General features: G+C 59.3%; 56 protein-coding genes. 12 read left to right on the top strand and 44 right to left on the bottom strand.

Translation table 11 applies throughout. The annotated features are described in order from the left end of the window. Window positions 1-57 precede the first annotated feature (57 nt). The 6 genes from QYH43_RS15255 to QYH43_RS15280 form a co-directional block, all read right to left on the bottom strand. The gene (locus QYH43_RS15255; RefSeq protein WP_095056637.1) at window positions 58-1,497 is read right to left on the bottom strand and encodes a PLP-dependent aminotransferase family protein; all 1,440 of its coding nucleotides are present in this window, start codon (window positions 1,495-1,497) and stop codon (window positions 58-60) included. Window positions 1,498-1,772: 275 nt separating this feature from the next. After that, complete coding sequence (locus tag QYH43_RS15260; protein ID WP_301157315.1) at window positions 1,773-2,585, bottom strand: OmpA family protein; 813 nt, start codon at window positions 2,583-2,585, stop codon at window positions 1,773-1,775. Next, a complete protein-coding gene (locus tag QYH43_RS15265) occupies window positions 2,582-2,938 on the bottom strand; it encodes a DUF4398 domain-containing protein (RefSeq protein WP_095056635.1) in 357 nt (118 codons plus the stop codon). Before QYH43_RS15265 ends, QYH43_RS15260 begins: the two co-directional genes overlap by 4 nt. Before the next feature lie 9 nt (window positions 2,939-2,947). Further along, window positions 2,948-3,775, bottom strand: a complete 828-nt coding sequence (locus QYH43_RS15270; protein WP_095056634.1) for an ABC transporter substrate-binding protein — start codon at window positions 3,773-3,775, stop codon at window positions 2,948-2,950. 100 nt (window positions 3,776-3,875) lie between these two features. Beyond that, a complete protein-coding gene (locus tag QYH43_RS15275) occupies window positions 3,876-4,805 on the bottom strand; it encodes an electron transfer flavoprotein subunit alpha/FixB family protein (RefSeq protein WP_057713740.1) in 930 nt (309 codons plus the stop codon). Between the two features lie 2 nt (window positions 4,806-4,807). Next, window positions 4,808-5,557, bottom strand: coding sequence for an electron transfer flavoprotein subunit beta/FixA family protein (locus QYH43_RS15280; RefSeq protein WP_007945693.1), 750 nt, complete (start codon window positions 5,555-5,557; stop codon window positions 4,808-4,810). Between the two features lie 546 nt (window positions 5,558-6,103). Here QYH43_RS15280 and QYH43_RS15285 point away from each other — a divergent pair. Then, window positions 6,104-7,768 (top strand): electron transfer flavoprotein-ubiquinone oxidoreductase, encoded by a 1,665-nt coding sequence (locus tag QYH43_RS15285; protein WP_095056633.1) that lies wholly within the window; start codon window positions 6,104-6,106, stop codon window positions 7,766-7,768. A 113-nt stretch (window positions 7,769-7,881) separates the two neighbouring features. Here QYH43_RS15285 and QYH43_RS15290 read toward each other — a convergent pair whose 3' ends face one another. Then, complete coding sequence (locus QYH43_RS15290; protein WP_095056632.1) at window positions 7,882-8,364, bottom strand: GNAT family N-acetyltransferase; 483 nt, start codon at window positions 8,362-8,364, stop codon at window positions 7,882-7,884. Between the two features lie 343 nt (window positions 8,365-8,707). Here QYH43_RS15290 and QYH43_RS15295 point away from each other — a divergent pair, with 343 nt between their 5' ends. Together QYH43_RS15295 and QYH43_RS15300 are read left to right on the top strand one after the other, a co-directional pair. Then, the gene (locus QYH43_RS15295) at window positions 8,708-9,913 is read left to right on the top strand and encodes an MFS transporter (RefSeq protein ID WP_301157316.1); all 1,206 of its coding nucleotides are present in this window, start codon (window positions 8,708-8,710) and stop codon (window positions 9,911-9,913) included. Between the two features lie 80 nt (window positions 9,914-9,993). After that, window positions 9,994-10,317 (top strand): hypothetical protein, encoded by a 324-nt coding sequence (locus QYH43_RS15300; RefSeq protein ID WP_301157317.1) that lies wholly within the window; start codon window positions 9,994-9,996, stop codon window positions 10,315-10,317. A 143-nt stretch (window positions 10,318-10,460) separates the two neighbouring features. Here the strand turns inward: QYH43_RS15300 and QYH43_RS15305 are convergent, their stop codons facing one another. The 16 genes from QYH43_RS15305 to QYH43_RS15380 form a co-directional block, all read right to left on the bottom strand. Continuing rightward, a complete protein-coding gene (locus tag QYH43_RS15305; RefSeq protein ID WP_095056629.1) occupies window positions 10,461-11,021 on the bottom strand; it encodes a DUF1285 domain-containing protein in 561 nt (186 codons plus the stop codon). Between the two features lie 16 nt (window positions 11,022-11,037). Continuing rightward, window positions 11,038-11,646, bottom strand: coding sequence for a DUF4823 domain-containing protein (locus QYH43_RS15310; RefSeq protein WP_095056628.1), 609 nt, complete (start codon window positions 11,644-11,646; stop codon window positions 11,038-11,040). A 170-nt stretch (window positions 11,647-11,816) separates the two neighbouring features. Next, window positions 11,817-12,785: a GTP 3',8-cyclase MoaA gene (locus tag QYH43_RS15315; protein WP_095056627.1), complete on the bottom strand. Its 969-nt coding sequence runs from the start codon at window positions 12,783-12,785 to the stop codon at window positions 11,817-11,819. Window positions 12,786-12,923: 138 nt separating this feature from the next. Continuing rightward, window positions 12,924-13,562 (bottom strand): TetR/AcrR family transcriptional regulator, encoded by a 639-nt coding sequence (locus QYH43_RS15320; protein WP_095056626.1) that lies wholly within the window; start codon window positions 13,560-13,562, stop codon window positions 12,924-12,926. Window positions 13,563-13,952: 390 nt separating this feature from the next. Further along, window positions 13,953-14,744, bottom strand: coding sequence for a TatD family hydrolase (locus QYH43_RS15325; RefSeq protein ID WP_095056625.1), 792 nt, complete (start codon window positions 14,742-14,744; stop codon window positions 13,953-13,955). A gap of 71 nt (window positions 14,745-14,815) precedes the next feature. After that, on the bottom strand, window positions 14,816-15,802 hold the full coding sequence (locus QYH43_RS15330; RefSeq protein ID WP_301157318.1) for a DNA polymerase III subunit delta': 987 nt from the start codon (window positions 15,800-15,802) through the stop codon (window positions 14,816-14,818). Beyond that, complete coding sequence (gene tmk, locus QYH43_RS15335; RefSeq protein WP_095056623.1) at window positions 15,795-16,427, bottom strand: dTMP kinase; 633 nt, start codon at window positions 16,425-16,427, stop codon at window positions 15,795-15,797. Before tmk ends, QYH43_RS15330 begins: the two co-directional genes overlap by 8 nt. 19 nt (window positions 16,428-16,446) lie before the next feature. After that, entirely contained in the window at window positions 16,447-17,670 is a 1,224-nt protein-coding gene (gene mltG / locus QYH43_RS15340) for an endolytic transglycosylase MltG (RefSeq protein WP_301157319.1), read from the bottom strand. Between the two features lie 3 nt (window positions 17,671-17,673). Next, complete coding sequence (gene pabC / locus QYH43_RS15345) at window positions 17,674-18,489, bottom strand: aminodeoxychorismate lyase (protein ID WP_301157320.1); 816 nt, start codon at window positions 18,487-18,489, stop codon at window positions 17,674-17,676. After that, window positions 18,489-19,733: a beta-ketoacyl-ACP synthase II gene (gene fabF, locus QYH43_RS15350; RefSeq protein WP_095056620.1), complete on the bottom strand. Its 1,245-nt coding sequence runs from the start codon at window positions 19,731-19,733 to the stop codon at window positions 18,489-18,491. Before fabF ends, pabC begins: the two co-directional genes overlap by 1 nt. Window positions 19,734-19,842: 109 nt before the next feature. Then, the gene (gene acpP, locus QYH43_RS15355) at window positions 19,843-20,079 is read right to left on the bottom strand and encodes an acyl carrier protein (RefSeq protein WP_003175607.1); all 237 of its coding nucleotides are present in this window, start codon (window positions 20,077-20,079) and stop codon (window positions 19,843-19,845) included. A 196-nt stretch (window positions 20,080-20,275) separates the two neighbouring features. Next, complete coding sequence (gene fabG / locus QYH43_RS15360; protein ID WP_007987168.1) at window positions 20,276-21,016, bottom strand: 3-oxoacyl-ACP reductase FabG; 741 nt, start codon at window positions 21,014-21,016, stop codon at window positions 20,276-20,278. A gap of 16 nt (window positions 21,017-21,032) precedes the next feature. Further along, complete coding sequence (fabD, locus tag QYH43_RS15365) at window positions 21,033-21,971, bottom strand: ACP S-malonyltransferase (protein ID WP_095056619.1); 939 nt, start codon at window positions 21,969-21,971, stop codon at window positions 21,033-21,035. A 126-nt stretch (window positions 21,972-22,097) separates the two neighbouring features. Next, window positions 22,098-23,108 carry a phosphate acyltransferase PlsX gene (plsX, locus tag QYH43_RS15370; protein WP_301157321.1) on the bottom strand — a complete coding sequence of 337 codons (1,011 nt, stop codon included), beginning with the start codon at window positions 23,106-23,108 and terminating at the stop codon, window positions 22,098-22,100. A gap of 4 nt (window positions 23,109-23,112) precedes the next feature. Further along, entirely contained in the window at window positions 23,113-23,295 is a 183-nt protein-coding gene (rpmF, locus tag QYH43_RS15375) for a 50S ribosomal protein L32 (RefSeq protein WP_003179396.1), read from the bottom strand. A gap of 13 nt (window positions 23,296-23,308) precedes the next feature. After that, entirely contained in the window at window positions 23,309-23,836 is a 528-nt protein-coding gene (locus QYH43_RS15380) for a YceD family protein (protein ID WP_008066540.1), read from the bottom strand. Between the two features lie 105 nt (window positions 23,837-23,941). On the opposite strand from QYH43_RS15380, the gene QYH43_RS15385 reads away from it, so the two are divergent. Beyond that, window positions 23,942-24,520 carry a nucleoside triphosphate pyrophosphatase gene (locus tag QYH43_RS15385; RefSeq protein ID WP_095056617.1) on the top strand — a complete coding sequence of 193 codons (579 nt, stop codon included), beginning with the start codon at window positions 23,942-23,944 and terminating at the stop codon, window positions 24,518-24,520. 131 nt (window positions 24,521-24,651) lie between these two features. Here the strand turns inward: QYH43_RS15385 and QYH43_RS15390 are convergent, their stop codons facing one another. The 3 genes from QYH43_RS15390 to rluC are packed head-to-tail and all read right to left on the bottom strand — an operon-like array spanning window position 24,652 to window position 27,274. Continuing rightward, window positions 24,652-25,641 (bottom strand): S49 family peptidase, encoded by a 990-nt coding sequence (locus QYH43_RS15390; protein ID WP_095056616.1) that lies wholly within the window; start codon window positions 25,639-25,641, stop codon window positions 24,652-24,654. Window positions 25,642-25,665: 24 nt separating this feature from the next. Then, window positions 25,666-26,325 (bottom strand): HAD-IA family hydrolase, encoded by a 660-nt coding sequence (locus tag QYH43_RS15395; RefSeq protein ID WP_095056615.1) that lies wholly within the window; start codon window positions 26,323-26,325, stop codon window positions 25,666-25,668. Continuing rightward, window positions 26,312-27,274, bottom strand: coding sequence for a 23S rRNA pseudouridine(955/2504/2580) synthase RluC (gene rluC / locus QYH43_RS15400; protein ID WP_095942602.1), 963 nt, complete (start codon window positions 27,272-27,274; stop codon window positions 26,312-26,314). Before rluC ends, QYH43_RS15395 begins: the two co-directional genes overlap by 14 nt. A gap of 700 nt (window positions 27,275-27,974) precedes the next feature. On the opposite strand from rluC, the gene rne reads away from it, so the two are divergent. After that, window positions 27,975-31,166 (top strand): ribonuclease E, encoded by a 3,192-nt coding sequence (rne, locus tag QYH43_RS15405; protein WP_301157322.1) that lies wholly within the window; start codon window positions 27,975-27,977, stop codon window positions 31,164-31,166. A gap of 133 nt (window positions 31,167-31,299) precedes the next feature. Here the strand turns inward: rne and QYH43_RS15410 are convergent, their stop codons facing one another. The 12 genes from QYH43_RS15410 to QYH43_RS15465 form a co-directional block, all read right to left on the bottom strand. Beyond that, window positions 31,300-31,890: a nucleotidyltransferase family protein gene (locus tag QYH43_RS15410; RefSeq protein ID WP_301157323.1), complete on the bottom strand. Its 591-nt coding sequence runs from the start codon at window positions 31,888-31,890 to the stop codon at window positions 31,300-31,302. Beyond that, window positions 31,887-32,870, bottom strand: a complete 984-nt coding sequence (locus QYH43_RS15415) for an XdhC family protein (RefSeq protein WP_301157324.1) — start codon at window positions 32,868-32,870, stop codon at window positions 31,887-31,889. Before QYH43_RS15415 ends, QYH43_RS15410 begins: the two co-directional genes overlap by 4 nt. Next, window positions 32,870-35,191 carry a xanthine dehydrogenase family protein molybdopterin-binding subunit gene (locus tag QYH43_RS15420; protein ID WP_301157325.1) on the bottom strand — a complete coding sequence of 774 codons (2,322 nt, stop codon included), beginning with the start codon at window positions 35,189-35,191 and terminating at the stop codon, window positions 32,870-32,872. Before QYH43_RS15420 ends, QYH43_RS15415 begins: the two co-directional genes overlap by 1 nt. Beyond that, window positions 35,188-35,658: a (2Fe-2S)-binding protein gene (locus QYH43_RS15425; protein ID WP_095056610.1), complete on the bottom strand. Its 471-nt coding sequence runs from the start codon at window positions 35,656-35,658 to the stop codon at window positions 35,188-35,190. Before QYH43_RS15425 ends, QYH43_RS15420 begins: the two co-directional genes overlap by 4 nt. Before the next feature lie 244 nt (window positions 35,659-35,902). Continuing rightward, a complete protein-coding gene (murB, locus tag QYH43_RS15430; RefSeq protein ID WP_301157326.1) occupies window positions 35,903-36,922 on the bottom strand; it encodes a UDP-N-acetylmuramate dehydrogenase in 1,020 nt (339 codons plus the stop codon). After that, window positions 36,919-37,383, bottom strand: coding sequence for a low molecular weight protein-tyrosine-phosphatase (locus QYH43_RS15435; protein WP_095056608.1), 465 nt, complete (start codon window positions 37,381-37,383; stop codon window positions 36,919-36,921). Before QYH43_RS15435 ends, murB begins: the two co-directional genes overlap by 4 nt. Continuing rightward, window positions 37,383-38,147: a 3-deoxy-manno-octulosonate cytidylyltransferase gene (gene kdsB, locus QYH43_RS15440; protein WP_301157327.1), complete on the bottom strand. Its 765-nt coding sequence runs from the start codon at window positions 38,145-38,147 to the stop codon at window positions 37,383-37,385. Before kdsB ends, QYH43_RS15435 begins: the two co-directional genes overlap by 1 nt. Continuing rightward, window positions 38,144-38,329, bottom strand: coding sequence for a Trm112 family protein (locus QYH43_RS15445; protein WP_095056606.1), 186 nt, complete (start codon window positions 38,327-38,329; stop codon window positions 38,144-38,146). The genes kdsB and QYH43_RS15445 overlap by 4 nt, the downstream gene beginning before the upstream one ends. Window positions 38,330-38,353: 24 nt before the next feature. Then, window positions 38,354-39,364 carry a tetraacyldisaccharide 4'-kinase gene (lpxK, locus tag QYH43_RS15450; protein ID WP_301157328.1) on the bottom strand — a complete coding sequence of 337 codons (1,011 nt, stop codon included), beginning with the start codon at window positions 39,362-39,364 and terminating at the stop codon, window positions 38,354-38,356. Then, window positions 39,364-39,792, bottom strand: coding sequence for a biopolymer transporter ExbD (locus tag QYH43_RS15455; protein ID WP_095056604.1), 429 nt, complete (start codon window positions 39,790-39,792; stop codon window positions 39,364-39,366). Before QYH43_RS15455 ends, lpxK begins: the two co-directional genes overlap by 1 nt. Continuing rightward, the gene (locus QYH43_RS15460; RefSeq protein WP_301157329.1) at window positions 39,789-40,424 is read right to left on the bottom strand and encodes a MotA/TolQ/ExbB proton channel family protein; all 636 of its coding nucleotides are present in this window, start codon (window positions 40,422-40,424) and stop codon (window positions 39,789-39,791) included. The genes QYH43_RS15455 and QYH43_RS15460 overlap by 4 nt, the downstream gene beginning before the upstream one ends. A 107-nt stretch (window positions 40,425-40,531) precedes the next feature. Beyond that, entirely contained in the window at window positions 40,532-42,757 is a 2,226-nt protein-coding gene (locus QYH43_RS15465; protein ID WP_301157330.1) for a DNA internalization-related competence protein ComEC/Rec2, read from the bottom strand. A gap of 136 nt (window positions 42,758-42,893) precedes the next feature. Between QYH43_RS15465 and QYH43_RS15470 the strand changes: the two genes are divergently transcribed. Continuing rightward, window positions 42,894-43,409 (top strand): DUF2062 domain-containing protein, encoded by a 516-nt coding sequence (locus QYH43_RS15470; RefSeq protein WP_095056601.1) that lies wholly within the window; start codon window positions 42,894-42,896, stop codon window positions 43,407-43,409. A gap of 189 nt (window positions 43,410-43,598) precedes the next feature. On the opposite strand, the gene QYH43_RS15475 is transcribed toward QYH43_RS15470, so the two are convergent. From QYH43_RS15475 to QYH43_RS15490, 4 genes are all read right to left on the bottom strand, one after another. Further along, window positions 43,599-44,378, bottom strand: a complete 780-nt coding sequence (locus QYH43_RS15475) for an ABC transporter permease (protein WP_095056600.1) — start codon at window positions 44,376-44,378, stop codon at window positions 43,599-43,601. Continuing rightward, window positions 44,375-45,307 (bottom strand): ABC transporter ATP-binding protein, encoded by a 933-nt coding sequence (locus tag QYH43_RS15480; protein ID WP_095056599.1) that lies wholly within the window; start codon window positions 45,305-45,307, stop codon window positions 44,375-44,377. The genes QYH43_RS15475 and QYH43_RS15480 overlap by 4 nt, the downstream gene beginning before the upstream one ends. A 133-nt stretch (window positions 45,308-45,440) precedes the next feature. After that, on the bottom strand, window positions 45,441-46,064 hold the full coding sequence (locus tag QYH43_RS15485; protein WP_095056598.1) for a glutathione S-transferase family protein: 624 nt from the start codon (window positions 46,062-46,064) through the stop codon (window positions 45,441-45,443). A 43-nt stretch (window positions 46,065-46,107) separates the two neighbouring features. Next, entirely contained in the window at window positions 46,108-46,767 is a 660-nt protein-coding gene (locus QYH43_RS15490; protein WP_301157331.1) for a transglutaminase family protein, read from the bottom strand. A gap of 241 nt (window positions 46,768-47,008) precedes the next feature. On the opposite strand from QYH43_RS15490, the gene QYH43_RS15495 reads away from it, so the two are divergent. Continuing rightward, window positions 47,009-49,456, top strand: a complete 2,448-nt coding sequence (locus QYH43_RS15495) for an acyl-CoA dehydrogenase (RefSeq protein ID WP_301157332.1) — start codon at window positions 47,009-47,011, stop codon at window positions 49,454-49,456. A 74-nt stretch (window positions 49,457-49,530) separates the two neighbouring features. Further along, window positions 49,531-49,938, top strand: a complete 408-nt coding sequence (locus QYH43_RS15500) for a PA2817 family protein (RefSeq protein ID WP_053161955.1) — start codon at window positions 49,531-49,533, stop codon at window positions 49,936-49,938. Between the two features lie 105 nt (window positions 49,939-50,043). Here the strand turns inward: QYH43_RS15500 and QYH43_RS15505 are convergent, their stop codons facing one another. Continuing rightward, window positions 50,044-51,228: an MFS transporter gene (locus QYH43_RS15505; RefSeq protein WP_301157333.1), complete on the bottom strand. Its 1,185-nt coding sequence runs from the start codon at window positions 51,226-51,228 to the stop codon at window positions 50,044-50,046. On the opposite strand from QYH43_RS15505, the gene QYH43_RS15510 reads away from it, so the two are divergent. Together QYH43_RS15510 and QYH43_RS15515 are read left to right on the top strand one after the other, a co-directional pair. Beyond that, window positions 51,149-51,436 carry a hypothetical protein gene (locus QYH43_RS15510; RefSeq protein WP_177408768.1) on the top strand — a complete coding sequence of 96 codons (288 nt, stop codon included), beginning with the start codon at window positions 51,149-51,151 and terminating at the stop codon, window positions 51,434-51,436. The two genes, QYH43_RS15505 and QYH43_RS15510, sit on opposite strands and share 80 nt — an antisense overlap. Then, window positions 51,343-53,466: a TonB-dependent siderophore receptor gene (locus QYH43_RS15515; RefSeq protein ID WP_301157334.1), complete on the top strand. Its 2,124-nt coding sequence runs from the start codon at window positions 51,343-51,345 to the stop codon at window positions 53,464-53,466. Before QYH43_RS15510 ends, QYH43_RS15515 begins: the two co-directional genes overlap by 94 nt. Before the next feature lie 56 nt (window positions 53,467-53,522). On the opposite strand, the gene QYH43_RS15520 is transcribed toward QYH43_RS15515, so the two are convergent. Further along, window positions 53,523-54,521 carry a LysR family transcriptional regulator gene (locus QYH43_RS15520; protein WP_301157335.1) on the bottom strand — a complete coding sequence of 333 codons (999 nt, stop codon included), beginning with the start codon at window positions 54,519-54,521 and terminating at the stop codon, window positions 53,523-53,525. A gap of 89 nt (window positions 54,522-54,610) precedes the next feature. Between QYH43_RS15520 and QYH43_RS15525 the strand changes: the two genes are divergently transcribed. Both QYH43_RS15525 and QYH43_RS15530 read left to right on the top strand, forming a co-directional pair. Next, window positions 54,611-55,237, top strand: coding sequence for a hypothetical protein (locus QYH43_RS15525; RefSeq protein ID WP_095056592.1), 627 nt, complete (start codon window positions 54,611-54,613; stop codon window positions 55,235-55,237). Between the two features lie 624 nt (window positions 55,238-55,861). Next, complete coding sequence (locus QYH43_RS15530; protein ID WP_301157336.1) at window positions 55,862-57,085, top strand: type II and III secretion system protein family protein; 1,224 nt, start codon at window positions 55,862-55,864, stop codon at window positions 57,083-57,085. The last annotated feature ends 18 nt before the right edge of the window (window positions 57,086-57,103 follow it).

Consider the following 57,103-nt stretch of genomic DNA (forward strand, 5'->3'; position numbering starts at 1 on the left):
TATGCTCGCCTGTTGCAACGGACAAGACAAGCGCGGTCAATGACCGCGCATTTCAGGTCACAGACCGCCAGCCGTCTCCTGGCAGAGCTGGGTGGCCAGCATGCCCAAGGTCATCAGGGCGCGCTCCGCTTCGCGGTTCCACGGGATGCCGCAGTTCAGGCGGATGCAATGATTGAATTGCTCGGTGTTACTGAAAATCAGTCCTGGCGCAATACTGATGCCCTGCTGCAATGCCCGCACGTGCAATTCCTGGGTATTGACCCGTCCCGGCAAACTGACCCACAGAATGAAACCGCCGGTCGGCCGTGTCATCTGCGTGCCTTCCGGGAAGTGCTGCTGCACCGCCAGTTGAAACGCGCTGAGATTTTTACGGTACTCCTGGCGGATGAAACGCAGATGCCGGTCGTACCCGCCATTCTCCAGATACGCCGCAATGCCCATTTGCGTGACACTGCACGCCGAATGGGTGCTGAATGTCTGCAAGCGCTGGATTTCCTGCTGATACTTGCCAGCGATCATCCAGCCGATCCGCACCCCCGGCGACAGGGTTTTGGAGAAGCTCGAGCAATAAATCACCCGGTCCAGCCGATCATAGGCCTTGAGCGATTTGGTGCGCCCCTGCTCGAACATCAGTTCGCCGTAAATGTCGTCCTCGACAATCTGGATATCGAAGTCCGACGCCAGGCGCAGCAGTTGCTTCTGCCGCTCCTCGGGCATGGTGCCCCCCAATGGATTGCTCAGGCGCGTGGTCAGCACCAGCGCTTTGATCGACCACTGGTTGGCGGCCAGTTGCAGGGCTTCGAGACTCATGCCGGTGGACGGGTCGCTGGGGATCTCGATGACCTTCAGACCCAGCAGATCCGCCAGTTGCAGCAAGCCGTAATAGGTGGGTGATTCGGCGGCAATCAAGTCGCCCGGACGGGTCAAGACTCGCAGGGACATCTGCAAGGCATCCACGCAACCGTGGGTGATCACCACTTCCGACGGATCGACCACCACGCCGGCATCGCGCATGCGGATTGCCACTTGTCGACGCAAGGGTTCGAACCCAGGGCTGAACATGTAGCTGAACGCGCGCGGGCTGTGGAAACGGGTGACTTTGGCTAATTGCTGATGCAGGGCTCGCACCGGTAAATAGTCGACACTCGGCACAGCAGCGCCTAATGGGAAAACGCCTTCACGACGGGATTCGACCAGGACTTGCTGAATGATGCTGCTGCGGGTGACCAGGCCCGGGCGCTCGACCCGGGCGATATCCGGCGTGGGCGCCGTCAAGGCCGGCGTCTGGTGCACGTAGTAACCCGACTGCGGCCGGGCACGGATCAACCCTTGATCTTCGAGATTGGCGTACGCCTGCAACACCGTTGCATGGCTGACATTGAGCTGCGAGCTCATCTTGCGCACAGAAGGCACGCGCTCTCCCGGTTGATAGACCCCACGGCGGATGTCTTCGGCCAGTTGCTGAGCAATACGTTGGTAGAGCAAGAGATTGGTCATGACGCAGCACTCGATTTCACGGGCATTTTATTCTTGTGTGAAACATTACCGGAACAGTTTAGAAGTGTACTGGGACAGTTGCCACAATAGTCGACCATACAGTGCATTGTCAGCAAAAACTGTACTGTTTTGTGAGTGGATCGGCAGGCGTAAAAAACCCGGCACTGCAGGACAGGCCGGGCTATAGAAGCTGTCGAGTGAAACGCGGCTGCGATCTGTCCAGGCCCACTTGAGTATCAAGCGCAAGATCAAAAGATCGCAGGCTCCGCCCGCTCCTACCTGGCGGCGCCGAGCTGGCCTTTTTCGTCGGAGAACACCATTTCAACCCGACGGTTCTGCGCCCTTCCCCGCTCGGAGGCATTCACCTCTACCGGGTATTCATCGCCATAGCCTTCGACTTGAATGCGTTTGTCATCGATACCCAGATCAATCAGCACATCGGCGACCGATTGCGCACGGTCCCGGGACAGCTTGAGGTTTTCCTGCTTGCCGCCGGTACTGTCGGTATAGCCTTCGATGCGCACGACGCGCTTGGGATTGAGTTGCAGGAACTGCACGATCTTCAACACCACGCGATTGGCCGAAGTTTTCAGTTCCGCCTCACCGGTGTCGAACAGCATGTCGCCCAACGTCATCACCAGGCCTCGGTCAGTCTGGGCCGTGGTCAAGGCGAGAATCTGCTCTTCGAGCCATTTTCCCTGCTGCTGCACGCTGAACAGTTTGGATTCGCGCAAGGCCAATTGCAGCCGCTGGCGTTCCAGCTCGAGCTTCGCTGCACGCTCCTCGTTGAGCACCTGATTGGTGTGCTCCCTGGCAATTTCGCTGTAGCGCTGGCTCAGATACGCGTAGTGCACAACATCCGTGCCGCTGCCCCAGTAACTGGACAAGCGATCGGCGCGGGCCAGGGATTCACCGGCACGAATCACATCCTTGGGAGCGATACGCAGCACATTGGAATCTTCCTTGACCTTCTGGAAGTCGGTACTGGCGTGCTGTATTGCGACCTCGCTGCGCTGACCTGCGCAGCCATAAAGACTCGCACAACCCGCCAGCATCAAACCGAAGAGCGCTTTGTTCTTGAGGCTCATTGGGCATCTCCCAACTGCTTGCGCAGGCGGGTGATGCGGGTGTCTAGCACGTGCAACTGCTCCTCGCTCTTGAGCGTCAGCACTTTGGCTTCGGCCAGGCGCGCATCAAGCTCGGCCTGCTCCGCGCGCATGCGCGCATTTTTGAAGGAATCGTCGGCCATGCTGCCTTTGGCGCGGTTGTACTTGTCTTCGGCCAGTTTCATTTCCGGCACATCGTCGGCATTGGCGCCTACGGCCTTGGCTTGTTCAAGTGCCTGCTCAGTCAGGCGCATTTGTTCATTCGGCGCCGGATCGGCTGCACAACCCGCCAGAGCCAAAAGGGCCAGGGCAGCAAAAAGAGGTCGAATACTCACTAAAAATCCCTACTGTTTTGGGGTACTGACGGGTTGCAGCGGCGCTTGCTTCTGTTGCGCGGTCCAGCGCTCGATATTGCGTTGCAGCATGGCCTCCGTCAGTCCGGACGCGGGCAATTCTGTCATCTTTTTGGCCAGCTGTCCGCGCAACCACGGATCGTTGCAGGCGGAGTTATGGGAAACCGCCAGGTACAGGCCCGGCTTGTCGACAGGTTGCAGGCGAGCGACCAGGTCGTTGGCCATGCCCAATGTCTGCGCCATCGCCATACCCGAGTAGCGCCCGGCCAGGACGAATTCCACCTCACTCAAAAGCAGTTTCTGAAAGGCTTGGGTCAGGTTGGCTGTACGGACGAGGGTCAATTGCTGCTCGGCGAAAGTGGCAAATCCCGAGGTCAATCGAGACTTTTCCGACACGGCACCGGAATGACCGTGCAGATCCTGTGCCTCGTTGTAGACCAGCGCGGAATCCTTGCGGGTCCAGACCAGGTAATCGTTTTCCAGCAGAGGGGGATGAATGTAGTCCAGCGTTTCCAGTTCTTTAACCGTCAACGGCGCGTCCGCCAGCATGTCCATGCGCCCGCTGCGCACTTCGTCCAGAGCCTGGGAGCGTTTGCCGGCGTAAAGCAATTCGACCTTGATTCCCAACTCCCCCGCCACGTGCCGCAACAAATCAGCACTGGCACCGATCAGGTGCCTGGGGTTTTGTGGGTCTTGCCACAGATACGGTGGCGCATCAGGGCTGCCGGTCACCACCAGGCGCTCGCACTTTCCCGCGGCAAACGAAAGCGCCGGTAATAGCGCCAATCCCAGCAAACTCCAGACAAAACGCAGATCCATGGCAATACACTCCTCTCAATCCCGCTTATGCCATCTACGAAAAAACTGCAAAAAAAAACCCGACCAAAAGGTCGGGCTCTTTATAAGTGAAGCAGCCGGTTTAGACCAGCTTCTCCAGCTCAGGGATAGCTTCGAACAGGTCTGCCACCAGGCCGTAATCGGCCACCTGGAAGATCGGCGCTTCTTCGTCCTTGTTGATCGCGACGATCACTTTGGAGTCTTTCATGCCGGCCAGGTGCTGGATCGCGCCGGAAATACCGACGGCGATGTACAGCTGAGGAGCAACGATCTTGCCGGTCTGACCGACCTGCATGTCGTTCGGTACGAAACCTGCGTCGACCGCGGCGCGGGAAGCACCAACGGCAGCGCCCAGCTTGTCGGCCAAGGCGTACAGGTGTTTGAAGTTGTCGCCGTTCTGCATGCCGCGGCCGCCGGAAACGACGATCTTGGCAGCGGTCAGTTCCGGACGATCGGACTTGGCCAGTTCTTCGCCAACGAAGCTGGAGATGCCAGCGTCGTGGGCAGCGCCAACCGCTTCAACGGCAGCGGAGCCGCCTTCAGCTGCAACCGGGTCGAAACCGGTAGCACGCACGGTGATGACTTTGACTGCTGCGTTCGACTGAACGGTAGCGATGGCGTTACCGGCGTAGATCGGACGCTTGAAAGTGTCAGCGCTTTCTACCGAGATGATCTCGGAGATCTGATCAACGTCCAGTGCAGCGGCAACGCGCGGCAGGATGTTTTTGCCGTTGGAAGTAGCGGCAGCCAGGATATGGCTGTAGCCCTTGCCCAACTCTGCCACCAGAGGAGCGACGTTTTCCGGCAGCTGGTGCGCGTAGGCGGCGTTGTCAGCTACCAATACTTTGCTCACGCCAGCGATTTTTGCAGCGGCTTCAGCCACGGCACCAACACCCTGGCCAGCGACCAGAACGTGGATGTCGCCACCGATTTTGGCGGCAGCAGCAACGGTGTTCAGGGTGGCAGGCGCCACAACCTTGTTGTCGTGCTCAGCGATTACCAAGATAGTCATGATTAGATTACCTTCGCTTCGTTTTTCAGTTTCTCGACCAGTTCAGCCACCGACTTGACCTTGATACCCGCGCTGCGTGCAGCAGGCGCTTCGACTTTCACGGTCTTGTTGGTGGAGGCGGTGGAAACGCCCAAAGCGTCCGGAGTCAGCACTTCGAGAGGCTTCTTCTTGGCTTTCATGATGTTTGGCAGAGACGCGTAGCGCGGCTCGTTCAAACGCAGATCGGTGGTGACGATGGCCGGCAGCTTCAGGGAAACTGTCTGCGCGCCGCCGTCGACTTCCCGGGTAACAGCAACGCTGTCGCCGCTGATTTCGACTTTCGAAGCGAACGTGCCCTGACCGTAGCCGCTCAATGCTGCGAGCATCTGGCCAGTCTGGTTGTTGTCGCTGTCGATGGCTTGCTTGCCAAGGATCACCAGCTGAGGCTGTTCCTTGTCGACAACAGCTTTCAACAGTTTGGCAACGGCCAGGGAAGTCAGATCTTCGGCGGATTCGACGAGGATGGCGCGGTCGGCACCCAGAGCCAGCGCGGTGCGCAGTTGCTCTTGAGCGGTGGACGGGCCAACGGAGACGACGACGATTTCAGTCGCAACACCTTTTTCTTTCAGGCGTACGGCTTCTTCAACGGCGATCTCGCAGAACGGGTTCATCGACATCTTGACGTTGGCAAGATCGACGCCGGAATTGTCCGCCTTGACGCGAACTTTCACGTTGTAATCCACAACGCGTTTGACAGCTACAAGAACCTTCATGGATTCCTCGTTACTCTCCGGTGAAAAGAAAGTCGCCTAGGCGAACCTGGCGGTTGATGCTCATCGGGCGCAAGGGCACCTCCAAAAACGCCGGCAAAGGTGTCAAGTGACCATCGCTCATGATGTGGATGACCATTCGTCAGTCGTGACCGACGAGTCATTCAATACCGCGGCGTGTAAACTGCGCGCCAAAGCTGCGCTGCACATCACTATCTACTGCCATCGCCCTGTCTTTAGAGGTGCTCTTGAAGCCACCAGTCAGCCTACGGCGAGCGCAAAACCGACCGTATCTTGACCGGAACGCCTATTCCGGTCAATACGCCAAAATAGCCGTTCATAAGGCGCGTGACTTTGATTTCTCTGGGCTTGAGCCAATTCAAACAAACGTTTGTATTGGACGCTGGGAGTGGTGTAGATATAATGCGCCACCCAGAGAGAAAGGTGGTCAATCGTTTGTCCGCTTTCGGCATCACGCCGGGATTCATGGATGCGACACCAAACTCCAATTAGAAAAAAAACTGTTGAGCCTTGAGTAGGAGATAACCTGTGGAACGCGAATACATGGAATTCGACGTGGTCATCGTCGGTGCCGGCCCCGCTGGTCTTTCCGCTGCCTGCCGCTTGAAGCAGAAGGCTGCTGAAGCCGGTAAGGAAATCAGCGTCTGCGTGGTCGAAAAAGGCTCCGAAGTCGGTGCTCACATTCTGTCCGGTGCCGTGTTTGAACCACGCGCCCTGAACGAACTGTTCCCGGACTGGAAAGAACTCGGCGCGCCGTTGAACACGCCGGTTACCCGCGACGACATCTTCGTGCTCAAGAACGCCGAAAGCGCGCAGAAAGTGCCTGACTTCTTTGTGCCCAAGACCATGCACAACGAAGGCAACTACATCATCTCCCTGGGCAACCTGTGCCGCTGGCTGGCCCAGCAGGCCGAGAACCTGGGCGTGGAAATCTACCCGGGCTTCGCCGCTCAGGAAGCGCTGATCGACGAAAACGGCGTGGTTCGCGGGATCATCACCGGTGATCTTGGCGTTGACCGCGAAGGTCACCCGAAAGAAGGCTTGTACACCCCTGGCATGGAACTGCGTGGCAAGTACACGCTGTTCGCCGAAGGTTGCCGTGGCCACATCGGCAAGCAGCTGATCAAGCGCTTCAACCTGGACACTGACGCTGACGCCCAGCATTACGGCATCGGCCTGAAAGAAATCTGGGAAGTCGACCCGGCCAAGCATCAGCCAGGCCTGGTAGTGCACACCGCCGGTTGGCCGATGGACATCATGGGCACCGAGAACACCGGCGGCTCGTTCCTCTATCACCTGGAAAACAACCAGGTTGTAGTCGGCCTGATCGTCGACCTGTCCTACAGCAACACCTACCTGTCGCCGTTCGACGAGTTCCAGCGCCTCAAGCATCACCCGGTGCTCAAGCAGCACCTGGAAGGCGGCAAGCGCATCAGCTACGGCGCTCGCGCGATCTGCAAGGGCGGCCTGAACTCGCTGCCGAAGATGGTCTTCAAGGGCGGCGCGCTGATCGGTTGCGACCTCGGCACCCTGAACTTCGCCAAGATCAAAGGCAGCCACACCGCGATGAAGTCCGGCATGCTCGCCGCTGAATCGGTGGCTGATGCACTGTTCGCCGACAAGGACGGCAGCGAAGAACTGACCACTTACGTGGAAGCGTTCAAGAACAGCTGGCTGCACGAAGAACTGTTCGCCAGCCGTAACTTCGGCCCGGCGATCCACAAGTTCGGCGCCATCGTCGGTGGTGGTTTCAACTGGCTCGACCAGAACATATTCGGCGGCAAACTGCCGTTCACCCTGCACGACAACAAGCCGGACTACGCCTGCCTCAAGCTCGCGGCCGACTGCAAGAAGATTGACTACCCGAAACCGGACGGCAAGATCAGCTTCGACAAATTGAGCTCGGTGTTCATCTCGGGTACCAACCACGAAGAAGAACAGCCGTGCCACCTGAAGCTGACCGATCCAAGCATCCCGATCAGCAAGAACCTGCCCCTGTACGATGAGCCTGCTCAGCGTTACTGCCCGGCTGGCGTGTACGAAGTGATCACCAAGGAAGACGGCGAGAAGCGCTTCCAGATCAACGCCCAGAACTGCGTTCACTGCAAGACCTGCGACATCAAGGATCCTGCTCAGAACATCACTTGGGTGACGCCGGAAGGCGCTGGCGGCCCGACTTACCCGAACATGTAAGCCGAACCGCGAACATCAAGGCTCCCGAAATGGGGGCCTTTTTGTTGCCTGCGATTTAGCGGATATTCGCGTTCCCTGCAGGCATTGGCGAACGCCGCGATCGTCTAATAACTTCAGTTACCCGAAGCAAAATCCCGCAACACCGCCCCATCCATCCGATACCGAACCCACTCTTCCTGTGGCTGCGCGCCCAACGATTTGTAGAAATCGATGGCCGGTGTATTCCACTCCAGCACACTCCACTCAAACCGCCCGCAATCATTGGCGCAGGCAATTTTTGCCAGATGACGCAGCAGGGTTTTGCCTGCACCACCGCCGCGCTGTTCCGGGGTGATGTAAAGGTCCTCGAGGTACAAGCAGTTGCTACCCAGCCATGTCGAATAGCTGAAGAAGAACACCGCGAAACCGATCGGCAAACCGTCGCGTAAGCAGATCAGGCCATGGGCCGTGGCGCCTTCGCTGAACAGGCTGCGTTCGATGTCGGTGACGCTGGCGATGACTTCATGACGGGCACGTTCGTAGTCGGCCAGTTCAGTGATGAACGCGAGGATTTGCGGTGCATCACTGGGAGTCGCCGGGCGGATTTCGATCGTCATGGACGTGCCTTGTCAAAAGTTGAAAACGCCATACTAAGGCGATGCGTGGTTTGTGGCGATAGCGCTTATCTGTCGGGATAGTGCTTATTTGTGGCGAGGGAGCTTGCTCCCGTCGGCTTGCGAAGCAGGCCCCTACTATTCAACCGAGCTCCCAAAAAATGCAGCGTTTTTATTGGGGTCGCTGCGCGTCCCAGCGGGAGCAAGCTCCCTCGCCACAAAAGCTCAAACACCACGCTTACTCCGGCCAACACTAACCCTGGAATCGACAACCTCGGACCTAACATCCCGACCTTGCATGGTTAGATAGACAAGCTGCTCATTTACCCGGTCAAGGAACCGCGCCATGTCGACCGCAACACCTCAAGTTTCACGCAAATTGTTCGGCCTGTTTTGCCTCGCCAGTTACCTGCTCTCGCTGTCCTATGGCTCGACGTTTTTGTTGTCGCTGTTGATCGGTTCGCGCGGCGGTAACGAGCACGATGCGGGCAGTGTGATTTCGGCGGCGATGCTCAGCACGTTTGTGGCGGTGATTGTTTCCGGGCACTTGTCCGATCTGCTTGGTGCTGCGCGTTCAGTGGCGCTGTTCGGTGGGTTGCTGGTAGTCGCCAGTCTGGGTTTCGCATTGACGCCGGGGTTTGGCCATCTGCTGCTGTTTTTCGGATTGTTGCTGGGGGCGGGCTGGGGCGTGTTCTACACCCTCGGGCCGATCATCGTGGCGAGCCTGGTGACGCCAGCCCAGCGCGCCAAATACTTCGCGTTGCTCTCGGGCAGCATGATGACCGGAATCGGTAGCGGACCATTGCTCGGCCGCGCGGCGAGTGCGCTTGGCTATCCGGTGACGGCGGCGTTTTACCTGGCGGCGCTGGCCAGCCTGATCGGCGTTCTGCTGTTCTGGCGGCTGGATCGACAGCTGAAACAGACGCCGACGCCATCGACCAGCGTATCGCGGATTTCCTGGCGTGCGGCGGGCCAGGTGCTGTCGTCCAAGGCCGTATTTGCGATCATCATGGTCGGCCTCGGCGGTTGCGTGTTCGGCGGGCTGTCGAGTTTCCAGACCAGCTATGCAGCGGCGCGCTCCCTCGACTATTCGTTGTTTTTCCTCGGCTTCATGAGCGCAGCGATCAGTGGGCGCATGCTGATTGCGGGTTTCGTGGTCAAACGCGATCCGTTTCGTGCGTCCTGCCTGCTCTCGGGCCTGATGCTGGGTTCGATCCTGATGTTTGGTTTTGTCGTCGACGACGGCCCCAGCTATTTGCTCGCAGCGGTGATGCTCGGGGTCGGTTATGGTCTGACCTATTCGGTGATCAACGGCCTGGCCGCCAACGAAGCGCCGAACGGCACCACCTCGCAATCCCTGTTGCTGTTCAGCCTGTCGTACTTCATCGGCGTGTTTGGCTTTCCGCTGCTGGCAGGAAAGATCATCGTCGAACACGGCATGTCTACACTGCTGCTCACGGTGTTGGTCGTTGCTTTGCTCAACTGGCTGATTACCGTGGGCCGGTTGATCTGGCGTCGGGCAACCATCGCCAAGGGATTGCAACAGGCCTGAGCCGTTCGTCGCTCATTTGGCACCCCTTCAGATCGAGGGTGGACTAATCAGACAGGACCCTCTTCGTTGGAGACGACACCATGAGCCTGTCCAGACTGACCGCCCTCGCCCTCACTGCGTTGTTGTCCTCTGTCGCACTCGCCGGCGCTATCGGCTCCAGCACGGGCCCGACCAACCCGGTAGAAAAACCCAAGGCGCCTGCCATCCAGAGCGCCCCCGGGATGAACACCGACGGCACGGATGTCGACATCAACCTGCCACCCGCCACCGGTACCGATCCACGGATGCAGGGCAACGATGCGGGCCGTCAGGACGGTTTGAATGTGCCGGACAGCACATCGCCCAGCGAGGGTGGACTCGGCTCAAGCACCACTGACAATAAAAAAGGCGGCATGAGCCAATAGCTGCCCAGACTTCAGAAGCCAGGAGAAATCCCATGCCTGCAAGCAGCCGTTGATTGAGGCGTTGCGCAAGGCGGTTTATGACCAAATCAGGTGTTGCGTTGCAGGACCCCATCGCAAGCAGGCTTGATCCCACAGTGTCAGGCTCAGGGTTCGAGACCGATGCGGAAAAACTCGCCGCCACTCCACACGCCGAGCCAGCGCTGCCCGTCGATCTCGCGACTGACCGCCAGCTCCACCAGTTGGTAAAACACGTTGCGGTGAATCAGCGCTTCGAGATTGGTCCGCACATGAACGTAGGGCGCCGGTTCTTGAGTCTCCGGATCGATCACCACGCGAATCGGGTGTTCAGCCCCAGCTTCCGTGGTCTCCTCGACATTGGTGGTAAAGCGCAGGAGTTGTGCCTCGCCCTCACCTTCCACGTCCACGGCAATCGCCACGAACGGCGCATCGTCGACCTTGATGCCGACTTTCTCGACCGGGGTAATGAGGAAATAATCATCGCCGTCGCGGCGGATGATGGTGGAGAACAACTTGACCATCGGCTTGCGCCCGATCGGCGTGCCCAGGTAATACCAGGTGCCGTCGCGGGCGATGCGCATGTCGATGTCGCCGCAGAAGTCGGGATTCCACAGGTGGACCGGCGGCAAGCCTTTGGTCTTGGGGATTTGCCCCAGCAGGTCGTTGGCTTTTTGCGGGCCACTCATGGCGTTCTCCTTGGATTTACTGGTCGCTGAGCCCCAGCAGGCTGCGCGCATATTGTTCCAGCGGCGGGCCCATGAGGTCTTCGGGTTTTTCGTCGTGGAACGTCAGCAAACCGCCACGACTCTTGATATGCGCAGTATCAATCAAATACTGGGTGCTGGTCTCGATCAACATGATTTGAATCACGCCGCTGTCGATGCCGAGGCGATCCAGCGCTTCCTGATCCAGCCACTCGTCCGAGTTGCCGATACGGTCGTCTGACTTGGCAAAACGCGTGTAAAGCAGATAGTGGGCGCCGACGGCACGGGCTTCACTCATGGCCTGGTCGAGTCCTTCGGGGACACGGGCACGGCGTACCATTGGGAAGTATTCGACAAAGCCATCGAAGGCAACTTCGGCAATCACGTTAGGGCGCGGATAAACAGTGCTGCCCGGTGGCATGAACGCACCCTGGGCAATATAGACGAAGGAGTCGGGCTGAATGCGCAGGTTATTCACGCGACGGCTGTCGCTGTGGTCGAGCACCCCTGCATCGCTCATATGGTAACGGGTCATTTCGGCCATATCGCTGACGTTCATGCAGCCACCAAGCGCCAAAACGGCCAGCAGCAAAACCAGGCTACGCATCCTATCCTCCAGAGGCCGGTGACGGAAAACCGGCGAATGGCCGTTGGATGCAGCTTCCGCGCCAGCTCAAGTTCATCGTGCCTGATCAAACGCAATCGCGGGCAAGCCACGCTCCCACAGCGTTTACGCAAAACCCTGTGGGAGCGTGGCTTGCCCGCGATGAGGCCGATTCAGCCGCCGATAATTTTCATGACGGTAGCGCCGCCGGAAAACGCCACTTCCTGCTTGTCACCCAAGGCTTTCACCAACAGGCGCTGCAACGCCGGCAGTGCTTGATGACGCGGCTTGTCGAGCAGATCACCGACATAGTGACGGTTGCTCGACGACAGGCAGCCATGCAGCCAGCCGGTTGAAGACAAGCGCAACCGAGAACAGGTTCGGCAGAACGGCACGCTCTCGTTAGCAATCACACCGAAATGCCCAAGCCCCGGAATCTCGTAGCGCACAGCGGTCGCATCGACCGGTGCATCGGCTTGCAAATACTCATAGCGCTCGCCGATCAGGCTCAGCAGTTGCTGAAGGCTGACGAATTGTTGCAGGAAGGTGTTGGAGTCATTGGCCAAGTGGCCCATGCGCATGAGCTCGATGAAGCGCAGTTCATAGCCACGTTCGAGACAGTAGTCGAGCAGCGGCATCACCTGATCGAGGTTCTGGCCGCGCAACGGCACCATGTTGACCTTGATCTTCATGCCGGCCGCGTGGGCCTGGTCCATGCCGTCGAGCACCGTGGCCAGGTCGCCGCCACGGGCAATGCCACGGAACGCACTGGCGTCGAGGGTATCGAGGGAAACGTTGATGCGCCGGATACCGGCATCCACCAGCAGGGGCAGTTTCTTTGCCAGCAGCTGGCCATTGGTGGTCAGGCTGATGTCTTCCAGCCCCATCTGCCCGACAGCCTTCATGAACGCTTCGAGTTTCGGGCTGACCAGCGGCTCGCCGCCGGTGATGCGCAAACGCTCGATGCCAGCGGCTTCGATCAGATAGGCCACACCCCGCGCCATAGCGTCGGCCGACAACTCATCCTGCGCAGCCACCAGCCGCTTGCCGTTAGGCACGCAGTAGGTACAAGCGTAATTGCAGGCGGAGGTCAGGCTGATGCGCAAATTGCGAAAACGCCTGCCTTGACGGTCAACGATCATGATCTCTCCGGTGGAAGACTATTCGGGGCTGCTAAAACTTGACCTAGAAATCAAGTTTTAGCAAGTCCTACACCTGAGTATATTCCTGCGAACGACACCCTGTAGCGAAATCATGGCGCAATAAGGTGGCTGAATGGCTCAGCTGCTTGGGGTGTCGGTGTCGCGCTTGCGTTTGTTGCCCATGCGCACACCGATGTCCATCAGGAACTGGAAGAAACCTTCCTGGTCTTCCAGCACATTGCTCCAGAACGGCGAGTGATACAGCGCCACGGCACCGTGCACCAGCGCCCAGGACGCGCAGTAATGGAAGTAAGGGGGTACGTCTTCGAGTTTGCCTTCGCTGATCCGCCCCTTGATCAGCAGAGTCAGGCGTTCGAAGTTCGAGGCGCGAATGTTGTGCAACTCCTCGATCATCTCCGGGACCTGATTGCCCTTGACCACCTTCTCTTCCAGGCGATCAAACAAGCGATAACGTTGCGGGTCGCGCATGCGGAACTCGAAATACGCGCGAGACAGGGCTTCCTTGTCCTTGTCGACGTCGGCCGAATGCAACAGCTCGTTCAAATCACGCTCGTAATCGAGCATCAGGCGCAGATAGATTTCAGCCTTGGATTTGAAGTGCTTGTAGATCGTACCTTTGCCGATACCGACGGCATCAGCAATCATCTCGACGGTGACACTGTCTTCACCTTGTTCGAGGAACAGCTTGAGCGCGGTATCGAGAATTTCTTGCTCGCGGCGACGAAACTCACGGACCTTACGGGGTTCTTTATGCATAAGAAAAGGTCTGTTCGGGTCAAAATTCGAAGCCGCGTATTATGCCTAACTTGCGTAAAAATGCACGGATCATCCGACCATATCTGCGCTTTCTGGTCATTCTGCGTACGCGGGATGACTGATGAGAACTCTTCCGAAGCGCCCGTATTCCAAATTTGTTTAAAAACCCCGGTGATCAAACTGGACGGGATGCAATCCTGATCAATACTTGAACTGTCGGCGGGGCATCTCCCCCAAGTGTCACGCCGATATTGGTACCAACGGACCGCGTGCCATTGTTTTACTCCTAATGGTCTTAACCCGGATTCACCCCCCAGAACCCGGGTTTTTTTTGCCTGCGATTCAGAGGCCAAAGCCCCGAACTGCCACAGGCTGCGATCTTTTCCGGTATTACGCCAAAGCCCTGACATGCGCCAGGGGAAACAATCGCTTGAAGTTCTCTGTGGTCTGCTCAGCAAATCGCTCGTAGGACTCACCCCGCAACATTGCCAGAAACTCCGCTACTTCCCGCACGTACTGCGGCAGGTTTGGCTTGCCGCGATATGGGATCGGCGCCAGGTACGGTGAGTCGGTTTCCACGAGCAACCGGTCAGCGGGCACCTTGCTGGCCACGTCGCGCAAGGCGTCGGCATTGCGGAAAGTGACAATCCCGGACAGGGAAATGTAGTAACCCATATCCAGCGCAGCTTTCGCCATCTCCCAGTCTTCGGTGAAGCAATGCAGCACGCCCGCCTGGGGCAGCGCCGCTTCACGCAACAGATTCAGGGTATCGGCGCGGGCGCCACGGGTATGAATGATCACCGGTTTACCGGTCTGTTGCGCCGCTTGCAGATGCAGGCGAAAGGATTCCTGCTGCAACTCTGCCGCTTCGGGCTCGTAGTGATAGTCCAGGCCGGTTTCGCCAATCGCCACCACGCGCGGGTGATTGAGTTCCTGCAACAACCAGTCGAGCGCAGGCGCGGCGCCCGGCTGGACATCCAGCGGATGCACGCCGACCGAACAGTCGACGTCGTCATAACGCTCGGCCAGGGCTTTGACGTCGGCGGCATTGTCGGCGCTGACACCGATACACAGAAAGTGCCCGACGCCGCGCTGGCGAGCCGCATCAAGTGCGGCATCCAGTGAACCGTCGTGAACGGTCAAGTCAAGGCGATCGAGGTGGCAATGGGAATCTACGAGCATAAAAGGCTGCAACTTACATCGAATGAGTGGGACAACAGGATTCCCGGTGCTTTAAGTCTAGGCGCAGACAGTCAGCGCTGGGCGGGCAAGGACGCCCATTGCACCAGCAAGGCTTCCAGCAACAAAACCCGGTTCAGGTTCGCTTTGCTCAATACTTTCTGGCGCTGGGCGAGGATCCAGTCCTGGATATTCAAGACTTTGTCCTGAGCGGTTTTCTGCGCCAGGTACTGAACGACCTTGCGCATATCGGTCAAACCCAGCCCCTCTTCATCCTGGGTCAGTTGATAGCGCAGGATCAGGCTGGACCAATCGCAAAACCAGTCGAACAGCAGCAACAAGGGAATAGCATTCCAGCCTTCGGCCAGTTGCGTCGGCGACTGTTGCTGCTTGAGCAACTTTTTCACCCCTTCCACCACTTGTGCCCGCTGTTCGCGAACGCCCTGGGCCTGCAAATTGACCGCAGCCAGCGGCGAGCCCGCGGCCAGTGTCAGCAACTCGACACGCTCGTCATCCGAACAGTCCGGCAAGGCCTTGGCCAGCCAAGCCTGGCTCATGGCCGCACTCGGCAACGGACAAGCCTGCTGCACACAACGACTCTTGACGGTCGGCAGCAGTCGGCTTGGCTGGTGACTGACCAGCAACAGAACGGTATCGCCGGACGGTTCTTCAAGGCTTTTCAGCAAGGCGTTGGCCGCATTGATGTTCATCGACTCGACCGGCTCGATCAGCACCACTTTGCGCCCGCCCAGCTGGGCGGTCTGCACGACGAAACTGACCAGATCCCGGACCTGATCAACCTTGATCGCCTTGTCGGCTTCTTCCGGTTCCAGAATGTAGTTATCCGGATGACTGCCCGCCTTCAGCAGCAGGCAGGATTTGCATTCGCCACAGGCTTCAAGGCCGGCCGGACGCTGGCACAGCAGGTTGGCCATCAAGCGTTCGGCCAGCGCCCGTTTGCCGATACCGGCCGGACCGTGCAACAGATAGGCATGGGCGTGCTGGGCACGACCGGCCAGTTGCTGCCACAGACTGTCCTGCCACGGATAGGCCTCAGCCACGGGTCAGCTCCAGCAAACGTGGCAACAATGTATCCAGTGACTGCTGAACCTGCGCCAACGGTTGTGCGGCATCCACCAGCACATAGCGCGCCGGATCTGCCTCGGCACGCTTGAGGAAAGCACTGCGCACCGCATCGAAAAACGTCCGGCCTTCGAGCTCGAAGCGATCCAGGCGACCGCGAGCACTGGCCCGGGCCAGGCCGACTTCCACGGGCAGATCGAAAATCAGCGTCAAGTCCGGGCGCAGGTCACCCTGGACAAAGGTTTCCAGAGCGGCAATGCGCTCCAGCGACAATCCGCGACCACCGCCCTGGTAGGCGTAAGTCGAGTCGGTAAAGCGATCACACAAGACCACGGCACCACGGGCCAATGCCGGGCGAATGACTTCGGCCAGGTGTTGAGCGCGGGCGGCGAACACCAGCAACAACTCGGTATCCGGGTTCATGACTTCATCGACCGGGGCCAACAACACCTCGCGAATACGCTCGGCCAGTGGCGTTCCACCCGGCTCACGGGTCAGCACCACCTCAATACCGGCGGCGCGCAAACGTTCGGCCAGGTATTCGCGGTTGGTGCTCTTGCCGGCGCCTTCAGGGCCTTCCAGAGTAATAAACAAGCCAGTCACAGGCAGTCCTTAGTCAGAGTCATTGCGAGCTTTGCGGTGTGCTTGCATCGGAAGCCGGTGCATCCGGTGCGGGTTCAGGCGCGGGATCTTGCGGCTGCACCGACGGCGAAGCGTCCGGATCAGTGTCCGGTGACGCGGTCGGGATCGGCATCTCGGCGTCCTCAGACGCCGACGCGGCAGGCTCCTCCACCGGCGTCTCGGGTGCAGAGATCGGTGCCGGGCTGGAGCGGTAATCGGCTCGGCGCTTGATCTGGTACTCACGCACTGCATTGTTGTGCGCATCCAGATCATCGGAGAACACGTGGCTGCCATCACCGCGCGCCACGAAGTACAGGCTGCTGCCCTCCACCGGATTGAGCGCCGCATGGATCGCTTCGCGACCGACCATGGCAATCGGGGTCGGCGGCAAACCTGCATTCATGTAAGTGTTATAGGGCGTGGCTTCTCTGAGATGTGCACGGTTCAACTTGCCGCTGTAACGATCACCCAGGCCATAAATCACCGTCGGGTCGGTCTGCAGCAACATGCCTATCGCCATGCGCCGTACAAACACACCGGCAATCTGCCCACGCTCCTGCGGCACACCGGTTTCCTTTTCCACCAGCGAGGCCATGATCAGCGCTTGATAGGGTTCGGTGTACGGCACGTCCGCCGATCGTTGCGCCCACTCTTTGGCAAGCACATCGTTAAGGCGATCGTAGGCAATTTTCAGCAGCTCGACATCGGACATGCCGCGCACGAAGCGATACGTGTCAGGGAAGAATCGCCCTTCGGGAAAAACCCCGGTATGGCCGAGCTTGTCCATGACCTGGCTGTCGCTCAATCCATCAAGGGTCTGCTCGAGTTTTTCATCCCTGGCCAGGGCCGCACGCACTTGATGGAAATTCCAGCCTTCGACCAGGGTCAGGCTGTACTGAACCATCTCTGCGCGCTTCCACAGATCGATCAGCCCTTCGACTGTCATGCCGGGAACCATGCGGTATTCACCGCTGTGCAGAGGTTGTTTGGGCAGGTTGAAGCGCCAATAGACGCGCAGCCAGAATGCGTCCTTGATGACGCCGTCAGCTTCCATTTTCAGGAAGGTGCGGTTCGGAGTCGTGCCCTTGGGCACCTCCAGCAGTTTTTCCTGAGTGATATTCAGCGGTTGCACCAATGCCGAATGAATTTTCCAGGCAGAAGCACCCAACATCAGCCCCGCCAGAACCAGTCCGGTTTCCAGCAGCAGCAAGAGTTTACGTCTCACGTATCAAGCATCCAGTAGCTCATTGGCAATGGTTTGGAGTTTACGGGTGAGCGGCCCAACCGGCCAGCTCAGTGCTGCATAAGCACGCACCGGCCAAACGCCATAAACGCTGTTGCAGACAAAGACTTCGTCAGCCCATTGCAGCTGTTCGAGGGGGATATCGGTGATTTGCGTGGGGATACCCGACGACTCGCCTTGAAACAAAATTTCTTCGCGCATCACCCCGGCGACGCCACAGCGTTTGAGGTCTGCCGTGATCAGCACGCCATTGCGCACCAGGAACAGATTACTGAATACGCCTTCAATCACGCGCCCTGCCTGATCGAGCATCAAGCCTTCAGCATGCTCGGTGTCCTGCCATTCGGCACGGGCGAGGACCTGCTCCAGGCGATTCAAATGCTTGAGCCCGGCGAGCAGAGGTTGATTTGAAAGTCGTGTCGTACAAGGAAACAGGCGAACGCCTTGCTCAGCATGGGCATCCGGATAGACCGCTGGTGGGTTGCCCGACAAAATGCGTCGAGCGGAAACCGAGGGATCGAAGGCGTAGCCGCGCAAGCTGTCACCGCGTGTGACGATCAGCTTGAGCACACCTTCGTCCAGCTTCGCGGCATAGTTCAACAACTCCGCGACCATGAGTTCATGATCAAGGTTGATCGCCAACCGCTGGCACCCCCTGGCCAAACGCAACAGATGACGATCCAGCAGCACCGGGAGTCCATTACGCACAGCGATGGTCTCGAACAGACCATCACCATAAGCCAGGCCGCGATCCTTCAGCGACAAAGCGTCCGCCGGCTGACCGTCGACCCAGCAGTCCATCAGCCTGCGAACCGGCGGAACACCAGCGAGCCGTTGGTGCCGCCAAACCCGAAGGAGTTGGAAACCACCACATCAATGTCCATATTGCGCGCAGTGTGCGGCACAAAATCGAGATCGCAGCCTTCGTCCGGCTCATCGAGGTTGATGGTCGGCGGCGCCACCTGGCTGTTGATCGCCAGTACGCTGAAGATCGCCTCAACCGCGCCCGCCGCACCCAACAGGTGACCGGTCATGGACTTGGTCGAACTGACTGCCAGCTTGTAGGCGTGCTCGCCGAACACTGACTTGATCGCATTGACTTCCGCCAGGTCGCCTGCGGGAGTCGAGGTGCCGTGGGCGTTGATGTACTGCACTTGATCGCCATTGATTTTGGCATCGCGCAGCGCATTGGTGATGCAGCGCGCTGCACCTGCGCCATCGGCTGGCGGCGAGGTCATGTGGTAGGCATCGCCACTGGTACCAAAGCCGATCAGCTCGGCGTAGATGGTCGCGCCACGCGCCTTGGCATGCTCGAGTTCTTCCAGCACCAGCGCACCGGCGCCATTGGACAATACAAAGCCATCGCGGCCCTTGTCCCATGGACGGCTGGCGCGGGTCGGCTCGTCGTTGCGGGTCGACAGTGCGCGGGAGGCACCGAAGCCGCCCATGCCCAGACCGCAGGCCGCCATCTCGGCACCGCCGGCAATCATCACGTCGGCTTCGTCGTACATGATGTTGCGGGCCGCCATGCCGATGCAGTGCGTACCTGTGGTACACGCTGTGGCGATGGCGTAGTTAGGCCCCTGTGCACCCAAGTGGATGGACAGGAAACCGGAAATCATATTGATGATCGAGCCTGGCACGAAGAACGGAGAGATCCGTCGCGGGCCGGTCTCGTGCAGCGTGCGGGCGGTTTCTTCGATATTGGTCAGACCGCCAATACCCGAGCCCATGGCCACGCCGATACGCTCACGGTTGGCGTCAGTGACTTCCAGACCGGCATTGCGTACCGCCTGAAAACCTGCGGCCAGACCGTACTGAATGAACAGGTCGAGTTTGCGGGCTTCTTTGACCGACAGGTATTCCTCGACATTGAAGTCCTTTACCGAGCCGCCAAAACGGGTGGAATAGGCAGAAAGGTCGGCGTGTTCGATCAGACCAATGCCACTGCGGCCAGCCAGAATGCCCTGCCAGCTGCTCGGCACATCCGTGCCCAGTGGCGACAACATACCCATACCGGTGACTACGACGCGTCTACGCGACACAGCACTCTCCTTTTTTCAAATGACGACTTTGCATCAGGCCTAAAGAAAAAACCGCACGCCATGATGGCAGTGCGGTTTTTCCATGACAGCGAGCAACGATTACAAACTATTACGCCTGATGGCTAGTAACGTAGTCGATTGCAGCTTGTACAGTAGTGATCTTCTCGGCTTCTTCGTCAGGGATTTCGGTCTCGAATTCCTCTTCCAGAGCCATCACCAGCTCAACGGTGTCAAGGGAGTCGGCACCCAGGTCTTCAACGAAGGAAGCAGTGTTGACCACTTCTTCTTCTTTAACGCCCAGTTGCTCAGCAACGATTTTCTTGACGCGCTCTTCGATGGTGCTCATACCTTGTTTTCACTCCTAATGGACAAATTCAGGCAGCTGGCCAGTGGGTAAGTGTATAGAAAGACTTTTCAGCTTTTCAACTGAAAGCTTCACTCCTCGAACCCGGTGACCCTCTGCCTATAAATAGATTGCAGCTTTATAACGGATTTTAGACAGCTCGTATGACATTTTTTTGAAGCAATCCGTCACATTTGAATTACATGTACATCCCGCCGTTCACCGGGATTGTAGCTCCGGTAACGTAAGCCGCACCGTCCGACGCAAGAAAAGCGACCACGGACGCGATCTCTTGAGCTTGTCCCAGACGGCCCAGCGGAATCTGCGTCTGCAAAGCTTCACGCTGCGCCTCGGGCAGTTCACGGGTCATATCGGTATCGATGAACCCTGGGGCCACCGAGTTTACCGTAATCGAACGCGAACCGACTTCACGCGCCAGTGCACGGCTGAAACCTTCCAGACCGGCCTTGGCGGCAGCGTAGTTTACTTGGCCTGCGTTGCCCATGGCACCCACAACCGAACCAATACTGATAATTCGACCCCAACGGGCCTTGGTCATACCACGCAAAACGCCCTTGGACAGGCGGAACAGACTGTTCAGGTTGGTATCGACAACGTCATGCCACTCGTCGTCTTTCATACGCATCATCAGGTTATCGCGGGTGATACCGGCATTGTTGACCAGGATTGCCGGCGCACCGAACTGCTCCTGAATGCTTGCCAGGACACTTGCCACGGACTCGTCACTGGTGACATTGAGTTCCAGGCCAGTCCCCTGGATACCGTTTTCTTTCAGGGTAGCGGCAATACGCTCAGCACCCGACGCAGAGGTCGCGGTGCCCACTACGATGGCGCCCTGACGACCCAGTTCCAGGGCGATAGCCTGGCCGATGCCACGGCTTGCACCGGTGACCAGTGCAACTTTACCTTGCAGACTCATGCAAGCTTCTCCTGATTCAGGCCAACGCTGCACGAGCGGCAGCGAAAGCGTCTGGGGTATTGAGGTTGGATGTCGACACGCCTTCAGCACAGCGCTTGTTCAGACCGGCCAGTACTTTGCCCGGACCGCATTCGACCAGTTGGGTCGCGCCCTTGGCGGCCAGCGCCTGGACCGATTCAACCCAGCGTACTGGCTTGTAGAGCTGCTCAAGCAAATCACGCTTGAGGGTTTCCAGATCGCCCGGCACTTCGGCACTGACGTTCTGCACAACGGGAATCTGTGGGACTTGCCAGTCGATCGCGGCGATCGACTCGGCGAAACGCTCGGCGGCCGGACGCATCAGTTCGCAGTGTGATGGCACGCTGACCGGCAATGGCATGGCGCGCTTGGCACCCCGCGCCTTGCAACCTTCAATAGCGCGCTCGACCGCAGCCTTGGCGCCAGCGATGACGACCTGACCCGGGGAGTTGAAGTTCACCGCGCTGACCACGTCGCCTTGCGCCGCTTCGGCACAGGCGGCCAGTACGTCCGCATCTTCCAGACCCAGGATGGCGGCCATGCCGCCCTGCCCGGCCGGAACGGCCTCCTGCATCAACTGACCACGACGCTCGACCAGTTTCACCGCGTCACCCAGGCTCAGGCTGCCGGCAGCGACCAACGCGCTGTATTCACCCAGGCTGTGCCCGGCAACGTAAGCCGGACGCGCACCGCCTTCAGCCAGCCACAGGCGCCACAGGGCGATCGAGGCGGTCAGAATGGCCGGCTGGGTTTTATCGGTCTGATTGAGTTGCTCTTCCGGCCCTTGCTGGGTCAGTGCCCATAGGTCGTAACCCAGAGCATCGGAAGCTTCTTTGAATGTTTCGAGGACAACTGGGTGTTGTGCGCCCAACTCGGCCAGCATGCCGAGGGACTGCGAACCCTGTCCTGGAAAGACGAATGCGAGGGAAGCAGACATGTAACAAGCCCCTAATGATCTTGTCGTCGGAGAGTTGACGCCCCGGTTTTTGGGACGCAAGAAACTGACAGTTGGATGGTGACTCGAACCGAGCAGTCACATTTAAGCATTGTCCGACGAAAACGCCTAAAGCAACAAATCCTCCAGACGACCGTGAATGCGTTCTGGCAGGTTTTCCTGAATTTCGATCAGCGCGCGCTGAATGGCACTTTGAAAGCCCTGCACCCCGGCAGATCCGTGGCTTTTCACGACAATGCCCTGCAAGCCGAGAAAGCTCGCACCGTTGTGCCGCGCGGGCGCCAGGTCAGCCTGCAAGCGCTTCATCAGCGGCAACGCCAATGCACCGACCATGCGCGAAGCAACACTCTGCCTGAACAACGCTTCGATACGCCCGGCAATCATGGTCGCCAGGCCTTCGCTGGATTTGAGCAGGATATTGCCGACAAATCCGTCGCACACCACCACATCAGCTTCGCCACGGTACAAACCATCACCTTCGACAAAACCGATGTAATTGATACCTCGGGCTGCCTGCAACAACGTGGCGGCCAGCTTGACCTGCTGATTTCCCTTGATGTCCTCGGTGCCGATGTTCAACAACGCCACGCGCGGACGAGCAATGCCCAGCGTTTCCGCTGCGACCGAGCCCATCACAGCGAACTGCAACAGATGTTCCGCGCTGCAATCGACGTTGGCACCCAGATCGAGCAACTGGCAATAACCCTTCTGTGTCGGAATGGCCGCCACCATGGCCGGCCGATCAATGCCCGGCAAGGTCTTGAGCACAAAACGCGACAGCGCCATCAACGCACCGGTATTGCCGGCACTGACGCAGGCCTGGACCTTGTCATCGCGCAGCAACTCGAGCGCCACGCGCATGGATGAGTCGGGCTTGCCTCGCAGGGCCTGGGCAGGTTTTTCGTCCATAGTGATGACTTCGGACGCCGGAGCAATCGACAGGCGTGCGCGATCCACAGCCGAATGGCCAGCGATCAGTTCTTCAAGAAGGGAGGGTTGACCGACGAGGGTCAGGTGCAGCGAGGGGGTAGCAGCCAGACAAGCGAAGCTGGCCTGAACAATGCTGCGGGGACCGAAGTCCCCGCCCATTGCGTCAATCGCGATGACTTGAGCAGACAAGTGATTACTCGTCAGCGCCCTTGTCGATCACTTTACGGCCACGGTATACGCCTTCTGGCGATACGTGGTGACGCAGGTGAACTTCACCGGTGGTTTTTTCTACAGACAGGGTGCTAGCCTCGAGAGCGTCGTGCGAACGGCGCATGTCACGGGCAGAGCGGGATTTTTTGTTCTGCTGAACAGCCATAATTGATTAACTCCTAAACGTTTGGGTCACGCTTTAACTGCGCCAATACACTGAACGGGTTGGACCGCGTTACCTCGTCCTCGCTCGGTTCGGGCTCATCTGCTCCCGCCGGCTGCTGGCATTCTTCCGGATGATGAGCAGGCACAATGGGCAAGGCGAGCAGAAGCTCCTCCTCGATCAGTGACTGCAGATCCAAAGGATCTTCGCCCAGTTCCAGCACGTCATAACCTTTCGGCAACGACTGGGTATTCGCACCCTCCTTCACCACAGCGTAACTGCATTCGCTATGGATCGGCAGGGTGACCAGCTCAAGACAACGCTGGCAAACCATTTTGACCTCGGTGTCGATAAAACTGTGGATGACCACAGATTTACGTTCATCTCGTTCAAAAACGAATTTAGCCTGCACCGTACCGACATTGTCGGAAAGCGGGTCGCAGAGTCTCTTCAAATCGGCCAGCAGCATTTCACCTTGGAGGGTGGTGCCACGATCAGCCAATTTGCGCGGGTCAACGTGAGGTGGAATCGGGTCATTCAACATAGGCGCAGCATTATAGGGATGCACCCGGCCATGTCAAAGGAAATTCAGCCCTGTCCGTCACTTGGAAGCCCCGCTAGAATTCACGACTGTCATTTGGAGTTGCGCATGCTGCCTTTATTACTCGCTTCCAGCTCAGCTTATCGCCGGGAATTACTGACCCGTTTGCAGCTACCCTTTACGTGCAGCTCGCCGGATATCGACGAGAGCCATCGCCCCGGCGAGCCCGCCATCGAGCTGGTCAAACGCCTGGCCGAAGAGAAGGCGCGCGCCCTGGCGGACAGCCATACCGCTCATCTGATTATCGGCTCAGATCAGGTCGCCGTATTGGGCAACCGCATTATCGGCAAGCCACACACCTTCGAAAAAGCCCGAGAGCAACTCCAGGCCTCAAGCGGCACCAGCGTGACATTCCTGACCGGACTGGCCCTGCTGAACAGCCAGACCGGCCATTGCCAGGTCGACTGCGTGCCATTCACGGTACACATGCGCACACTCGACACCGCACGAATTGAACGCTACCTGCGCGCCGAACAGCCCTACGACTGCGCTGGCAGCTTCAAGGCCGAGGGTCTGGGCGTCAGCCTGTTTCAAAGCACCGAAGGGCCTGACGCGACCAGCCTCGTCGGCCTGCCATTGATTCGCCTGATCGACATGTTGCTGGCTGAAGGCGTGCAAATCCCGTAGGAGCCGGCTTGCTGGCGAACCGGGGCGACGCGGCGCGTCAGGTATGCCGCCATCGCTGGCAAGCCAGCGCCTACAGGTCATGGGAAGGCAAAAAAACCGGCAATGGCCGGTTTTTTTGTGCAATCAAAAGATCAGCGCAGCGACGGACCGTTAAACCCCATCCACATCGCCAGATGCTCAGCCACGCTGGCGCCCAGCTTCTTCGAGAAGCGATCGAATGGCGACTCCTGAACGGTAAAGTCCACCAGCTCTTTCTCGCCGATCACATCCCGCGCAACCGAACTGGCACTGCCCAATCCATCGACAAGCCCTAGCGGCAGCGCCTGCTCGCCGGACCAGACCAGACCGGAAAACAACTCCGGATGCTCCTTGTCCTTCAGGCGATCGCCGCGCCCCTGCTTGACGCTGTTGATGAACTGTTTGTGCGTCGTATCGAGCACACCTTGCCAGAACACCGTTTCTTCCGACTTCTGCGGCTGAAACGGGTCGAGGAACGATTTATGCTCGCCCGAGGTGTATGTGCGACGCTCGACGCCCAGCTTCTCCATGGTACCGACAAAACCGTAACCGGCCGCCGTCACACCAATGGAGCCCACGAGACTCGCTTTGTCCGCGTAGATCTGGTCGGCGGCACTGGCGATGTAATACGCCCCGGAAGCCCCCAGATCAGAAATGACCGCGTACAGCTTGATCTCCGGATGCAGGCCGCGCAGGCGGCGGATCTCGTCATAGACGTAACCCGACTGCACCGGACTGCCGCCCGGACTGTTGATGCGCAGAATGACACCCTTGACCTTTTCATCCTCGAAAGCTGCGCGCAGGCTGCCAACGATGTTGTCGGCACTGGCCGGCTCCTTGTCGGCGATCACACCGGTCACGTCGATCAACGCGGTGTAGTTGCCACTGCGAGTCGCCGCCTTTTCCATGTCCATCAACGGCGAAAACAGCGCCAATGCACCGAACAGGTACACAAAGGTCAGCAGCTTGAAGAATATTCCCCAGCGACGGGACCGGCGCTGTTCCTGCACGCTGGACAGCAAGGTCTTTTCCAGCAGCTTCCAGCTTTTCGCGTCACCGTCATCAGCGCTCGCCTTGGCAGGCGCTTTCCATTCGTCGGTCATGCCATACACCCCAGCAAAAACGTATTAAGCCTGACGAAGCCAGGCGTGCAATTCGGAAAAACGATCTATGGACAGCCGCGGCTCAAACAGCTTCAGCGCCTCAATGGATTGAGCACCATAGCTCACCGCAACTGAATCCATGCCGGCATTGCGTGCCATTTGCAGATCAAACGACGAATCGCCGACCATCAGCGCCTGCTGCGCAGAAACGCCGCAATGAGCAAGGATTTCTTCCAGCATCAGAGGATGAGGCTTGCTGGCCGTTTCATCTGCCGCACGAGTGACATCGAAGTAATCTTCCCAGCCGTGCGCCTTGAGCACCCGATCCAGCCCGCGACGAGCCTTGCCGGTGGCCACCGCCAAGTGATAACCCTCATTGCGAAAGGCTGCCATCGACTCGACAACACCCTCGAACAACGGCGACGGCACAGCTTCCGATGCGATGTAGTGATCAGCATAGTGCTGACGAAACGCGACGAGCTCGTCATCGCCAATATGCGGATACAACGTGCGAATCGCCTCGGGCAACCCCAGTCCGATGATGCCCTTGACGGAAAAGTCATCGCACAATTGAAAACCGGAGCGCTCGGATGCCACATGCATCGCTTCGACAATCCGACCGATGGAGTCGGCAAGGGTGCCATCCCAATCAAAAATCAGCAGCTTGTAGTCAGATGGGCGCACTCAATCGCTCCACGGTCTTGGCCCACATTTCGTCTACCGGCGCCTGAAGCTTCAGCTCACCACCATCCGGTAACGGCACAGTCAGCATGTAGGCGTGCAGGAACAGGCGCTTGCCGCCCAGATCGCGAATTTCCTTGCTGAAATCGTCATCACCGTATTTGGTGTCACCAGCAATGCAGTGACCCGCGTGCAAGGTATGGACACGAATCTGGTGAGTGCGGCCGGTGATCGGCTTGGCTTCGATCAGGGTGGCAAAGTCGCCAAAACGACGCAGGACCTTGAACACGGTCACAGACTCCTTGCCCTCCTCCTCGTCGACCTCGACCATGCGCTCACCGGAGCGCAGATTGCTCTTGCCGAGCGACGCTCGAACTTGCTTGATCGAGGACGCCCAGTTACCGCGAACCAGCGCCATATAGCGCTTATCGACGCCATCGCCGCGCAAGGCTGTGTGCAAGTGACGCAGCATGCTGCGCTTCTTGGCGATCATCAGCAGGCCGGAAGTGTCACGGTCGAGGCGGTGAACCAGTTCGAGCTCCTTGCAATCGGGACGCAACTGACGAAAGGCTTCGATGACGCCGTAATTCAAGCCGCTGCCGCCGTGAACGGCGATACCGCAAGGCTTGTTGATCACGATCAACGCCTTGTCTTCGAAGACAATCGAGGCTTCGAGGCGCTGAAGCAGGCCCTGAGCCAGCGGTACCGGCTCGTCGCGCTCAGGCACACGAACCGGCGGCACGCGCACGATATCGCCCGCCTGCAGTTTGTATTCGGGCTTGATCCGCCCCTTGTTCACACGCACTTCGCCTTTGCGCAAAATGCGGTAAATCAAGGTCTTGGGCACACCTTTGAGCCGTGCAAGAAGGAAGTTGTCGATGCGTTGGCCGGCATATTCCGGCGAGACCTCAAGCAGTTGTACGCTTGGAGTCGGGAGGGTAGTCGTCGTCATGCCGCGGATGATAACAATTTTTATGGAATTGAAGCACTTAATCATTGCTGCTATAGTCGCGAACGCCGCCAAAAGCGGCCTGGACAGCGGACCATCGGTCAAAAACCGGCCCTGACCAACGCAATTCACCAGGACGCGAGGCCGTCCTACGGGGCTTTCGCTACGTAACGGTGGAGTTTGCAGGTGTAACGAGCGCAGGTGACATGAGGCCTGAATCACGCTGCAAAACGGAGTATCTCACTCGTTTTGCAAGCCATATTCACGGCCAGTTCACAAAGTGCAGTCAGCTGCGAATGACCCCGAGCGAACGCTTCGGAAACAACGCCTAAATTAGCCATGATGCGTGACCTCCCCTTTCGGAGCTCACGGTAAATGCCAACCCGCTGCGGATTCTGCGCGCGGCAGCACCCGAATTATCAGGGATACGTGTAGGGTGGAGATGCACAACCGCTGGACTGTGTAGCAATAGGCTTTATCAAGACGCTTCATCTCGTCCACAGCCGCTGGTTGATTCCTCCTCCTGACTGAGTGCTTAAGTAGCCACAGCAAGCAGGACGCGTACGTCGCGATGAAGGCCCACATTGGCCAGACTTCGCTGGACACGGGAATGGCCAACCACTCCCGACGCACCTGACACCGACCGTGAGAAGTCGTGTGTGCCGAACGCCGTTTCCGGCAGCCCGGAAACCGACGGTACTACATGAAAAGAATGCTGATTAACGCAACTCAACCCGAAGAGTTGCGTGTTGCACTGGTAGATGGCCAACGCCTCTACGACCTGGACATCGAATCCGGTGCACGCGAGCAGAAGAAGGCCAACATCTATAAAGGCCGGATTACTCGCATCGAACCAAGCCTCGAGGCTGCCTTTGTCGATTTCGGCTCTGAGCGCCACGGCTTCCTGCCCCTCAAAGAAATCTCCCGCGAATACTTCAAGAAAGCCCCTGAAGGCCGCGTCAACATCAAGGACGTCCTGAGCGAAGGCCAGGAAGTCATCGTTCAGGTCGAAAAAGAAGAACGTGGCAACAAGGGCGCCGCCCTGACCACCTTCATCAGCCTGGCCGGTCGATATCTCGTTCTGATGCCGAACAACCCGCGTGCCGGCGGTATCTCCCGTCGCATCGAAGGCGAAGAGCGCAATGAACTGCGTGAAGCCCTGAACGGCCTGGTTGCCCCGGCTGACATGGGTCTGATCGTGCGCACTGCCGGCCTGGGCCGCAGCAGCGAAGAAATGCAGTGGGACCTCGACTACCTGCTGCAACTCTGGACCGCCATCAAAGAAGCCTCGCTGGATCGTTCCGCGCCGTTCCTGATCTACCAGGAAAGCAACGTGATCATCCGCGCCATCCGCGATTACCTGCGCCAGGACATCGGCGAAGTGCTGATCGACAGCGTTGAAGCCCAGGACGAAGCCCTGACCTTCATTCGCCAGGTGATGCCGCAGTACGCCAGCAAGATCAAGCTGTACGAAGACAGCGTTCCGCTGTTCAACCGCTTCCAGATCGAAAGCCAGATCGAGACCGCTTTCCAGCGCGTCGTTGAACTGCCTTCCGGCGGTTCCATCGTCATCGATCCGACCGAAGCCCTGGTGTCCATCGACATCAACTCGGCGCGCGCCACCAAAGGCAGCGACATCGAAGAAACCGCGCTGCAGACCAACCTTGAAGCCGCCGAAGAAATCGCCCGTCAGTTGCGCCTGCGCGACATCGGCGGCCTGATCGTCATCGACTTCATCGACATGACCCCAGCCAAGAACCAGCGTGCCGTGGAAGAGAAAGTCCGCGAATGCCTGGAAGCCGACCGCGCTCGCGTGCAAGTCGGTCGTATCTCGCGCTTCGGCCTGCTGGAAATGTCCCGTCAGCGCCTGCGTCCGTCCCTGGGCGAAAGCAGCGGCATCGTCTGCCCGCGTTGCAACGGCACCGGCATCATCCGTGACGTTGAATCGCTGTCCCTGGCGATCCTGCGCCTGATCGAAGAAGAAGCCCTGAAAGACCGTACCGCCGAAGTTCGCGCACAAGTGCCGATCCCGGTGGCCGCGTTCCTGCTCAACGAAAAACGCAACTCGATCACCAAGATCGAACTGCGCACCCGTGCCCGCATCGTCATTCTGCCGAACGATCACCTCGAAACGCCGCACTTCGAAGTGCAGCGTCTGCGTGATGACAGCCCGGAAGCCGCGACCAACCAGTCCAGCTACGAAATCGCTGCTGCCGCTGCCGATGTGGAAGAAGTCCAGCCAGCCGCCGCGACCCGCACCCTGGTTCGCCAGGAAGCCGCCGTCAAGACCGCACCGGCCCGCGCCAACGCTCCGGTTCCGACCGAAGTCGCCGCTCCGGCCCCTGCTCCGGTTGCAGTGCCTGAGCCAAGCCTGTTCAAAGGCCTGGTGAAGTCGCTGGTCAGCCTGTTCGCCACCAAGGAAGAGCCTGTTGCTCCGACCGTGGTTGAAAAGCCTGCGACCACCGAGCGCCCGGCCCGTAACGAAGAGCGTCGCAACGGTCGCCAGCAGAGCCGCAACCGTAACGGTCGCCGCGATGAAGAGCGCAAGCCTCGTGAAGAACGTGCTCCGCGTGAAGAACGCGCCCCACGTGAACCGCGTGAAGAGCGTCAGCCACGCGAAACCCGTGAAGAAACGCCGGCCGTAGCCCGCGAAGAACGCGCACCTCGCGCACCTCGTGAAGAACGTGCGCCGCGCGCACCGCGTGAAGATCGCAAGCCACGTGGCGAGCGTGAAGAACGCGTTCGTGAACTGCGCGAACCTCTGGATACCACGCCAGCCGCCGCTCCAGCTCCAGTTGCAGCTGTCACCGCTGAAGAGCGTCCGGCCCGCCAGCCACGTGAAGAACGTGCTCCACGCCCACCGCGTGAAGAACGCCAGCCACGTACCGAGCAAGCCGCTGCCGCCGTCGCCGAAGAAGAACTGCCGACCAGCGAAGAGCAACTGCAGGAAGACGGTCAGGATGGCGCCGAAGGCGATCGTCCACGCCGCCGCTCCCGTGGTCAGCGTCGTCGCAGCAACCGTCGCGAGCGTCAACGTGACGCCAACGGCAACGTGATCGAAGGTTCGGAAGATTCCGAAGGTAACGAAGGCGCCGAAGGCCCTGAAGCACCAAGCACTGCCGATCTGGCCGCCGGCCTGGCTGTTACCGCAGCCGTTGCCAGCAGCGTGATCAGTGCTCCAGCCGAAGCACAGGCCAACGAGCAAGCCGAACGCGCGACTGCCTCCACCCTGGAAACGGCTCCGGTCGAAGCGCCAGCTGTTGAAGCGACCACGCCGGTCGAAGTCACTGCCGCGCCAGAAGTCGAAGTCGCACCAGCACAGCCTGTTGTTGAAGCCGCTGCCGAACCCGTCGTGGTTGCAGAACCGGTTGTTGAAACCGTGTCTGAAACCGTGTCTGAAACCGTTCGTGAAGTTCGCGAAGAGCAAACCGCATTCAACTGGGTTGCCGAGCCTGCTGCCGCTGAAACACCAGCACCGGCGCCAGTCGCTGAACCTGAAGTAGCGCAAGCGATGGTTTCCGAACCTGTGGTTGCTGCTGCCGAGCCTGCGCCAGTTGTTGAAGCGCCAGTTGTTGCCGAAGTTGCACCGGTCGTCGCTGAAGTGACCACACCTGTCGTGGAAGCTGCCCAAGTCAGCGCCCTGACGCCAAATGGTCGCGCGCCTAACGATCCACGCGAAGTGCGTCGTCGCAAGCGTGAAGAAGAGCGTCTGCAGAAGGAAGCCGAACTGGCCGCCGCTGCTGCACCGACTCCGATCGTGGCTGAAGCGGTTGAGGCAGCACCTGCCGAGACGGTTGAATCCGTGATCGAAGAAGCACCGCGCTCCGTTCAGGAAGCCGTAGAGCAACACGAACAAGCCGAGGAAAAAGAACACGAGCCTAAACCGCTCGTCTGACTCCGTCGGTGACTAAAAAGCCCCGCCTGGTGATCCAGGCGGGGCTTTTTATTGCAATAAAGATCCCGCAGCTTTCGGCAGCGCCTACAGATGCTCGACGCAGGAGCTGCCGAAGGCTGCGATCTTTTTGATTTCACCCAAAGACCAACTTCTCCGGCACATCCACATCCCACAAAACCCCGGGATCATCCACCGAAACCTCAACCACTCGCCCCTGCGCAAACAAGGGCTTGGCTCCCCGATCTCCCGAAAGCGCCATCAAGCCAGGTCCAAAACTGCAACCGAAACCGACCGGATGCCCGTAGTCACCATCATGTACCGGGACACTGATACCATCTTCAGCAACTTGAACCACAATTTGCTCGATAGTCGACGGCAAGACAAACGGCATATCCCCCAACACCATCAACCATCCCCCGAGCTCCCCGCACGCAGCCACACCAGCGGCAATGCTGTCGCCCATTCCAGTGGACTCGATCAGCACGATCGCGCAACCATAAGCCTTTGCCATGCGGATCACTTGCGGGCGGTCAGCGGTGGTCACCAACACCCGCTTCTCCAGGGTTGCCGGCAGATTGACCAGCACCTGCTCAATGACAGATCGAACCGCGCCATCCCGACCGACGCAGTCAGCCAGCAACTTGTCTTTCTCGGCACCGGCGACCTGGCGAAACCGACTCCCCTGCCCCGCTGCCAGCACAATGACGCCGATGGGCTCGCTCATACATCCTCCTGCAACGGTTTCTTCTGTTTCAACTCGACGCCATTTTTGATCGCCACGATTTCGGCCATGAGCGACAAGGCGATTTCCGCTGGATTATGACTACCGATATGCAAACCGATCGGGCCGTGCAATCGAGCGATGGCCTGTTGTGACAAACCCAGTTGAGCCAGGTTGTCCCGGCGTTTCTGGCTGTTGATCCGTGAGCCCAGTGCGCCGACATAGAACGCCTTGGAATCGAGGGCTGTCAGCAGCGCCATGTCGTCCAGGCGCGGGTCGTGAGTCAGGGCGACGATGGCCGTGCGTTCGTCGGTCTGGATACTCAGGACGGCCTCGTCGGGCATGCCCGAGACAAAACGTCCGTGCTGCGCTTCCCAGCCATAGACGAACTCGGTGCGCGGGTCGCAGATCAGCACTTCAAAATCCAGCAACCGGGCCATTTCGGCGACATACCGGGACAGCTGCCCCGCGCCAATCAACAACAGACGCCAACGCGGACCATAAATTGCGCGCAAGGTCTGCCCGTCGAACATCAACACGTCCGACTTGCTGGCAGGCGTCAAAATCACTTGGCCGGTTTCAAGGTTGAGTTCCCGTGCGACGATTTCATGGGCCTCACAGTGGGCCAGCAATTGCTCGACCCAAGCCGCATCATCGACGCGCTCTTCGATCAAACGCAGCGTACCGCCACACGGCAAGCCGAATCGCGCCGCCTCTTCACGGGTGATGCCGTAGGTAATCAGTTGCACCGCTGGCCCGTCGACCGGGATTCGACCGTCGTGCTGCCGTGCAATCAGATCATCTTCGACGCAGCCACCGGAGACCGAGCCAATCACCACACCGTCCTCGCGCAGCGCCAGCATCGCCCCAGGTGCCCGGGGCGCGGTGCCCCAGGTCTGGGCGACGCTGTACAACATTACCCGCTGACCAGCGCGGCGCCACTCCAACACGCTGCGCAGGACATTCAGGTCGGCGCTGTCCATCAGGCGCCTGCCTTCTGCCAACCCGACAGCTGATAACGAACCGGCAAATTGCGAATGCGTTGGCCGGTGGCGGCGAAGATCGCATTGCACAGCGCCGGGGCAATCGGTGGCACACCCGGTTCGCCGACGCCGCCCAACGGAACGTTGCCCGGTGGGGTCACCAAGTGTACGGCGATGTCTTTCGGCGCCAGGGACATGCGCGCCACTTCGTACATGTGGAAGTTGTCCTGCTGGACCTTGCCGTCCTTGAAGCTGATTTCACCCAGCACCGCGTTGCCCAGCCCCATGACACAGGCGCCTTCGAATTGAGAGCGAATCCGTTCGGGGTTGATCTGCGGTCCGCAATCGACGGCAATATCGGCCTTGTGCACGATCAGCGTGCCGTCGTCTTTGACTTCAACCTCGATCACCGCTGCCACGTACGTCACGAAACTGTAATGCACCGCCAGACCCAATCCTCGCCCTTTGGGCAACTCGCGCCCCCAACCGGCCGCCTTCGCGGCAGTTTCCAGCACCGTACGCAGGCGTGCCGTATCGATCGGATAACGCTCCGGCGATTCACCGTAGTTCCATTCTTCACTCAAGGTGCGCGGATCGATCTGACGGTCCGGGCCGAGCAATTTGACCTGATACTTGAGCGGGTCCTGTCCGGCCTTGTGCGCCAGTTCATCGATAAAACTCTGGACCGCAAAGCCATGGGGAATGTTCGACACCGAGCGATACCAGCCGACCCGGGTGTGTGCCATCGCTTCAGGGTTTTCCAGGCGGATGTTGGGAATGGCATAGGCCATGTTGGTGAAACCCATGCCCAGTTCGAACGCCGCTTCATGGTTCATGCCCGGCGCAAACAGCGCGGTGATGCTCGGCGCCACGGTGCGGTGCAACCAGCCGGAGGGCAAGCCGTCCTTGTTCAGGCTGGCCTTGAGGTATTCCACCGACACGGTGTGGAAGTAGGAATTGTGGATGTCGTCTTCACGGGTCCACTGCACACGCACGGCTTTGCCGGGGAATTCCTTGGCCAGGATGGCGGCTTCGATGATGAAGTCAGGTTTGGACTTGCGCCCGAAACCGCCGCCCAGCAAGGTTACGTTGAACGTGACCTTGTCCAACGGCAATCCCAGGCGTTCGCCGATCCGCTGGCGGCTCACCTGTGGCGCCTGACTCGGGCCCCAGGCTTCGCAGACGCCATCCTTGTAGCGTGCGATGGCGACCATCGGTTCCATCGGCGATTGCGACAAGTGAGGCAGGTAGTAGGACGCTTCCAGCGTGTTGTCGGCGCTGCTCATGGCTTCGTCGATGTTGCCGGTATTGCGCACCACTTTGCCGGGTTTGAGTGAAGCAGCTTCCAGTTCCTTGCGGTAGGCAATCGAGTCATAGCTGGCATTAGGGCCGTCGTCCCACTCGATCTTCAGCGCCTCGCGCCCCTTGATTGCGGCCCAGGTATTACTGGCCACTACGGCGATTCCGCCCAACGGTTGAAACTCGGAAGGCAACGGACGGCTGTCGATCTGAATCACCTTCAGCACACCGGGGACTTTCATCGCCGCACTGCCATCGAAACTTTTGACCTTGCCGCCATAGACCGCAGGCCGGGCGATCACCGCGAACAACATGCCGTCGAAATGCACATCGGCGCCATACACGGCACGACCATTGACGATGTCGTCACCGTCGATCGCCTTGGTGCCTTCCTTGCCGATGTAGCGAAATTCCGACGGCTGCTTGAGCTTGAGGCTGTCGCGTGCCGGTACAGCCAAGGCACCGGCAGCAGCCGCCAGCGCGCCGTAATCCAGTTCGCGGCCTGACGGTGTATGGATAACTTTGTGCAACTGCGCATGGCATTCGCTGACCGGCACTTTCCACTGCTCGGCGGCGGCTTGTTCGAGCATGGTCCGTGCGGCGGCACCGCAACGGCGCATCGGTTCGTACCAGTGGCGCATGCTGCGCGATCCGTCAGTGTCCTGATTGCCGAAGCGCACTTCGTCACCCGGTGCCTGACGCACTTTGACCCGCGCCCAATCGGCTTCCAGTTCATCGGCCACGACCATGGTCAGGCTGGTGCGCACGCCCTGACCCATTTCCGAACGGTTGCACACCACGGTCACCGTGCCATCCGCGGCAATGCTCACATAGACCTTGGGGTCATCGATCCAGCCGTTGGGCATACCGTCGGCGCCGAACTTTTTCTCTTTCTCTTCGGCAAACGCCTCCTGCCAGCCCCAACTGGCGGCAACGACCAATGCACCAGTGGCGCCGACACCCTTGAGGAAGCCTCGGCGACTGAGGTTGCTCAGGGCGAAGTCATTCGGTAACTGGCTCATGCCTTGGCCTCCTTCAGGTGAGTGGATGCCTGACGGATGGCGGTCTTGATGCGATTGTAGGTGCCGCAACGGCAGATGTTGCCGACCATCGCTTCTTCGATCTGCTCGTCGCTCGGGTTCGGATGGATCTTGAGCAACGCGGTCGCGGACATGATTTGCCCGCCTTGGCAAAACCCGCATTGGGCCACCGCGCTATCGAGCCAGGCTTGCTGCACGACTTTGCCAATCGGGTCCGCGTGCAGGTTGTCGATGGTGGTGACGTTCTGCCCGATGACCGAACCGATCGGTGTGATGCAACTGCGCGCCGGAGCGCCTTCGATATGAATGGTGCACGCCCCGCACAGGCCCATGCCGCAGCCGAATTTTGTGCCGTTGTAGCCGGCGACGTCACGGATTGCCCAGAGCAGCGGCATGTCCTCGGTGACATCGAGTTGATGGTTCTGACCGTTGAGTTTCAGGGTAATCATGGGCACGCCCGCAGAGTGTTCGGGTTATGGGGTCGAGTAATCTGCCGCTGGAAGGTCAGCGGTTGGCATCACGCAGATCGACTCAGGCTAATGGGCTCTCTTGTGCAGACGAACACGTCTGCACCGGGCCTTTGATGGAGTAAATGCATTGCATCGTTAGCTCGCTAAGTTAACGCAGCATTAACAAAAAAGCCCTGCACTAGTTACGGTACAGGGCTTTGGATTCAGACTTGAGAGCGTAGCCTCAATAGCGATTCGGCTCCATTTCCAGATCGACGTGGAAACGTTCTGAAATGTCTTTCTGGATGCGTTGCGCCAGGTGGAGCAATTGCAATCCGGTGGCGCCGCCGTAGTTGACCAGCACCAGCGCCTGCAATTTATGCACGCCCGCGTCCGCATCACGGAAACCTTTCCACCCTGCCCGCTCAATCAGCCATCCGGCGGCCAGTTTCATCTGCCCATCGGGTTGCGCGTAGGCCACCAGGTCCGGGTACTCACCCTTGAGCCGTGCAGCCAGCGCGGCCGACACTAATGGGTTTTTGAAGAAACTGCCGGCATTGCCGAGCACGGCCGGGTCCGGGAGTTTTTCGCTGCGAATGCTGCAAATGGCCTGGCTGACGTCGGTGGCGGTTGGATGCTCGATACCTTGCTCGGTCAGGCGCTGGCGCACCGGGCCGTATTCAAGATGCAAATGCGCTGCGCGGTCGAGTACGAAACGCACGCGCAGGATCAACCATCGCCCCGGTTCCTGCTTGAAGAGGCTGTCGCGGTAGGCGAAGTTGCAATCCTTCAGACTGAAGTCGCGCAGTTCACCGCTTTGGCGATCGAGGGCAGTCAGACCGGCGAACACGTCCTTGATCTCGACCCCGTAGGCGCCGATGTTCTGCATCGGTGCGGCGCCGACGGTACCCGGAATCAGGCTGAGGTTTTCAAGCCCCGACAACCCTTGCGCCAAGGTGTGCTGCACAAACGGATGCCACGGCTCACCGGCCTCGGCTTCGATCACCACCTTGCTGCCGTCATCGCTGAGCACACGAATGCCACGGGTGGCCATGCGCAGCACCAGCGAGTCGATATCCGCTGTCAGCAGCAAATTGCTGCCGCCGCCGATCACCAACACTGGCACTTGGTGCTCCCGGCCATAAGCCAAAGCCTCACGCACATCAGCGTCGCTATGAGCCTCGGCGAACAACCGCGCCTGAACGTCCACTCCGAAGCTGTTGAACGGCTTGAGCGAAACCTGCGACCGAACCTGCAAACTCATAACCGTCCCTTCAATTCGATCACCAGCAAATCACTGGCGCGCTCGATCAGGTCCAGCACCTGTTCGAAACCTTGATCGCCGTCGTAATACGGGTCCGGCACTTCATCGACTTCCGACTCATAGCGGCGCAGGAACAGGTCCAGCTCGGCCCTGCCCTTGGCCGGTTGCAGGGCCTTGAGGTTGCGCAGATTGCTGTTGTCCATCGCCAGGATCAGGTCGTACGTGGCGAAATCGGCGCGGCTGACCTGCTGGGCGCGCTGGGCGGACAGGTCGTAGCCGCGCAGCTTGGCCGCTGCCTGACTGCGCTTGTCCGGCGCTTTGCCGACATGCCAGTCACCGGTGCCGGCGGAGGCGACTTCAACTTGATTGGCCAACCCCGCCTCACGCAGTTTATGGCGCAGCACGCCTTCGGCCGTGGGCGAACGGCAGATGTTGCCCAGGCAGACAAACAGAACCCGCATCAGGCCTCCAGCAGGCGACGAACGCGCTCGAGGTCTTCGATGGTATCGACACCGGCCGGTGGTGCGATCAGCGCGTCGGCAACGTGGATCCGCACGCCGTGCCACAGGGCACGCAGCTGCTCCAGGCACTCGATGTTTTCCAGCCAGCACGGGCCCCAGCTGACGAAGTCATGCAGGAAACCGGCGCGGTAGGCATAGATGCCGATGTGGCGACGGTAAGGCACGCCTTCCGGTAGCTCGTCGCGGCTTTTGGCAAAGGCATCTCGCGCCCAAGGCAGCGTGGCGCGACTGAAGGTCAGTGCCAGACCGTTAAGATCGCTGACCACCTTGACCACGTTCGGATTGAACAGGGTTTCCACGTCTTCGATCGGCTCGGCCAGCGTGGCCATGCGCGCTTCGGTGTGGGCAGCCAGGTTGGCGGCGACCTGATCGATCACGCTCGGCGGAATCAGCGGTTCGTCACCCTGGACGTTGACCACGATGGCGTCCGGCGCCAGCCCCAGTTTCTCGGCCACTTCGGCCAGGCGATCGGTGCCGGAGTTGTGGTCTTCACGGGTCAGCACCACTTCGGCGCCAAAGCTTTTGCAAGCCTCGATAATGCGCGCGTCGTCAGTGGCAACCACCACACGCTCGGCGCTGCTTTTGCATGCCTGCTCCCAGACATGCTGGATCATCGGCTTGCCGGCGATCAGCAGCATCGGTTTGCCCGGCAGACGGGTCGAGGCATAACGCGACGGAATGACGACGGTAAAGGCTGTGGTCATTTATCCAGACGCTCGTCGTTGGTCAGGGTGCGCGCTTCGGATTCGAGCATCACCGGGATGCCGTCGCGAATCGGGTAGGCCAGGCCTGCGCCTTTGCTGATCAGCTCGGTCTTGTCGGCGCTGAGTTTGAGCGGGCCTTTGCAGACAGGGCAAGCGAGGATATCGAGCAATTTGGTGTCCATGAACATTCCCTGGATAAAAACGGATTAAGGCAACAAACGAGCCGGCAACAGGCGCATCAACTGCGTATCGAACCAGGCCACGAAGGCCGGCGACGGCGCAGCATCGACCGCCAGGTACCACCAATCGGCAGCGGCGAAGGCACGGCACTTCACCGCGTCCTTTTCCGTCATCACCAACGGCAATGACGGCGTGAAATTCAAGGCCTCGACGCTGTATTCGGCGTGGTCGGCAAATGCATGTGGAACAGGCTGCCAGTGTAGCGTTTCGAGGGTTTTGAAGAAACGCTGCGGGTTGCCGATTCCGGCCACGGCGTGCACGGCCTGGCCTTTGGGGAAGTGATCGAGGGAGCGACGTTCGCCGCTGCGCAGGTTAACCAGTTCGGAGGGTTGCAACTGGAAGGCAAAGCCATCGTCGCGGTCAGCCGGGGCGCCGTTATAGAGCACAGCGTCAACGCTTTGCAGACGCTCGACCGGTTCACGCAGCGGCCCGGCCGGCAAGCAGCGCCGATTGCCCAGTCCGCGGGCGGCGTCGATCAGTACCAACTCCAGATCCCGGGCCAGCCGATAGTGCTGCATACCGTCGTCAGACAGGATCAGGTCCAGCGGTTCACTGGCCAACAGGGCTTTGACGGCGTTGCTGCGGTTGGGGTCGATCATCAGCGGCACACCTGTGCGCTGGACGATCAACAGCGGTTCATCGCCTGAGATGCCTGCGCTTTGATCCGCCTCGACCCGCCATGGCAATTGCGGCGGTTTGGCACCGTAACCACGGCTGACCACACCGACCCGCAGCCCACTGCGCTGACAATGCTCGATCATCCACAAAATCAACGGTGTCTTGCCGGTGCCACCGACCGTGATGTTACCAACGACGATCAGCGGCACGGGCGGCTGATAGATCTCGCCCTCACCCGCCAGAAAGCGTTTGCGCTTGTTCATGACCACGCGCCGGTACAACCATTCCAGTGGCTGTAACAGCTTCAGGGCCGGATGACCGTCATACCACGCGGCGAGCAATCGATCGGACATGGCCATCAGGGCGCGGGAGGCGCCGCCTCGACAGTGGTCATGCGCAAGTGGCTGAAACCGAGTTTGCCGGCGGCGTCCATGGCGATGATGACGGACTGATGTTGAGTCTTGCCATCCGCGCTGATCGACAGCGGTCGGTTGGTGTCGCCATTGGATTCTTTCTGCAGCGCCTCCATCAGCGAGGCCAGGTCGCTTTTCGGCAGGATCTGGTTGTTCACCGAGAACACGCCTTCGGCACTGATGGTGATATCGACCGGCTTGTCCTGATCCTCCGCGGGCGAACCGCTGATCGCTTCCGGCAGATCGACGCGCAACTGGGTTTCACGGGTGAAGGTGGTGGTCACGACGAAAAACAGCAGCAGGATGAACACCACGTCGATCAGCGACGCGAGGTTGATGTCCACCGTTTCCCGTGGTTTGCGGCGGAATTTCACGCTTTGCTCCTGGACAGGTCCACATCACGGTCGCCCTGAACCACCTCGACCAGTTTGATGGCCTCTTGCTCCATGCCGACCACCAGCTCATCGATCCGGCGTTGCAGGAAACGGTGGAAGAACACCGCCGGGATACCGACCATCAAGCCTGCGGCCGTGGTGATCAAGGCTTTGGAGATACCACCAGCCAGTACCGAGGCGTTGGTGGTCATGCCGCTGCCGGTAAACGCGCTGAAAATATCGATCATGCCCAACACCGTACCCAACAACCCCAGCAACGGGGCCATGGCGGCGATGGTGCCGAGGGCGTTGATGTAGCGCTCCAATTCGTGAATGACCCGCGCGGCGGCCTCTTCGATGCACTCTTTCATGATCTCGCGACCATGTTTTGAGTTGGCCAGGCCTGCCGCCAGGATCTCGCCCAACGGTGAGTTGAGGCGCAGTTCCTTGAGTTTTTCTTTATTGAGTTGTTTGTCCTTGATCCAGACCCAGACCTGCCCGAGCAAATGCTCCGGGGTCACACGGCTGGCTCGCAGCGTCCAGAGGCGTTCGGCGACAATCGCCATGGCGGCGATGGAACTCAAAATGATCGGCAGCATCATCCAGCCGCCGGATTTGACCAATTCCCACACAGTGACAATCCCCTCGAAAAAGTGCGCCACTCTAACATAGGGGGTCGGCGCACCGAAGACCGTGATGTCGCATCCGGTCGGGCTTTAATAACCGGGGGTTATTTATTTCAGGGCGGCGGATCGCGCCAGAAACGCCGTTCCAGACGCATCGACGACGGGGATGCAAACTGTCCCAACTGCAGATGAATGGCACCCTGCTCGGCGCTGTCGTAAATCGCCATCCCGCGTTTTCGGTAGCGCGCCATGACCGTCGGATGCGGGTGACCAAACGAGTTGCCATGCCCTCGGGAGATCAGCACCGCCTTGGGTTGCAGCCCGTTGAGCAGTGCCATTGAAGACGAACTGCGACTGCCATGATGCGGTGCCTGCAACCAGTCGGTTGCAATGGCCAAAGGACTGTCGAGCAGCGCCCGCTCGGCAGCGGCGTCGATGTCCCCCGTCAGCAACAAGCGCTCGCCATCGGCTTCGATCTGCAGAACGCAGGATTTCTGATTGCTGTCTGTGGCTGACGGAAATTGCCAGAGCTGGAATTTAACGCCGTCCCAGGTCCATTGCAGGCCCGCCTCACAGGCTGAAGCGTGCAGCTCAGCCGGCAAGCCTGCGGGATCGCCACTGAGCACTTGCTTGACGGTCATGCCGTTGGCTACCGCCCGGGCGCCACCGGCGTGATCGGCATCGGCGTGGCTGATCAACATCAGATCGAGTGTTTCTACGCCCAATTTGCGCAACGACGGCAACACAACCCGCTCGCCCAGATCGAAATCCCCGAAACGCGGCCCCGCGTCATACAACAATGTGTGGTGGCGGGTTCGTACCAGAATGGCCAGTCCTTGCCCGACGTCCAGTTGCCAGACATCGGCGATGCCTTCCGGCAGTTCCGCACGGGGTGGAAACACCAGCAGCAACAGCATCGGCCATCCCAACGGGCGTAACGGCACACCTCGCGGCAGCAGCAGTAAAAATGCTCCCAGCGCACCGAGGCCCCAGACCCAAAACGGAATCGCCTTGGGTACCCACGCGGGTATCTCACCGGCCAGCATCGCCAATCCGTTGAACAGCCAGTCGATCAATCCGCCCGCCAGCCACAGCAATCCCTCGCCCACATAAGGCACGGGCAACAACACAGTACCGAGCAAGGCTGGCGGCAACACCACGAGGCTGATCCACGGCACGGCCAACAGATTGGCCGCTGGCCCACTGACGCTGATGGGCAATCCCAGCACCAGCAACAACGGGCACAGGCCGATTGCGATCAGCCACTGGGCGCGCGTCCAGGTTTGCCACCAACGCCAAGGTCCCAACCGGCCACCAAAGGTGAAAATCAATATGGCCACTGCCACAAAAGACAGCCAGAACCCCGGTTGCAGGCTCGCCAGCGGGTCCATCAATAAAATCCCATTGAGCGCCAGCAACAGTGGCCACCAGGCACCGAGATGACGGAACCGCAGGCGCCATAACAACACCAGGCCAATCATCAGGCAGGCCCGTCGAACCGGCACTTCAAAACCGGCCAGCAGCCCGTAACCCAGCGCCGCGGCGAATGCGAGTCCGCACGCCCAGGGCAGCCACGGCAGGCGGTTCGGCCACAGCCCATAGCGGGCCAGCCCGGCGATCAACAGGTAGACGACCCCCGCCAGTAACCCGATGTGCTGCCCGGAAATCACCAGCAGATGCACTGTGCCGGTGTCCTGCAACACCTGCCAGTCTTCACGACTGAGCCCGGCGCCGTCGCCCAGCACCAATGCGGTCAGTGCACCGGTTCGACCCTGGGCGTCCACAGACTGTAAGCCTTGGCGAATACCGTCCCGCCAGGCCCAACGGGCGTCGGTGAGTTTCTGGCCATCCTTGACCGTTCCGGTCGCCCCAATGCGTTGCGCGAGCAACCAGGCTTCGTAGTCAAAGGCATGGGGATTGAGCAGCCCGACCGGACGCTTCAATTTGACCGCCAGTCGCCAGCGCTCACCACTGTTCACCGCCGGACCGCCATGCCAGGCCAGACGCAAGCGCTGCGGCAGTTGCGCGCGCCGAGACTGACTGTCGCTCAACTCGAAGCGCACCACGCCGTCGGCACTTTGCGGCAACCCCGTCACCCGTCCTTCGACCCAGCGGGTTTCGCCATCCAGCCTCGGTGACAAGCGATCATCCAGCGCCCATTGCGCCTGCACGCAGGCCCAACTGAACCCAAACAGAAAAAACGCCACCGGAAACGTCCTGAACGGCAGCAACATCAAACCCGCCACCGGCATCAACCACAACAACCAGACCGGCGGTATTGCCGGTAAAAAACGCAATGCCAACAAACCCAGCGCCAGCGCCATCATCCCTATGCGCATATGCCCGTCCTTGAGAGTCCTTACCCTAGGCTTAGCCCGTCCGTCGCATCGTCGCCGTTATCAATTGTCACAAAGTCTGAATGGGCAGTTCATGGATTCCAGACATACTTGCCGCCTTAACCGACCGAGAAGCCCTATGCCCCGGCGCTTATTCAAACGTTACATGCCTGACCCGGTCAGCATCAGGGAACACAAATCCTTACGCTTTCTTGGCACGCTGCTGCATGACCCGAACCTCTGGCACCTGAACCGGCACTCGGTCGCCCGCGCCATGGCCGTCGGTCTGTTCGCGGCTTTCCTGCCGATTCCGATGCAGATGCTGCTCGCGGCTTTCCTGGCCATTGTTGTGCGCGGCAACATGCCAATTGCGGTGAGTCTGGTCTGGCTGACCAATCCGATCACCATGCCTGCCGTGTTCTTCTGCACGTACCAGACAGGTGCCTGGCTGATGGATGTTCCCACCCGGAGTCTGCCGGATGAACTGACCTGGGAATGGGTCAGCAGTGAGCTTTCGACGTTGTGGCAGCCGTTTTTGCTGGGCTCGGTGGTGACGGGGCTGGTCCTTGGAGCCGTGGCCTATTTTCTGGTGATGATGTATTGGCGCTGGTGGGTGGCGCGGCAATGGAAGCGGCGCAAGAAAAGCAGGATGTGAGAATGTGGAACGGCCTCTGATTTTGGAGGCCGTTTTTTTTTGCATTTTTAAAGGGGTACATATCCGTTGCTGCGGTAACGGCGGCTATCGGTTCCGCCCTTACGACCCCGCCGGCCTGATTCTAATGCGTGTGCGCTTCCCTGTAGGAGCTGTCGAGTGCAACGAGGCTGCGCCTACGAGGCGGACGACTTACGTCCGCATCCCGCGCCCACTGACCAGTAACCGCGCACACCCGAGGTACAGCACCACGGTGGCCACCAGCATGAACGTGATCGCAATGCTGATCCTGATGTCCGACACCCCGAGGATGCCGTAACGGAACGCGTTGACCATGTGCAGCACCGGGTTCGCCAGCGAGACGGTCTGCCAGAACGGCGGCAGCAACGAGATCGAGTAGAACACCCCGCCCAAATAGGTCAGCGGCGTCAGCACGAAGGTCGGGATGATCGAGATGTCATCGAAGTTGCGCGCAAACACGGCGTTGATGAAGCCCAGCAACGAGAAGATCGTCGCGGTCAGCACCACCACCAGAATGGTCACGCCCAGGTGATGCACCTGCAAGTCGGTGAAGAACAGCGACAGCAGGGTCACGATAACCCCCACCATCAACCCGCGCAGCACGCCGCCCAGGGTGTAGCCGATCAGGATCGTGTGTGGCGACAGCGGCGACACCATCAACTCTTCGATGGAGCGCTGAAACTTGCTGCCAAAGAAACTCGATACCACGTTGCCGTAGGAGTTGGTGATCACCGACATCATGATCAACCCCGGCACGATGTACTCCATGTAGGTGAAACCACCCATGTCGCCAATTTGCCGACCTATGAGGTTACCGAAAATCACGAAGTACAAAACCATGGTGATTGCCGGCGGCAGCAAGGTCTGCGGCCAGATCCGGGTAAAGCGTCGGACTTCACGGTAAACGATGGTGTTGAGGGCAATGAGGTTGGGGCGCAACTCGGAACTCATACCGCCACCTTCGACAGATTTTTCTCCACCAGGGACACGAACAACTCCTCGAGGCGATTGGTTTTGTTACGCAGGCTCAGCACTTCGATGTTCTGCTGCGCGAGTTGGGTGAACAGCGCAGTGATGCCCATGGCCTTGTCCACCTGGACTTCCAGGGTGTGGCTGTCGATCAGCCGGGACGGGTAGCCCATCAACTGAGGCGCCACTTGCAACGTGTTCTTCATGTCCAGCAGGAACGTTTCCACATGCAGCTGGCTGAGCAACTGCTTCATGCTGGTGTTCTCGACGATCGTGCCGTGATCGATGATGCCGATGTTGCGGCACAGCTGTTCAGCCTCTTCCAGGTAGTGGGTGGTGAGAATGATGGTGATGCCTTTCTGGTTCAGCTCGGTGAGGAAACTCCACATCGAGCGACGCAGTTCGATGTCCACCCCGGCAGTCGGTTCGTCGAGGATCAGCAGGCGCGGCTCGTGAACCAGTGCGCGGGCGATCATCAGTCGACGCTTCATGCCGCCGGACAGCGAGCGTGACGGCACGTCCTTCTTGTCCCACAGCCCGAGTTGGGTCAGGTATTGCTCGGCGCGTTCCTTGGCGATTTTCGGCGGAATGCCGTAATAACCGGCCTGGGTCACGACGATATCGAAGGTCTTTTCGAACTGATTGAAATTGAATTCCTGCGGCACCACGCCAATGGAGCGCTTGAGCTGCGCAGGATTCTTGTCCAGGTCGTGACCGAAGATATTCACCGTGCCGCTGGTCTTGTTCACCAGGGTCGACAGAATGCCGATGGTCGTGGATTTACCGGCACCGTTAGGGCCGAGCAAAGCGAAGAAGTCACCTTCGGCGACATCCAGATCGATACCACTCAAGGCCTGGAAACCGTTGCCGTAGGTTTTGGTTAGCTGCCGGATGGACAGAGCGGAACTCATATCGGATTTACGCACCAAGAAGGGAGGAAAGGGATAACTATGGGCGGGCGGCGAGCAATGCAACCGCGGCGCATGAACGCAATGGTGCTTGTCGCCGCCACACAAGTACAGTCAAGTGTGTCGATAGTGAGTATTAAGTCAACGCGGTCATAACGGCCTTGCGATACGCCGGACGCTGTTTCAACCGGGCGTACCAGGCCTCCAGATGAGGCTGCGGAGCGCGCTCGATCGGCATCTCGAACCAGGCATAAATAAAACAGCCGAGGGGAATGTCGCCCATGCCGATCTCATCGCCGGACAGGTACGGTTTGGCGGCCAACGCCTGATCGGCCATTGCCAGCAAACCTTCGCACTCCTTGATCGCGGCGTTGATGGCAGACCAATCCTGCTGCTCGGCGGGGGTGCGCAGCACGCCCCAGAACACCGTGCGAAACGGGCCGGCAAAACTTGAAGTGGTCCAGTCCATCCACTTGTCGGCGGTGGCGCGAGCCTTCAGATCCGCCGGGTACCACGCGGTGTCCTTGGCGTGCAGCGCCATCAGGTAACGAACAATGGCGTTGGACTCCCACAGCACGAACCCGTCATCTTCAATCACCGGGACACGACCATTGGGATTCATGGCGCGGTACTCGGGCGTATCGACCACACCAAAAGCACCGCCCGCATCGATGGCTTCATAGGCCAGCCCCAATTCTTCAGCGGCCCACAGCGGCTTTCTGACATTCGACGAGTTTTTCCGACCCCAGATATTCAGCATGACCGCCTCTTTTTCGATAAGTGGGCAGGCAGCATACGCCGGATCAGGCGCGACTCAAATCGCTCTGCATGTCACCCAGCAGCGGCGCCAACTGATCGCCGAACAGGTGCGGATAACACTTTTCCAGGTGCTCGAAAAAGAACTGTTCCGGCACATCGGCAAATTGTCCGTGATCGACCAGATACTCCATCAGCTTCTCGCCATCACGGTTGTAGGGGTGGAAAACGCTGTCGTTGATCCCGTCGAACTCCAGTGGCGCCACATTGAACAGCTCGCAGAGTTTCTGGTTGAACGCCGGTGTGGCCTTGACCCAGCGATCATTCAAATAGAACTCGGTGTAGCCGTGCATGGCGAACATGTCGCTCTTGAGTAACTCAAGCAGGCGTGGCGTGGACAAGTGATTGCGCACATCGGCCAGACCGATCCGCGCAGGAATCCCGCAATGTCGCGCGGCACCTGCCAGCAATGTGGCCTTGGGTACGCAATAACTTTCGCCGGTCGCCAGCGCATAACTGCCGCGCAGGGTCTGCGGGTCACGACTGAAGGTGTACGGGTTGTAGCGCACCGCCTCGCGTACGGCGTAATAGAGATTGATCGCCTGCTCAAGCGGATCGCGGCTGACGCCACGGTGTTTTTCGGCGAACTCCACCACGGACGGGTGGTCACTATCGATGAAGCGGCCGGGACTCAGATACTCGTGCATGAGAACAATCTCCTGGGGAAGTCCCGAGTCTATCGAGAGGTTCAGCACAGAGATAACGACGTTTCGGCCAAATATGGGCGCATTGTCGCTCGCTCAATTTTCCTACGCCCGCCATTAGATGGGGCTACGAAATTCATCCAGGGTTTCCCACGACTTCAGTCGCATGCCGCGACCAACCGGTTTTTCGGATGCCGTCTAAGCTCTGAGGGTTGGTTCGCCCTGGGTTCACGGAGGATTAAATATGCTGCTGTTGTGGATACTGGTTCTGGTTGTCGGAATTGCTTATTTAGCTCACCGCCGCATTTCGCCGCTGCCTGCCCTGGGCATCGTGGCTGTCTATATCGTGGCCATGGGAGCCTTCAGTCGCGCACCGGGCTGGCTGCTATTGATTTTCTGGGTATTGATTGCGGCAGTCGCTGCGCCGTTGTTGCTGCCTGACCTGCGCCGTAAATTTTTCAGCGCGCCGATGTTCAACTGGTTCCAGAAAACCCTGCCACCGATGTCGCAAACCGAACGCGACGCCATCGATGCCGGTACGGTGTGGTGGGATGGCGAGTTGTTCAGCGGTCGCCCGGACTGGAACACCTTGCTCTCCTATCCCAAGGCGCAATTGAGCGAAGAAGAACAGGCCTTCATCGACGGCCCGACCGAAGAGCTGTGCGCCATGGTCAGTGACTGGGAGCTGGGCCAGACCATGGACCTTCCGGCCGAAGCCTGGGCCTTTATCAAGGACAACGGCTTTTTCGCCCTGATCATTCCCAAGGAATTTGGCGGCAAGGGTTTCTCGGCCTACGCCCACTCGCAAGTCGCAATGAAACTGGCCAGCCACAGCGGCGACCTCGCCTCCACCGTGATGGTCCCCAACTCCCTCGGTCCGGCCGAACTGTTGCTGCATTACGGCACCGACGAACAACGCAACCATTACCTGCCCCGCCTGGCTCGCGGCGACGACATTCCGTGCTTCGCCCTCACCGGCCCATTGGCCGGCTCCGACGCCGGTGGCATGCCCGACACCGGCGTAATCTGCAAAGGTGAGTGGGAAGGCCAGGAAACCCTGGGCCTGCGCCTGAACTGGGAAAAGCGCTACATCACCCTCGGACCGGTGGCCACCCTCCTCGGCCTGGCATTCAAGGCCTACGACCCGGATCATCTGTTGGGCGACAAGGAAGACCTGGGCATCAGCCTGGCGCTGATTCCGACCGATCTTCCCGGCGTCGATATCGGTCGCCGCCACCTGCCTCTGGGCGCAGCCTTCATGAACGGTCCGAATGCGGGCAAGGATGTGTTCGTACCGTTGGAGTTCCTCATCGGTGGCCAGGAAATGCTCGGCAAGGGCTGGATGATGCTGATGAATTGCCTGTCGGTCGGGCGCTCGATTTCCTTGCCGGCGGTGGGTTCCGGCATGGCCAAGTTCACCAGTCTGGTGACGGGCCAGTACGCGCAGATTCGCGAACAGTTCAACGTCCCGATTGCCGCGTTCGAAGGCATTCAGGAAGCCATGGCCCGCATCGGCGGCAACGCCTGGATGATGGACGCCGCCCGCATGCTGACCGCCAACGCGGTGGATCTGGGTGAGAAGCCGTCAGTCCTGTCGGCCATTCTCAAGTACCACCTCACCGAACGCGCCCGTGATTGCATCAGCGATGCCATGGACGTGCACGGCGGCAAGGCGATCATCGAGGGACCTAACAATTACCTCGCGCGCAAATGGAGCGGCGCGCCCATTTTCATCACCGTCGAGGGCGCAAACATTCTTTCGCGCAACCTGATGATCTTCGGCCAAGGCGCGATTCGCTGCCATCCCTTCGTGCTCAAGGAAATGGCCCTCGCCGGCCGTGAAGACAAGGATCAAGCCCTCAAAGAGTTCGACGAACTGCTGCTCCAGCACATCGGGTTTGCCGTGAGTAACGCCGCCAGCACGCTGGTGCTGAACCTCGGTTTTGGACACTTGGAGCACACACCCGGCGACAAGCTCAGCCAGGGTTATTTCCGCGCCCTCAATCGTCAGGCCGCGGCTTTTGCCTTGCTCGCCGACCTCAGCATGATGTTGCTGGGCGGCGCACTGAAACGCCGCGAACGCCTCTCCGCACGGCTCGGTGACATCCTGAGCAATCTTTACCTGGCATCCGCCGCGCTCAAGCGTTATCACGACCTCGATGCACCGGATTACATGACGCCGCTGGTGACCTGGGCCATGGAAGAAAGCCTGGGCCAGGCCGAACGGGCCATGGACGAACTGTTGAGCAACTTCCCGAACAAAGTCGTGGGCTGCCTGTTGCGCGTCATCGTGTTCCCGCTCGGTCGGCGGCACAAAGGACCGTCGGACAAGCTCGGTGCCGAAGTGGCTGCAATCATCGGCCGCGCCAAGGGCGACCCGGCGCTGGAGGAGTTGCTCCTGGGTTGCTATCGCCCACAGTCGAGTGACGATGCGGTCGGCGCCCTGCAACATGCCTGCGACCTGTTGAACGCGGCTCAGCCGTTGCAGAAAAAACTGCATGTCGCGCTAAAAAGCGGTCAGGTCAAACCGGCTGCCGGGGAACATGTCATCGACGCCGCGCTGGAGGCTGGTGTGTTGCAACCGGTGGAAGCACAAACCCTGCGAGAGGCGGAAGCAGCACGGCGCAAAGTGATCGATGTCGACGATTTCGATAAAGAAGAACTGGCGCTGGCCGACGGCAAAGTCCGCTGATCCACCCGGGCATGTAAAAACGGGCGCTGGAGCTTTATACTCCGGCGCCCGTTTTGCTCTTGAGGACTTATCTCGTGTCCAACATCGTTGCCGATCATCTCGTTTTACTCGACCACTTGCGCAGCATTCTGGTCGCCGTAGGTGAGGCCGAGCAGGTTCCCGAAGAAAGCCATGCCTTGTTCCTGGAGCGCTTCGACGAACTGCTGGCGTCACTGCCGATCGATCCGATCGAAAGCCAATACCTGGGCCAGGACATCCTGACTCAAGTCATTTCCCGTTATCCGCAAATCGCCCACCTGATTCCACGGGATCTGCTGTGGTATTTCGCCGGTGACTGCCTGCACTACTTGGCCGATGAAGAAATCGACCTGTATCAAGCACTGGAAGAACGTCGCTTCGAAGCCGAACAGAATGACGAGCCGTTCGACTGGAACCAGGAGAAACAACTGCTGGCATTGTCGAACCAGGACAGCAAACACTGATCCTGGCGTCCGTAACGCAAAAGGCCAACGCAGAAGCGTTGGCCTTTTTTGTGGGTGCCGGCTCCGGATGCAGGATCGGCCATTCATTTTTTTGTGTAGCCGGGCTCACCGTCGAATCAGCAGCAGCAACAGCGCCACCGTCGAAACCCCTGCGCCGGTATAGAAAGTCATCGCCGCACCATAGGTTTGCCAGAGCCAGCCGGCCACCACGCTGGCTAGCAGCAAGGCAATGCCGCTGACGAGGTTGAACAGGCCAAACGCTGTGCCTTTGAGATCGGCTGGCGTGGTGTCGGCTATCAACGCCGCCAACAGACCTTGGCTGAAGCCCATGTGCAGGCCCCATAGGGCCACGCCCAACAGCACCATGGTCACGGAATCGGCATAAGCCAATACCATGTCTGCCACAATCAATAACAGCAACCCGACACTCAACAACGCTGTGCGACTGATGCGATCGGACAACTTGCCCACAGGATAGGCAGACAGCATGTAGAACCCCGCCATTACCATCATCACCAGAGGTACCCAGGTGTTGGAGAATCCCAATTGCTGCGCACGCAACACCAGAAACGCCTCGCTGAAGCGCGCCAGGGTGAAGACCGCGCCGATCCCGACAACCCACCAGTAGGCCTTCGAAAATTGCTGGAGTGAGTTGAAACGAATGGGTGAGCGAAAGTGATGCGGCCTGCTCTCATGCGTTGGCTCACTCACGCCCGCCATGAGAAAACCTACCGCCAAAAACGCCGGGATCACGGCAAACCACAGCACACGTGAAATATCATTGGCGAACCAAAGCATCAGCAGGATCGCCAGGATTGGACCTAGGAAAGCCCCCACTGTATCCATTGACTGCCGCAGCCCAAAACAGGCACCGCGGATTTCTGGCGGTGCCACATCCGCGACCAGTGCATCGCGCGGCGCCCCTCGAATCCCCTTGCCGATCCGATCCAAAATGCGCGCGGTAAATACCAGTTCTGCCGAGGCTGCCAGGGGAAACAACGGTTTGGTGAGCGCCGCCAATCCGTAGCCGAGCAACAGCAGGCTTTTGCGGCGACCCATGAAGTCGCTGATCGCCCCGGAAAAGACTTTGACGATCAGCGCGGTTGCCTCTGCAAGCCCCTCAATCAAGCCAACGGTCAGCATGCTCACGCCCAGCGTTCCCACCAGAAACACCGGCAGCAGGCTGTGTACCAGTTCGGACGACAGATCCATGAACAAACTGACGAATCCCAGCACCCAGACCGTGCGCGGGATGGCTGTGCGGCGTGATTTGGCAGCAGGCGCTTCCATCTCTACTTCCTTGCTCGTTTTGATTCGTGTCAAACACACAGACAGGAATGATATGTATTTACTTACAAAAGATAATGCTTATCATCTGCGCGATAATTCATACAAAAGGTGTTCATGGTGGCTCGATCGCGCATTTACCCAGCCTCTCTGTCGTTGCTGGGTGTTCTGGTTGTACCTGATTTACAGGCAGAAACGGAAACTGCTTTAACCCTGCCGACAACCGCTGTGAACAGTGAGTTCAGCGAGCAGAGCTACATGTCGACCGAGAGCAGGAGCGCGCTGAAGATCGATGCCCCTCTGCGTGATATCCCGCAAACCGTCAACGTGGTCCCCCAAAGCGTCATCAAGGATCAGGGGGCGAAATCGATGGAGGACGTCCTGAAGAATGTCCCCGGTATCGGCATGTCCAACGGTGACGGCCAACGTGACCAGGTCACCATCCGTGGTTTCAACGCAATTGGCGACATGTACATCGACGGCATTCGCGACGATGCGTTGTATTTCCGCGATCTGTCCAACGTTGAGCGGGTGGAAGTGATCAAGGGGCCGGCGGCGGTGCTCTATGGCCGTGGCTCTTCGGGTGGCCTGATCAATAGCATCAGCAAGAAACCCAACTTCGCACCCAAGCAGGAGGTTGGCGTCAGCGTCGACAGCGAGGGCGAAAAACGCACTCAGTTCGATGCCGGTTGGGCCGATCAGCAGCATGGCGATAAAGCCTTTCGTGTCACAGGTGCGCTAGAGAACAGCGACACCTTCCGGGATGACGGCTACATCGACCGCAAGGCCATCGCGCCTTCGGCTTACTTCAAGCTCTCGGATGATCTGGAACTGAACCTGGGCGCCAGCTATCTGTACGACAAGCGCTTGATCGACTTCGGCATCCCGGCGCGAGGCGATCGCCCGGTCGATGTGGATCGTGACAAGCGCTTCGGTGCCGCGGATCCCGATGACGACTACTCACGCAGCGAAGTGTTCTCGTTCACGGCCGGCGTTGATTACCGTATCAACGACGACTTCAGCCTGAGCAATACCAGTCGCTACTACCACTACGACCTGGATCGCAACAACACACTCGCCGACTCCAGCCCGACACGCTTCGTCACCGCTGCCAATGGTGAGCTGCTGGTGAAACTCAACCGCGGCAACGTGCAGCGCAAAGAAGACGGCTGGTTCAACCAGACCGAACTCAAACAGCGCGCCATGCTCGCGGGGATGAACCATAATCTGCTTTATGGCGTCGAGCTGGGGCGCCAGGTGAAGGACCAGAACGTATTCAGCCAATCCGATGTGGCCAGAGTGCCGGTGTACCGCGATGGCCTGGTCGACGTGCCGTTTCAGGCCAACCGGCAAACCGCCAAGGGCACCAATACCCAGGACACCGCCGGATTCTACATACAGGACATGATCGAACTGGCACCACAGTGGAAGGCTCTGCTGGGTGTGCGTTATGACGTGTTCGACCAGGAATACGCCGATGACCTGACGCACAACAAGCTGTCCCGCACCGATACGACCTGGAGCCCGCGGGTCGGCCTGGTCTATCAACCTGATCATGTGCAGTCCTATTACGTCTCGGTGAGCCGTTCCTACCAACCCTCCGCCGAGATGTTCGCCCTGAGTACGACGAACCAGGATCTTGAGCCCGAGGAAACCACCAACGTCGAGATCGGCGGCAAGTGGGACCTGCTCGACAATCGCCTGGCGTTGACGGCGGCGCTGTTCCGCCTGGAACGCACCAACATGAAAACCAGCGACCCGGCGAACCCGACGAAACTGGTGCTTGCGGGCGAGCAGCGCACCGATGGTCTCGAGCTGACCGCCAGCGGAGAGTTGAGTGACATATGGCAGGTCTATGCCGGTTACGCCTTTCTGGACGCCGAGATCACCAAATCCAACAGCCGCACCAACGGTGTCCCCAACGAAGGCCAGGTACCTACGTTGACGCCTCGCCACAGCGCGAACCTGTGGCTGGTACGTTCACTGACACAAACCTGGCGTTTGGGCATGGGCGCCAACTATGTCGATGATCGCTACACCGCGCTGGATAACAATGTGGTCATGCCAGCTTATACAACCGTGGACGCCGCGTTGTTGTACAACCAGCCAACATGGGACATGGCCCTGCGTCTGCGCAACGTTTTCGACAAAGACTATTACGCCTCGGCGCATGGTTCGGTGGATCTGATCACGCCGGGTGCACCGCGGACGCTGGAGCTGAGCACCAACTACCGGTTCTGAATACGAGCCTGCGAAGACAGCCCGGCAGTGTGGCACTGCCGGGCTTTTTTATGCCTTCAAAACAAGCCATCACTCTCCGGCAGTTCATACTCCGATACAGCCGTATTCAGACCACTCGACTTGCCAGGCTTGGCCAGCGTCGGCTCCTTCTCCAGACACTCCACCAAATAATCGATCAACACCCGCAGCTTCGGCGGCAGGTATCGGGTTGGCGAATGCAGCAACCAGGCACCGCCGTGATAGGACGCCAAAAAAGCCCAGTCCGGAAGCACTTGCACCATCGAGCCCTTCTCCAGCGCACGGCGCGCCGTGAAGTACGGCAGGCTGCCAATACCGATGTGTTGCAGTACCGCGCCAAAGCGTACGCCCGTGTGGTTGGCGGCATATCGGCCGCGCACACCGACGGAGACAGACTTGCTGCCTTTCTTGAATTTCCAGCGCGCATCGCTCGGGGTTTCGCCCAGGTAAATACAACTGTGATTGAGCAGGTCATGGGGGTGCGTCGGCGTACCGTGCTCGGCCAGATATTGCGGTGTCGCGCAGAGCAGATGGTCGATGGTCAGCAACTGTCGCCCCACCAACCCTACTGGCGGTCGATCAGTGATACGAATCGCCAGATCGACATGATCGTCGATCAGATCCACCTGGCGATCCTCCAGCAACAGTTCCACATCCACCTTGGGATAACGGCGCAGAAACTCCGGCATATGCGGATGGATCACGAAGCGACCCACCGCTTTAGGCACGCTGAGGCGCACAAGCCCCTCGGGCTCATCGGTGAACTGGCCGCTGATTTCCATCACGGCCCGGGCGGCGCTGACCATCTCCTGGCAGCGCTTGAATACCTCGTCGCCTCCATCGCTCAGACGCAGCTTGCGCGTGGTTCGTTGCAGCAGGCGCGTGGCGAGCGCTTTCTCCAGCCGGGAAATACTGCGACTGACCGCCGAGGGAGAAGAACCCAATTGACGTGCCGCTTCGGAGAAGCTGCCCGTCTCGACAACCTTGACGAAAATCGCCATTTCGCCCAGCAGTGGCAGCGGAAGATTTATGCTCACAGCGCAACAGTCCTTTGATGATTGGCCGGATTATCACGCATATGCAGGCTTCCTATAATAAAAAATAGAAATTCAATTGAGCCTGAAATATGACGCTGCGCCTTTTTTTCCATAGTGATGAGCTCAAGGCCAACGTGGAAGTCCTGGAATGCACCCCCTGTGAAAACGAGTTCGCTGTGGTCCTGCGTGCCACCCTGTTCCACCCCCAGGGCGGTGGACAGCCTCACGACACGGGCTGGATCGGCGAAAGCCAGGTTTTGCGAGTCGTTCAGGATCCCGAGCGGATCATTCATTTCGTCGACCTGCCGGTACGACTCGGCATGACCGTCATCCGGGTCGATGAGCCGCGTCGTCGGTTCAACACACGGATGCATTCGGCCGGGCATCTGATCGGCCATTTTGTACAAGCCATGGGCTGGATGCCGGTCAAGGCGCATCACTGGCCAGGTGAAGGCCGCGTTCAGTTCAAGCCCGGTAACTCGGCCCAGGAAGTCGATGCCCAAGCGGTCCAGCAGGGAATCAAGCAATGGATTTCCCACGATTTGCCGCGCCTGACGTCCCTGCGCGATGGTGCCCGGGAAATCGGTTTCGGCGAACTGCCCGCCTACGGTTGCGGCGGCACCCATGTCCGTAGCCTGAAAGACCTGGGCGCGGTCACGATCAACAGCCTTTCGCAAAAGAAAGGCACGTTATCCGTCCACTACCACGTGGACTGAGCGCAGGGCGTTCGGGAGGACGCCTGGTTTTATCGATGCAAGCATTGCCCAGAACGCAAATGGCCCGCTCAGTCAGACTGTCGGGCCATTTTTTTGCGCGCAACCATCGACATCAGACCACCACACAGTGCCCGCCCCTCTCACCTGCGTCTCACCCCAGCCTTTGCCCTCACGATTTTTTATTTCAGATCATGGCACTTTGGTTTGATTGAACTACCGTCAAACCATAAGAAGTCATAACGGCTCGATTTTCCACGTTAGCTTCAGTGATCAGTAGCGGCTTGGCAAAAGGAGTTACCTCACGATGATCCTGGCAGGGGCTTTACGGTGTTGTTCCTTCATTGCCGATTTCATTCCTGGGGCGCCATGTCGACGAACAGAACCGTCCCGGAACGCGAGTATCGCTCTGGGGGGCAGTTCAGGTAACCGGATCACTAAATACCTTTTTTGCAAAGGTCGCTCGCTGTTCAGCCAGATCAGCGAATTGCGCCCGCTCGTGCAGGGAATAACGCCAAGGCCATGGAAATGTGACCTAACGCATTGGGGGGGATAGTCCGATCCCCGTGAAGTGATCAGAGAACAAAAGTCTGCCTAAAGACGGCCTATCCTGTGAGGATGTACCTGATGAGCTTTCGTACCGTGCCCGCTTTCAAGCGAATTTTCCATGGCCTGTTCTGGATGGGCCTCAGCGTGGATGCGGCTCAGGCCGCTCCGGCCAATTGTTCGCAACTGGACAATTGGCCGACGACGTACGAGGTCGGTCAGGGACTGCAAAATGAACTGCGCAGCCCCGTTGCCGTCACGCAACTGGCGGTGGGCGACCCGAAAGTTGCCGACGTGCAACCCAGCGGCAGCAACGCTTTCATCCTCACGGGCATTGCGCCGGGGACCACCAGCCTGATGGTCTGGACCGCCTGCTCGAAAACGCCGCGCCAAAGCATGGTGTTCGTCAAGGGTAAGGCCACGTCGGCGCTGACCAGCGTGCCATCGGTGCCTTCCGACGACCCGCTGCTGCCGAGCCAGGTGCAGACCGATGTCCGCTTCGTTGAAGTCAGCCGGACCAAGCTCAAGGAAGCTTCCGCTTCGATTTTCGGTGTCCGGGGCAACTGGCTGTTCGGCTCGCCGCGAACCTTGCCCAGCATTGGCGGCATCGTCACGCCGTCGCTGCCGGTGAGCAACGACATGTTCAACCTCACGTTTGCGACCGGCAGTACCCTGGTGGCGATCAACGCGCTGGAAGGCAGCGGTTTCGCCTACACCCTGGCGCGACCAAGCCTGGTGGCACTCAGCGGGCAGAGTGCGAGCTTCCTGGCCGGCGGTGAAGTACCGATTCCGGTGCCCAGTTCAGGCAGCGATAACGTGTCCATCGAGTACAAGGAGTTCGGTATCCGCCTGACCCTGACCCCGACCATCGTCGGCAAAAACCGTATCGCGCTGAAAGTCGCGCCGGAAGTCAGTGAACTGGACTTCACCAACGCAGTGAGCATCGCCGGCACAGTGGTCCCGGCCCTGACCGTGCGCCGTACCGATACCAGCATCTCCCTGGCCGACGGCGAAAGCTTCGTCATCAGCGGCCTGATCAGTAGCCACAACGACTCTCAGGTGAACAAGTTTCCGGGGCTGGGCGATATCCCGATTCTGGGCGCGTTTTTCCGCGACAGCGTCATCAACCGTGAAGAGCGCGAACTGCTGATGATCGTCACCCCGCACCTGGTCCAGCCACTGGCTGCCAATGCACAACTGCCGTCATTGCCTGGCGAGCAGCTGCGTAATTACGACCCGAACTTCTATCGCATGTTCTTCCTGGAGAACGGCGACTTTGACAGCCTCAGCGGGCTCTCGCAATGAACCGAAACCTGAACCAGA

The sequence above is a fragment of the Pseudomonas sp. C32 genome (genome assembly GCF_030417915.1).
Classification (GTDB): Bacteria; Pseudomonadota; Gammaproteobacteria; order Pseudomonadales; family Pseudomonadaceae; genus Aquipseudomonas.

Excerpts from the sequence above, each read along its gene's own strand:
- QYH43_RS15255 (WP_095056637.1), bottom strand. The coding sequence starts at position 1,497 with ATGACCAATCTCTTGCTCTACCAACGTATTGCTCAGCAACTGGCCGAA.
- QYH43_RS15260 (WP_301157315.1), bottom strand. The coding sequence starts at position 2,585 with ATGAGCCTCAAGAACAAAGCGCTCTTCGGTTTGATGCTGGCGGGTTGT.
- QYH43_RS15270 (WP_095056634.1), bottom strand. The coding sequence starts at position 3,775 with ATGGATCTGCGTTTTGTCTGGAGTTTGCTGGGATTGGCGCTATTACCG.
- QYH43_RS15275 (WP_057713740.1), bottom strand. The coding sequence starts at position 4,805 with ATGACTATCTTGGTAATCGCTGAGCACGACAACAAGGTTGTGGCGCCT.
- QYH43_RS15280 (WP_007945693.1), bottom strand. The coding sequence starts at position 5,557 with ATGAAGGTTCTTGTAGCTGTCAAACGCGTTGTGGATTACAACGTGAAA.
- QYH43_RS15290 (WP_095056632.1), bottom strand. The coding sequence starts at position 8,364 with ATGACGATCGAAATCCGCCCGGCGACTCCCAGTGATGCACCGCAAATC.
- QYH43_RS15295 (WP_301157316.1), top strand. The coding sequence starts at position 8,708 with ATGTCGACCGCAACACCTCAAGTTTCACGCAAATTGTTCGGCCTGTTT.
- QYH43_RS15300 (WP_301157317.1), top strand. The coding sequence starts at position 9,994 with ATGAGCCTGTCCAGACTGACCGCCCTCGCCCTCACTGCGTTGTTGTCC.
- QYH43_RS15305 (WP_095056629.1), bottom strand. The coding sequence starts at position 11,021 with ATGAGTGGCCCGCAAAAAGCCAACGACCTGCTGGGGCAAATCCCCAAG.
- QYH43_RS15310 (WP_095056628.1), bottom strand. The coding sequence starts at position 11,646 with ATGCGTAGCCTGGTTTTGCTGCTGGCCGTTTTGGCGCTTGGTGGCTGC.
- QYH43_RS15315 (WP_095056627.1), bottom strand. The coding sequence starts at position 12,785 with ATGATCGTTGACCGTCAAGGCAGGCGTTTTCGCAATTTGCGCATCAGC.
- QYH43_RS15320 (WP_095056626.1), bottom strand. The coding sequence starts at position 13,562 with ATGCATAAAGAACCCCGTAAGGTCCGTGAGTTTCGTCGCCGCGAGCAA.
- QYH43_RS15325 (WP_095056625.1), bottom strand. The coding sequence starts at position 14,744 with ATGCTCGTAGATTCCCATTGCCACCTCGATCGCCTTGACTTGACCGTT.
- pabC (WP_301157320.1), bottom strand. The coding sequence starts at position 18,489 with ATGGACTGCTGGGTCGACGGTCAGCCGGCGGACGCTTTGTCGCTGAAG.
- acpP (WP_003175607.1), bottom strand. The coding sequence starts at position 20,079 with ATGAGCACCATCGAAGAGCGCGTCAAGAAAATCGTTGCTGAGCAACTG.
- fabG (WP_007987168.1), bottom strand. The coding sequence starts at position 21,016 with ATGAGTCTGCAAGGTAAAGTTGCACTGGTCACCGGTGCAAGCCGTGGC.
- fabD (WP_095056619.1), bottom strand. The coding sequence starts at position 21,971 with ATGTCTGCTTCCCTCGCATTCGTCTTTCCAGGACAGGGTTCGCAGTCC.
- rpmF (WP_003179396.1), bottom strand. The coding sequence starts at position 23,295 with ATGGCTGTTCAGCAGAACAAAAAATCCCGCTCTGCCCGTGACATGCGC.
- QYH43_RS15380 (WP_008066540.1), bottom strand. The coding sequence starts at position 23,836 with ATGTTGAATGACCCGATTCCACCTCACGTTGACCCGCGCAAATTGGCT.
- QYH43_RS15385 (WP_095056617.1), top strand. The coding sequence starts at position 23,942 with ATGCTGCCTTTATTACTCGCTTCCAGCTCAGCTTATCGCCGGGAATTA.
- QYH43_RS15390 (WP_095056616.1), bottom strand. The coding sequence starts at position 25,641 with ATGACCGACGAATGGAAAGCGCCTGCCAAGGCGAGCGCTGATGACGGT.
- rluC (WP_095942602.1), bottom strand. The coding sequence starts at position 27,274 with ATGACGACGACTACCCTCCCGACTCCAAGCGTACAACTGCTTGAGGTC.
- rne (WP_301157322.1), top strand. The coding sequence starts at position 27,975 with ATGAAAAGAATGCTGATTAACGCAACTCAACCCGAAGAGTTGCGTGTT.
- QYH43_RS15410 (WP_301157323.1), bottom strand. The coding sequence starts at position 31,890 with ATGAGCGAGCCCATCGGCGTCATTGTGCTGGCAGCGGGGCAGGGGAGT.
- QYH43_RS15415 (WP_301157324.1), bottom strand. The coding sequence starts at position 32,870 with ATGGACAGCGCCGACCTGAATGTCCTGCGCAGCGTGTTGGAGTGGCGC.
- QYH43_RS15420 (WP_301157325.1), bottom strand. The coding sequence starts at position 35,191 with ATGAGCCAGTTACCGAATGACTTCGCCCTGAGCAACCTCAGTCGCCGA.
- QYH43_RS15425 (WP_095056610.1), bottom strand. The coding sequence starts at position 35,658 with ATGATTACCCTGAAACTCAACGGTCAGAACCATCAACTCGATGTCACC.
- murB (WP_301157326.1), bottom strand. The coding sequence starts at position 36,922 with ATGAGTTTGCAGGTTCGGTCGCAGGTTTCGCTCAAGCCGTTCAACAGC.
- QYH43_RS15435 (WP_095056608.1), bottom strand. The coding sequence starts at position 37,383 with ATGCGGGTTCTGTTTGTCTGCCTGGGCAACATCTGCCGTTCGCCCACG.
- kdsB (WP_301157327.1), bottom strand. The coding sequence starts at position 38,147 with ATGACCACAGCCTTTACCGTCGTCATTCCGTCGCGTTATGCCTCGACC.
- QYH43_RS15445 (WP_095056606.1), bottom strand. The coding sequence starts at position 38,329 with ATGGACACCAAATTGCTCGATATCCTCGCTTGCCCTGTCTGCAAAGGC.
- lpxK (WP_301157328.1), bottom strand. The coding sequence starts at position 39,364 with ATGGCCATGTCCGATCGATTGCTCGCCGCGTGGTATGACGGTCATCCG.
- QYH43_RS15465 (WP_301157330.1), bottom strand. The coding sequence starts at position 42,757 with ATGCGCATAGGGATGATGGCGCTGGCGCTGGGTTTGTTGGCATTGCGT.
- QYH43_RS15470 (WP_095056601.1), top strand. The coding sequence starts at position 42,894 with ATGCCCCGGCGCTTATTCAAACGTTACATGCCTGACCCGGTCAGCATC.
- QYH43_RS15475 (WP_095056600.1), bottom strand. The coding sequence starts at position 44,378 with ATGAGTTCCGAGTTGCGCCCCAACCTCATTGCCCTCAACACCATCGTT.
- QYH43_RS15480 (WP_095056599.1), bottom strand. The coding sequence starts at position 45,307 with ATGAGTTCCGCTCTGTCCATCCGGCAGCTAACCAAAACCTACGGCAAC.
- QYH43_RS15485 (WP_095056598.1), bottom strand. The coding sequence starts at position 46,064 with ATGCTGAATATCTGGGGTCGGAAAAACTCGTCGAATGTCAGAAAGCCG.
- QYH43_RS15490 (WP_301157331.1), bottom strand. The coding sequence starts at position 46,767 with ATGCACGAGTATCTGAGTCCCGGCCGCTTCATCGATAGTGACCACCCG.
- QYH43_RS15495 (WP_301157332.1), top strand. The coding sequence starts at position 47,009 with ATGCTGCTGTTGTGGATACTGGTTCTGGTTGTCGGAATTGCTTATTTA.
- QYH43_RS15510 (WP_177408768.1), top strand. The coding sequence starts at position 51,149 with ATGAACAAACTGACGAATCCCAGCACCCAGACCGTGCGCGGGATGGCT.
- QYH43_RS15505 (WP_301157333.1), bottom strand. The coding sequence starts at position 51,228 with ATGGAAGCGCCTGCTGCCAAATCACGCCGCACAGCCATCCCGCGCACG.
- QYH43_RS15515 (WP_301157334.1), top strand. The coding sequence starts at position 51,343 with ATGGTGGCTCGATCGCGCATTTACCCAGCCTCTCTGTCGTTGCTGGGT.
- QYH43_RS15525 (WP_095056592.1), top strand. The coding sequence starts at position 54,611 with ATGACGCTGCGCCTTTTTTTCCATAGTGATGAGCTCAAGGCCAACGTG.
- QYH43_RS15530 (WP_301157336.1), top strand. The coding sequence starts at position 55,862 with ATGAGCTTTCGTACCGTGCCCGCTTTCAAGCGAATTTTCCATGGCCTG.